37 protein-coding genes, 1 other RNA gene and 1 pseudogene are annotated in these 43,187 nt (G+C 63.4%); 11 read left to right on the top strand and 28 right to left on the bottom strand.

Annotated elements, in window-relative coordinates; translation table 11 throughout:
- The 3 genes and pseudogenes from Q0T48_RS19050 to Q0T48_RS19040 form a co-directional block, all read right to left on the bottom strand.
- Positions 1-375, bottom strand: a pseudogene (locus Q0T48_RS19050) (sulfate ABC transporter permease subunit CysT); the annotation flags it as partial.
- Positions 372-1,397: a sulfate ABC transporter substrate-binding protein gene (locus tag Q0T48_RS19045; RefSeq protein ID WP_295959674.1), complete on the bottom strand. Its 1,026-nt coding sequence runs from the start codon at positions 1,395-1,397 to the stop codon at positions 372-374. The pseudogene Q0T48_RS19050 and the gene Q0T48_RS19045, both read right to left, overlap by 4 nt.
- A gap of 108 nt (positions 1,398-1,505) precedes the next feature.
- Complete coding sequence (locus tag Q0T48_RS19040; protein WP_295959671.1) at positions 1,506-1,688, bottom strand: hypothetical protein; 183 nt, start codon at positions 1,686-1,688, stop codon at positions 1,506-1,508.
- Positions 1,689-1,885: 197 nt separating this feature from the next.
- Here Q0T48_RS19040 and Q0T48_RS19035 point away from each other — a divergent pair, with 197 nt between their 5' ends.
- Positions 1,886-2,158, top strand: coding sequence for an oxidative damage protection protein (locus Q0T48_RS19035; protein WP_295959668.1), 273 nt, complete (start codon positions 1,886-1,888; stop codon positions 2,156-2,158).
- A 2-nt stretch (positions 2,159-2,160) separates the two neighbouring features.
- Positions 2,161-3,903: a tRNA (5-methylaminomethyl-2-thiouridine)(34)-methyltransferase MnmD gene (gene mnmD / locus Q0T48_RS19030; RefSeq protein ID WP_295959666.1), complete on the top strand. Its 1,743-nt coding sequence runs from the start codon at positions 2,161-2,163 to the stop codon at positions 3,901-3,903.
- Here the strand turns inward: mnmD and Q0T48_RS19025 are convergent.
- Positions 3,900-4,685 (bottom strand): SDR family oxidoreductase, encoded by a 786-nt coding sequence (locus Q0T48_RS19025; protein ID WP_295959663.1) that lies wholly within the window; start codon positions 4,683-4,685, stop codon positions 3,900-3,902. The genes mnmD and Q0T48_RS19025 overlap by 4 nt on opposite strands.
- 140 nt (positions 4,686-4,825) lie before the next feature.
- Between Q0T48_RS19025 and Q0T48_RS19020 the strand changes: the two genes are divergently transcribed.
- Together Q0T48_RS19020 and Q0T48_RS19015 are read left to right on the top strand one after the other, a co-directional pair.
- The gene (locus Q0T48_RS19020; protein ID WP_295959661.1) at positions 4,826-6,523 is read left to right on the top strand and encodes an electron transfer flavoprotein-ubiquinone oxidoreductase; all 1,698 of its coding nucleotides are present in this window, start codon (positions 4,826-4,828) and stop codon (positions 6,521-6,523) included.
- 137 nt (positions 6,524-6,660) lie between these two features.
- Positions 6,661-7,572, top strand: a complete 912-nt coding sequence (locus tag Q0T48_RS19015) for a DMT family transporter (protein ID WP_295959658.1) — start codon at positions 6,661-6,663, stop codon at positions 7,570-7,572.
- A 107-nt stretch (positions 7,573-7,679) separates the two neighbouring features.
- Here the strand turns inward: Q0T48_RS19015 and Q0T48_RS19010 are convergent, their stop codons facing one another.
- A complete protein-coding gene (locus Q0T48_RS19010; RefSeq protein ID WP_295959655.1) occupies positions 7,680-8,657 on the bottom strand; it encodes an ABC transporter substrate-binding protein in 978 nt (325 codons plus the stop codon).
- A gap of 107 nt (positions 8,658-8,764) precedes the next feature.
- On the opposite strand from Q0T48_RS19010, the gene Q0T48_RS19005 reads away from it, so the two are divergent.
- Together Q0T48_RS19005 and Q0T48_RS19000 are read left to right on the top strand one after the other, a co-directional pair.
- A complete protein-coding gene (locus tag Q0T48_RS19005) occupies positions 8,765-9,748 on the top strand; it encodes an ABC transporter substrate-binding protein (protein ID WP_295959652.1) in 984 nt (327 codons plus the stop codon).
- Between the two features lie 10 nt (positions 9,749-9,758).
- Positions 9,759-10,574 (top strand): class II aldolase/adducin family protein, encoded by an 816-nt coding sequence (locus Q0T48_RS19000; RefSeq protein ID WP_295959650.1) that lies wholly within the window; start codon positions 9,759-9,761, stop codon positions 10,572-10,574.
- A 94-nt stretch (positions 10,575-10,668) separates the two neighbouring features.
- Here Q0T48_RS19000 and Q0T48_RS18995 read toward each other — a convergent pair whose 3' ends face one another.
- The 7 genes from Q0T48_RS18995 to Q0T48_RS18965 all read right to left on the bottom strand — a co-directional run bounded on the left by Q0T48_RS18995 (position 10,669) and on the right by Q0T48_RS18965 (position 18,058).
- Positions 10,669-11,622 carry a branched-chain amino acid ABC transporter permease gene (locus Q0T48_RS18995; protein ID WP_295959646.1) on the bottom strand — a complete coding sequence of 318 codons (954 nt, stop codon included), beginning with the start codon at positions 11,620-11,622 and terminating at the stop codon, positions 10,669-10,671.
- Between the two features lie 27 nt (positions 11,623-11,649).
- Positions 11,650-12,534, bottom strand: coding sequence for a branched-chain amino acid ABC transporter permease (locus Q0T48_RS18990; protein ID WP_295959643.1), 885 nt, complete (start codon positions 12,532-12,534; stop codon positions 11,650-11,652).
- Positions 12,535-12,598: 64 nt separating this feature from the next.
- Complete coding sequence (locus Q0T48_RS18985; RefSeq protein ID WP_295959681.1) at positions 12,599-13,768, bottom strand: ABC transporter substrate-binding protein; 1,170 nt, start codon at positions 13,766-13,768, stop codon at positions 12,599-12,601.
- Between the two features lie 89 nt (positions 13,769-13,857).
- Positions 13,858-14,586 (bottom strand): ABC transporter ATP-binding protein, encoded by a 729-nt coding sequence (locus Q0T48_RS18980; RefSeq protein ID WP_295959640.1) that lies wholly within the window; start codon positions 14,584-14,586, stop codon positions 13,858-13,860.
- Positions 14,583-15,335 (bottom strand): ABC transporter ATP-binding protein, encoded by a 753-nt coding sequence (locus tag Q0T48_RS18975; protein WP_295959636.1) that lies wholly within the window; start codon positions 15,333-15,335, stop codon positions 14,583-14,585. The genes Q0T48_RS18980 and Q0T48_RS18975 overlap by 4 nt, the downstream gene beginning before the upstream one ends.
- 7 nt (positions 15,336-15,342) lie before the next feature.
- Positions 15,343-16,980: an acyl-CoA synthetase gene (locus Q0T48_RS18970; protein ID WP_295959633.1), complete on the bottom strand. Its 1,638-nt coding sequence runs from the start codon at positions 16,978-16,980 to the stop codon at positions 15,343-15,345.
- A 208-nt stretch (positions 16,981-17,188) separates the two neighbouring features.
- The gene (locus tag Q0T48_RS18965) at positions 17,189-18,058 is read right to left on the bottom strand and encodes a LysR family transcriptional regulator (protein ID WP_295959629.1); all 870 of its coding nucleotides are present in this window, start codon (positions 18,056-18,058) and stop codon (positions 17,189-17,191) included.
- A 106-nt stretch (positions 18,059-18,164) separates the two neighbouring features.
- Between Q0T48_RS18965 and Q0T48_RS18960 the strand changes: the two genes are divergently transcribed.
- Positions 18,165-18,866 carry a haloacid dehalogenase type II gene (locus Q0T48_RS18960; protein WP_295959627.1) on the top strand — a complete coding sequence of 234 codons (702 nt, stop codon included), beginning with the start codon at positions 18,165-18,167 and terminating at the stop codon, positions 18,864-18,866.
- A gap of 60 nt (positions 18,867-18,926) precedes the next feature.
- Here the strand turns inward: Q0T48_RS18960 and Q0T48_RS18955 are convergent, their stop codons facing one another.
- The 4 genes from Q0T48_RS18955 to Q0T48_RS18940 are packed head-to-tail and all read right to left on the bottom strand — an operon-like array spanning position 18,927 to position 22,795.
- Positions 18,927-20,051 (bottom strand): PHB depolymerase family esterase, encoded by a 1,125-nt coding sequence (locus Q0T48_RS18955; RefSeq protein ID WP_295959624.1) that lies wholly within the window; start codon positions 20,049-20,051, stop codon positions 18,927-18,929.
- Positions 20,052-20,069: 18 nt separating this feature from the next.
- Positions 20,070-21,527: an exodeoxyribonuclease I gene (gene sbcB / locus Q0T48_RS18950; protein WP_295959621.1), complete on the bottom strand. Its 1,458-nt coding sequence runs from the start codon at positions 21,525-21,527 to the stop codon at positions 20,070-20,072.
- 8 nt (positions 21,528-21,535) lie between these two features.
- Positions 21,536-21,985: a ribonuclease HI gene (gene rnhA, locus Q0T48_RS18945; RefSeq protein WP_295959618.1), complete on the bottom strand. Its 450-nt coding sequence runs from the start codon at positions 21,983-21,985 to the stop codon at positions 21,536-21,538.
- Positions 21,986-22,033: 48 nt separating this feature from the next.
- The gene (locus tag Q0T48_RS18940; RefSeq protein WP_295959615.1) at positions 22,034-22,795 is read right to left on the bottom strand and encodes a methyltransferase domain-containing protein; all 762 of its coding nucleotides are present in this window, start codon (positions 22,793-22,795) and stop codon (positions 22,034-22,036) included.
- A 19-nt stretch (positions 22,796-22,814) separates the two neighbouring features.
- Here Q0T48_RS18940 and gloB point away from each other — a divergent pair, with 19 nt between their 5' ends.
- Positions 22,815-23,582: a hydroxyacylglutathione hydrolase gene (gloB, locus tag Q0T48_RS18935; protein WP_295959613.1), complete on the top strand. Its 768-nt coding sequence runs from the start codon at positions 22,815-22,817 to the stop codon at positions 23,580-23,582.
- Positions 23,582-25,147: a transglycosylase SLT domain-containing protein gene (locus Q0T48_RS18930; protein WP_295959610.1), complete on the top strand. Its 1,566-nt coding sequence runs from the start codon at positions 23,582-23,584 to the stop codon at positions 25,145-25,147. Before gloB ends, Q0T48_RS18930 begins: the two co-directional genes overlap by 1 nt.
- A gap of 7 nt (positions 25,148-25,154) precedes the next feature.
- Here Q0T48_RS18930 and Q0T48_RS18925 read toward each other — a convergent pair whose 3' ends face one another.
- From Q0T48_RS18925 to gudD, 9 genes are all read right to left on the bottom strand, one after another.
- The gene (locus Q0T48_RS18925) at positions 25,155-26,198 is read right to left on the bottom strand and encodes an ABC transporter substrate-binding protein (protein ID WP_295959608.1); all 1,044 of its coding nucleotides are present in this window, start codon (positions 26,196-26,198) and stop codon (positions 25,155-25,157) included.
- A gap of 94 nt (positions 26,199-26,292) precedes the next feature.
- Complete coding sequence (gene recR, locus Q0T48_RS18920; RefSeq protein ID WP_295959604.1) at positions 26,293-26,883, bottom strand: recombination mediator RecR; 591 nt, start codon at positions 26,881-26,883, stop codon at positions 26,293-26,295.
- A gap of 78 nt (positions 26,884-26,961) precedes the next feature.
- Positions 26,962-27,294 (bottom strand): YbaB/EbfC family nucleoid-associated protein, encoded by a 333-nt coding sequence (locus tag Q0T48_RS18915; RefSeq protein WP_295959601.1) that lies wholly within the window; start codon positions 27,292-27,294, stop codon positions 26,962-26,964.
- A 23-nt stretch (positions 27,295-27,317) separates the two neighbouring features.
- On the bottom strand, positions 27,318-29,063 hold the full coding sequence (gene dnaX / locus Q0T48_RS18910) for a DNA polymerase III subunit gamma/tau (protein ID WP_295959598.1): 1,746 nt from the start codon (positions 29,061-29,063) through the stop codon (positions 27,318-27,320).
- A gap of 42 nt (positions 29,064-29,105) precedes the next feature.
- On the bottom strand, positions 29,106-30,374 hold the full coding sequence (locus Q0T48_RS18905; RefSeq protein ID WP_295959596.1) for a glycerate kinase: 1,269 nt from the start codon (positions 30,372-30,374) through the stop codon (positions 29,106-29,108).
- 16 nt (positions 30,375-30,390) lie between these two features.
- Positions 30,391-31,296: a 2-hydroxy-3-oxopropionate reductase gene (locus tag Q0T48_RS18900; RefSeq protein WP_295959594.1), complete on the bottom strand. Its 906-nt coding sequence runs from the start codon at positions 31,294-31,296 to the stop codon at positions 30,391-30,393.
- Between the two features lie 54 nt (positions 31,297-31,350).
- Positions 31,351-32,139 carry an aldolase/citrate lyase family protein gene (locus Q0T48_RS18895; protein ID WP_295959591.1) on the bottom strand — a complete coding sequence of 263 codons (789 nt, stop codon included), beginning with the start codon at positions 32,137-32,139 and terminating at the stop codon, positions 31,351-31,353.
- Between the two features lie 26 nt (positions 32,140-32,165).
- A complete protein-coding gene (locus Q0T48_RS18890) occupies positions 32,166-33,539 on the bottom strand; it encodes an MFS transporter (protein ID WP_295959588.1) in 1,374 nt (457 codons plus the stop codon).
- Positions 33,540-33,800: 261 nt separating this feature from the next.
- On the bottom strand, positions 33,801-35,135 hold the full coding sequence (gene gudD, locus Q0T48_RS18885) for a glucarate dehydratase (protein WP_295959586.1): 1,335 nt from the start codon (positions 35,133-35,135) through the stop codon (positions 33,801-33,803).
- A gap of 191 nt (positions 35,136-35,326) precedes the next feature.
- On the opposite strand from gudD, the gene ffs reads away from it, so the two are divergent.
- Positions 35,327-35,422, top strand: an RNA gene (gene ffs, locus Q0T48_RS18880) — signal recognition particle sRNA small type.
- Positions 35,423-35,478: 56 nt separating this feature from the next.
- Here ffs and Q0T48_RS18875 read toward each other — a convergent pair.
- A complete protein-coding gene (locus tag Q0T48_RS18875) occupies positions 35,479-39,201 on the bottom strand; it encodes a hypothetical protein (protein WP_295959583.1) in 3,723 nt (1,240 codons plus the stop codon).
- A 175-nt stretch (positions 39,202-39,376) separates the two neighbouring features.
- Between Q0T48_RS18875 and Q0T48_RS18870 the strand changes: the two genes are divergently transcribed.
- The gene (locus Q0T48_RS18870; protein WP_295959580.1) at positions 39,377-40,267 is read left to right on the top strand and encodes a DMT family transporter; all 891 of its coding nucleotides are present in this window, start codon (positions 39,377-39,379) and stop codon (positions 40,265-40,267) included.
- Between the two features lie 64 nt (positions 40,268-40,331).
- Here Q0T48_RS18870 and Q0T48_RS18865 read toward each other — a convergent pair whose 3' ends face one another.
- Together Q0T48_RS18865 and Q0T48_RS18860 are read right to left on the bottom strand one after the other, a co-directional pair.
- Positions 40,332-41,174: a C13 family peptidase gene (locus tag Q0T48_RS18865; RefSeq protein WP_295959577.1), complete on the bottom strand. Its 843-nt coding sequence runs from the start codon at positions 41,172-41,174 to the stop codon at positions 40,332-40,334.
- Positions 41,168-43,111, bottom strand: a complete 1,944-nt coding sequence (locus Q0T48_RS18860; RefSeq protein WP_295959679.1) for a peptidase domain-containing ABC transporter — start codon at positions 43,109-43,111, stop codon at positions 41,168-41,170. Before Q0T48_RS18860 ends, Q0T48_RS18865 begins: the two co-directional genes overlap by 7 nt.
- Positions 43,112-43,187: the final 76 nt, after the last annotated feature.

The raw sequence follows: 43,187 nt of genomic DNA, 5'->3' as shown, positions 1-43,187 counted from the left end.
CGAGATACCGGCCACGGCGGTGGGCAGCGCAAACGGCAGGTCCACCAGCGCATCCACAATCTTTTTGCCGGGGAAGCTGTAGCGCACCAGCACCCACGCCACCAGCAGGCCAAACACCAGGTTCACCAGCGCGGCAAACAGTGACGCGCCAAAGGTCAGGCGGTACGAGGCCATCACCCGCGGCCCGGTCACGGCGGCTACAAACTGGTCCCAGGTCAGGTTAAAGGTGTTGAACACCAGGGCCGACAGCGGCACCAGCACGATCACGCACAGGTAAAACAGGGTGTAGCCCAGCGTCAGCCCGAAGCCGGGCAGCACCCGCTTGGCCTTGCCGGTCTTGGCGCGGGCCAGGGGGTTGAAAACCATTGCCGTCATTTAGCACCCGGCGTGTAGATCTTATCGAACTGGCCGCCGTCGTTGAAATGCACCTTCTGCGCTTCGCCCAGGCTGCCAAACAACTCATTCACGGTAAACAACTGGATCGGCTTGAACACGGCCGCGTATTTCTTCAGGATGGCTTCGTTGCGTGGGCGCAGCGCATGCTTGGCGGCGATTTCCTGCGCTTCGTCTGAATACAGGTAGTCCAGGTATTCCTTGGCCAGCACCTGCGTGCCCTTCTTGGCCACGGTGCGCTCCACCACGGCGACCGGGTTCTCGGCCACCACGCTGATGCTGGGGTGGATGGCATCGACCTTGCCCGCGCCGAATTCACGGTCAATCGACACCACTTCGGACTCAAAGGTCACCAGCACGTCGCCGATATTGCGCTGTAAAAAGGTGGTGGTGGCCGCACGACCGCCCTGGGCCAGCACCGGCACGTTTTTGTACAGCTTGCCCACAAAGTCGGCGGCCTGCGCGTCGGTACCGCCCTTCTTCTTGGCGTAGCCCCAGGCGGCCAGGTAGGCATAACGGCCATTGCCACCGGTTTTGGGGTTCACCACAACCACCTGGATGCCGGGCTTGACCAGGTCGTCCCAGTCCTTGATGCCCTTGGGGTTGCCGTTGCGCACCAAAAACAGCATGGTGGAGGTGGTGGGCGAGGCGTTGCCAGGGAACTTCTTGTTCCAGTCCTTGGCGACCACGCCTTTTTCGGCCAGGAAGTCGATGTCAGTGGAGGTGTTCATGGTCACCACATCGGCATCCAGGCCCTCGGCCACCGAGCGCGCAATGGCGCTGGAACCAGCGTGCGACTGGTCGATCTTGACGTCTTTGCCAGTGGTTTTCTTGATGTGGGCCACGAAGGCGGCGTTGTAGTCCTTGTAGAACTCACGCGCCACGTCGTAGGAGCCATTGAGCAGCGTGGTTTGCTGCGCAGATGCGATGCCACTGGCGGCCAGCAACAAGCCCGCAAACAGGGTCCGAACAGGTGATTTCGAGCGAAACAGAGAAGTGGGCATGCGGTTACCAGACGATAAAAGAGTTGTCCTTTATTGTCTGGTCCGCCGCTTCATTCTCAAACGACTGATTATTTGTTTGGTTAGCTGGATTTCGAATATAGAAGCGGATTAACGCCCCCGACCACCCCAACCGCGCCCATAACCGCCGCCATGGCCGTAGTAATAACCACCCGACAGCACCACCTGGGGCTGCACCACCACGCCGGGGCCATATACGTTGGGGCCGTAGGGCACGATCGCGCAACCAGACAAGGCCGCAACCAACACAAGAGCAGAGACAAGGGCTCGCATAGCGGGACTCCAGATATAAGTAATGTCTATTCAACGGCTGGCCGCCCGTCTGGCCTACGCGCAAGCAATGAAGTTCTGTAAAGGCGGCGTAACCATCCCGGCCAGCGGGCTTCAAAAGATTGCTAAAGTCGCCCCCTGCATTGCGGGTCCACCGGACCCGCCCCTCTCTTAAATTTCAAAATCTACAAGGCTCCCACATGGCACGCATGGTCCACTGCATCAAACTCGACAAAGAAGCCGAAGGCCTCGACTTTCCGCCCTACCCCGGCGACCTGGGCAAGCGCCTGTGGGAAAACGTCAGCAAGGAAGCCTGGGCCGCCTGGCTCAAGCACCAGACGATGCTGGTGAATGAAAACCGCCTGAACCTGGCCGACCTGCGCGCCCGCCAGTACCTAGCCCGCCAGATGGAAAACCATTTCTTCGGCAGCGGTGCCGATGCCGCCCAAGGCTACGTCCCCCCCGCCGCCTGATCTTGAGTGAAGCTATTGAATGGCTGCCCGACGGCACGCCGTTCAGCCCGCGCTTCGGTGACCGCTACCGCAGCGAAGGGGGCGGGCTGGCGCAGGCCCGCGAGGTGTTTTTCCACGGCTGCGGCCTGCCCGCCGCCTGGGCCGAGCAGCCACAGTGGCGTATCCTGGAAACCGGCTTTGGCCTGGGCCTGAACTTTCTGGTCACCTGGGCTGCCTGGCGGGCCGACCCGCAGCGACCCCAGGTTTTGCACTTTGTCTCCATCGAAGCCTGGCCCGCCAGCGCCGACGATCTGCTGCGCAGCCTGCCCACCGACCCCATACTCCAACCCCTGGCCACCCAGCTCCACGCCCAGTGGTGGGGCCTGACACCGGGATTTCACCGCCTGGTATTCGAGGGCGGCCAGGTGGTGCTCACCCTGTGCGTCGGTGATGCCCAGGCCATGCTGCGCGAAATGGCGTTTGAGGCCGACAGTGTGTACCTGGACGGCTTCAGCCCGCAACGCAACCCCGACATCTGGAATCTGCACACCCTGAAGGCCGTGGCCCGGCGCTGCCGACGCGGCACCCGCGTCGCCACCTGGACCATCGCCCGCACCGTGCGCGACAGCCTGGCCCAGTGCGGCTTTGACGTGCAAAAAACCCCGGGCATACCGCCCAAGCGCGACAACCTGCAAGGCCACTACAACCCCACCTGGGAGCCCCGCAAGCCCGAGGCCACCGCACCCAGATCACCCATGCCGCCCAGCCACTGCATCGTCATTGGCGCAGGCCTGGCCGGGGCCGCCGTGGCCGCCAGCCTGGCACGGCGCGGCTGGCAGGTGACCGTGCTGGATGCTGCTCCGGCCCCCGCTGCCGGGGCGTCCGGTCTACCCGGCGGGCTGCTGGCCCCGCTGGTGTCCAAAGACGACAACCTGGCCTCGCGCCTGTCGCGCAGCGGCGTGCGGTCCACGCTGCAGCAGGCTCAGTTACTGTTGACCATTGACCAAGACTGGCAGCCCTCGGGGGTGCAGGAAAAGCAGGCCAATGCCGAACCGCTGTGGCACGCCCATGCAGGCTGGGTCCGCCCCGCACACCTGGTGCAAGCCTGGCTGGACCACGCGCACATCACCTGGCAAGGCGGGGCGCAGGTAGACAGACTACAAGCAACGCCCGAGGGCTGGCAGGTGCTGGATGTGCAGGACCAAGTGCTGGCACAAGCCCCGCTGGTGGTGGTGGCCGCCGGCATGGCCAGCCGGGCGATCGGCGGAGCGGCCTTACCCCTGCAGCCCATCCGCGGCCAGGTTTCCATCGGGTCGCGTAGAAATGAGACCTTGCCGCTCTACCCCGTCAATGGCCACGGCAGCTTCATCCCCGATCTGCCCACGGCGCAGGGCCGCACCTGGGTGATGGGGGCCAGCTACGAACGCGACAGCGCCTGTGCAGATGTCACCGCAGCCGACCACCAGGCCAACCTGGAGCGCCTGCAGGTCCTGCTGCCCGAAGCGGCCAGCGTGTTGCAAAACCAATTTGAAGACGGCACGGTGCAAGCCTGGGCGGGTATCCGCTGCGCGGCCCCGGACCGTTTGCCGATGGTGGGACAGATCGCCCCCGGCCTATGGGCCAGCACGGCCATGGGTTCACGTGGGCTGAGCTTTGCCCACCTGTGCGCCGAGCTGCTGGCGGCGCAATTGCATGGTGAGCCCTGGCCGGTGGAGAAGAAAGCAGCGGCGGCGCTGGACGTGCGGCGCTACCTCAGCAACGCTTAGGCTGCACCAAAGCCATCGTCGGCGGCAATCACCGCGCCGTTCAAAAAGTGGCTCTGCCCGCTGGCCAGCAGCACCAGCAGCGCGTCCAGGTCTTCCGGCTTGCCGATGCGTTTGCGCGGCAGCATCTGCACCAGCTTCTGGCCCTGCTCGGTGCTCCAGTGGTGGTGGTTGATTTCGGTGTCGATGTAGCCGGGGCAAATGGCGTTGACGTTGATGCCGTACTTGCCCCACTCCACCGCCATGGCCTTGGTCATCTGGATCACCGCCGCCTTGCTCATGCAATACACGCCAATCTGCGGCAGCACCTTGAGCCCGGCCATGCTGGCGATGTTGATGATGCGCCCGCCGGTATAGCTGCCGGGGGCCGAGCCTTGGGCCCGGGCCAGCATGCGTTTGCCCACCGCCTGCGCGACAAAAAATGCGCCGCGCACATTGGTGTTAAACATGAAGTCGAAGTCGTCCTCAGTCACGTCCTGCAGGCGCTGGGTGGTGCTCACGCCCGAGTTGTTGACCAGGATGTCGATGGAACCCACCTCGGTTTCGGTGTGCGCCACGGCGGATTGGATAGAGTCGTTGTCGCTTACGTCTAGCTCCACCACGGTGGCGTCACCGCCCTCGCCGATGATCTGGGCGCGCAGCTCCTTGAGCTTGTCGATGCGGCGGCTGGCCAGCACCACGGCCGCCCCGGCCTGTGCCAGCGTGCGGGCAAACTGAGCCCCCAGGCCGCCCGATGCGCCGGTAACCAGGGCCACCCGGCCCGAAAGATCCATGCTGTATGCCATGCTGAGAGTCTCCACACTGTAGTAATCGACCATTGTGACAGCGCCCCCCGGGCAGTCCGCATAAAATCGCGGCGATTTTGTCCCGCTTGTAACCCCGTTGTAACTGCACCCCAGCAGCCGCCCCACCCGAAAAGAATGACATGACAAACGAAGAGATCCTGGCCCAGTTTGGCCCCCGTGAAGCGATGGAATACGACGTGGTCGTGGTCGGTGGCGGCCCCGGCGGACTGGCCACCGCCATCCGCCTGAAACAGCTGGCGGCGGAAAAAGGTACGGACGTATCGGTGGTGGTGCTGGAAAAAGGCTCCGAACCCGGTGCCCACATCCTCAGCGGCGCCATCATGGACCCGATTGCCCTGACCGAGCTCTTCCCCGACTGGAAGGCCATGGGTGCCCCGCTGAACCAGCCGGTGACCGACGACGCGATGATCTTCCTGGGCGAAAAATTCGCCTTCCGCACGCCCAACTTCCTGCTGCCGGCTTGCTTTCAGAACCACGGCAACTACATCATCAGCCTGGGCGCGCTCACGAAATGGCTGGCCGAGCAGGCCGAAGGCTTGGGCGTGGAAATCTTCCCCGGCTTCGCCGCCGCCGAGGTGCTGTACAACGCCGACGGCTCGGTGAAGGGCGTGGCCACCGGCAACATGGGCATCGGCAAAGACGGCGAGCCCACCGCCGATTTCCAGATCGGCATGGAGCTGCTGGGCAAATACACTGTGTTTGCCGAGGGCGCGCGCGGCCACCTGGGCAAGCAGCTCATCGCCAAGTTCAAACTCGACGACGGCAAAGACCCGCAAACCTACGGCCTGGGCATCAAGGAAGTGTGGGAAATCGACCCCAAGCGCCACGAGCCCGGCTTTGTAATGCACACCGGTGGCTGGCCGCTGGACAACAGCACCTATGGCGGCGCGTTTCTGTACCACATGGAAGGCAACAAGGTCACGCTGGGCTTTGTGACCGGGCTGGACTACGCCAATCCCTACCTCAGCCCATTTGAAGAATTCCAGCGCTGGAAGACCCACCCCAACGTGCGCTGGTACCTGGAAGGCGATGCCGAGCACGGCATCCAACCCGCCAAGCGCCTGGGCTACGGTGCCCGCGCCATCACCGCCGGTGGCCTTTCCAGCCTGCCCAAAACCGTGTTCCCCGGCGGCGCACTGGTGGGCTGCGACGCGGGCTTTTTGAACGTGAGCCGCATCAAGGGCAGCCACGCCGCCATCAAGACCGGCATGCTGGCCGCCGAAGCCGCCTACGCCGCCGTCACCGGTGGCCGCCAGCACGACGAGCTCAGCGCCTACCCCGAGGCGTTTGAGAAAAGCTGGCTGCACACCGAATTGCACAAGGCGCGCAACTTCAAAGCCTGGTTCAAAAAGGGCCTGGTCACCGCCACGATCATGAACGGTGTCGAGCAGTTTGCCCTGCGCGGCCACGTCCCCTGGACGCTGCGCCGCGACAAGCCTGACCACGCCTATTTGAAACCCGCCGCGCAGTGCAAGCCCATCGTGTATCCCAAGCCCGATGGCAAGCTGACCTTCGACCGCCTCAGCAGCGTGTTCATCAGCAACACCAACCACGCAGAAAACCAGCCCGCGCACTTGACGCTCAAAGATGCCAGCGTGCCGGTCAACATCAACCTGCACAAGTACGCCGGCCCCGAGGCGCGTTACTGCCCCGCCGGTGTCTACGAGTTTGTGAAGACCGATGCCGGCCAGGACCGCCTGCAGATCAACGCGCAAAACTGCGTGCACTGCAAAACCTGCGACATCAAAGACCCGACGCAAAACATCGTCTGGGTTACACCTGAAGGCGGTGGCGGACCCAATTACGCCGGAATGTAATTTTTAGGGCTATTTTTCAGGTATGAAATGTGGCTCTAGCGCATATATAACCTTCGATAGCCGCTCCTGTTTTTGATGTTAAAAACAGGAGCATTTTTTTGTGCGTTGCAAACACCCCGTCTGAAAGAACCCCTCCGTTGCGCCTTGAAGCCCAAACACGCTTGGCCCAATGGGCCATCTGGCTGATTCCGCTGCTGTGGGCGGTCAACTATTTTGTGGCGCGCCGCGCACCGGGGGTCATCGCGCCCTATACGCTGGCCTGCATCCGCTGGGGCCTGGCGGGGCTACTGCTGAGCCTGCACGCACGCGCCGAGTTGCGGCGCGACTGGCGCAGCATTGCGGCCGTGTGGTACCAGTACGTGGCGCTGGGCTTTTGCGGCATGGTGGTGTGCGGTGCTTGGGTGTATCTGGGTGCGCAGACCACGGGGGCAGTCAATATTTCCCTGATTTACTCGGCGTCCCCGGTGTTGATTGCACTTGGCTCGGTGCTGTGGTTGCACGAGCGCATGCGCTGGTCGCAGGCCCTGGGTGTAGCCATTGCGCTCACGGGCGTGCTGCATGTGATCGTCAAAGGCGAATGGACGGCCTTGCGCCAGGTGCAATTTGTGGTCGGCGATGGCTGGATTGTGGCCGCCATGGTGTCATGGGCGCTGTATGCGCTGCTGCAGAAAATCTGGCCCAGCACGTTGGGCTCCACCGCCCGGTTGGCCGCCATCTGCTGGGGGGCCATGCCAGTTTTGCTGCTGGGCACCGCCTGGGAAATGGCGCAGCCCGATACCCCACCGCTGGGCACCGAGGCCTGGGTGCTGGGTGTGACGGCGGCCCTGGTGCCGGGCATCATGGCCTATTGGATTTACGGCTGGGCACAAAAAATTCTGGGGGCCAGCAAGGTGGCCGTCACCCTGTACCTGGGCCCTTTGTATGGGGCGCTGCTGGCGTGGCTGGTGTTGGGCGAAAGCCTGGGTTGGCACCATTTGGTGGGTGCGGCTTTGATTCTGCCGGGGGTGTTCTTGGTCTCGCGCGCCGGTACGGTAAAGCGCCAAAGTTAAATACATGAAATTCGGCCTTTTTTCATCCTTAAAATAAAGCTATAGCGCATATGAAATATACGCACAGCGCTCCTGTTTTTGACATCAAAAACAGGAGCGTTGTGTTTTCAGGCTGCCCGCGGCCAGAGCTGGGTGTCGGTGATGGCGCGCACGTCCACCCGCAGCGGCAGAATCCCGTCGCGGGCCGAGCGGTCGGCCACGGTTTGCAGGGCGCTGATGTCGGCCTCGCTCACCGGCCGACCGGTCACGGCGGCACGGCCGGTGATGGTGCGGGCCGCTTTGATCGGCAGGCGGGTCAACTGGGTGTAGGCCTGGGCATAGACCTCGGGATGGGCCAGTGCCCAATCGCCTGCGCGGGCCAGGCGGTCCAGAAACTGCACGATGGCTTTGCGCTTGCCGGGGTCGGCCAGGGCCTCTTCGCTGGCGGTGATGAAACCTAAAGCGGTGTTGATGCCGCGCCGGTCGCGCAGGATGCGGCCGCCGTTTTGCAAAGCAATGGTGTAGTACGGGTCAAACACCGCCCAGGCGTCGATCTGCTTGGACGCAAACGCGGTGGACGCATCGGTGGGCAGCACGAACTTGACGGTGACCTCGTCGCGCCGCACCCCGGCTTCTTCCAGCGCGCCGTAGAGCTGGTACTGCGAAATGCTGCCGCGCGCCGATGACACCACCACGGTTTTGCCGCGCAGGTCGGCCACGCTGCGCAGCGGCGAATCGCCCTGCACCACGATGCCCAGCGAGTCGGCCTTACCGACACGCGTAGCCACGATCTTCATCGCGGTCTTGCCCACCGCCGCGGCCAGCACCGGCAGATCGCCCGCCATGGCCATGTCCACCGCGCCGCTACGTTGCGCCTCAAACAGCGGGGCTGCGCCCTGGAAGTTGGCCCAGTGCCAGGCAAAGGGTGCGCCGTCCAGCGCCTTGGAGGCTTCGAACAAGGCGCGCAGTCCACCGGCCTGGTCGCCCAGGACCAGTGCCGTCTGCGTCTGGGCCGCGCTCCAGCGGGGAAGTACGCCGACGGCGGGTAGCACGGCGGCAGCTTGCAGCCATTGGCGGCGCGAAAGGGGTGAGAGTAGGTTGTTCATGCGCCAAAGGTAGCCAACCAGGCCCGCCGCCCCAACGACGCATTCCAGATATGCAAGCTTGCTTTTCTACGTTGGCAAGCAGGCCGGTGCTGGTTACCTTGGAGGGTATGCAAAACCCCCTTCTCACACGCCGCCAATGGCTGCTGGCCACGGCTGCCCTGGGCACCGCGTCCACGCAAGCGGCACCCTCCTCCACTTCCCCAGACATGCGCGACGTAACGCTGCGCGTGGGCACCTACAAAGGCTTGTGGCGGCCCCTGCTGCAGGCCTCGGGCCAGGCCGATACGCCGTACAAGATCGACTGGCGCGAGTTCAACAACGGCGTGCTGCACATCGAAGCCATCAACGGCGATGCGCTGGACCTGGGCTCGGGCAGCGAAATCCCCGCCGTGTTTGCCGCGCGGCAAAAGGCCAGCGTGCGCTTTGTCGCCGTAACCCACGAGGACCTGAACAACCAGGCCACGCTGGCGCGCAAAGACGCGCCCATCCGCAGCATTGCCGACTTCAAGGGCAAGCGCATCGGCTATGTGCGCGCCACCACGGCGCACTACTACCTGGCCAAGCAACTGGCCGAGGCCGGGCTGTCGTTTGGCGATATCGACGCGGTCAGCCTGACCCCGGCGGACGGGCTGTCGGCCTTTGCCCGTGGCGATCTGGATGCCTGGGCCATCTACGGCTACAACGGCCAGCTAGCCCGCACCCAGTACGGCGCGCGCACCATTAAGACGGCGGTAGGCTATCTGTCGGGCAACTTCCCCATCTACGCCAACCCGCGCACGCTGGACGACACGCCCCGCGCTGCCGCCATCGGCGACCTGCTGCAGCGCCTGCAGCGCGCCTTTGCCTGGAGCAACAGCAACTACCTGGCCTATGCCCGCGCCCAGTCGAGTGAAACCCGGGTGCCGGTGGGTGACCTGGTAGAGCTGTTCAACCGCCGCAGCGGCGACTACAGCCTGGCCGCCGTGGACGAGACCGTGCTGCGCAGCCACCAGGACGTGGCCGACACCTTTGTGAAGCTGGGTGTGCTGGACGGCCCGGCTGCAGTGCGCCCGCTGTGGGACCGCCGCTTCTACACTTTGCTTAAATCTTGAAAGACACCCAATGAGCGCCGTTTTATCTATCGATCGCAACGCCCTGCAACCCAATCCGCAGCCCCAGCAAAAGTTCTGGTTCGACCCCATTCCGCCGCGCACCAGCATCGCCGCCGAGCGCCGCCACCGGCAGGAGCGCCTGGCCGGGGCGTTTCGGCTGTTTGCCCGCTTCGGCTTTGCCCAGGGCCTGGCCGGGCACATCACCGCGCGCGACCCGGAGCTGACCGACCACTTCTGGGTCAACCCGCTGGGCGTGCACTTCTCGCGCATCAAGGTGTCCGACCTGTTGCTGGTCAACAGCCGGGGTGAAACCGTCATTGGCGACCGGCCGCTGAACAAGGCCGCGTTTGCCATCCACGCCGCTATTCACGAGCACAACCCCAACATCATCGCCGCCGCCCACACCCATTCCACCTACGGCAAAGCCTGGTCCACCCTGGGCCGCAAGCTGGACACGCTGACGCAGGATGCCTGCGTGTTCCACGACGACGTGGCGCTGTTTGACGACTTCACCGGCATGGTGGTGGACGAAAGCGAGGGCCTGCGCATCGCCCGCGCGTTGGGCGACCGCAAAGGCGCGATCTTGAAGAACCACGGCATCCTGAGCGCCGGGCCCACGGTGGAAGCCGCAGCCTGGTGGTACATCGCGCTGGACAACGCCTGCCACACCCAGCTGCTGGCCGAAGCCGCTGGCACGCCGCAGCCCATCGACGAAGCCGTAGCGCGCCACACGCACAGCCAGATCGGCAAGCCCGAGGGGGCGCTGCATGCGTTTGAAAGTCTGTACGAAGGCCTGGTGGAGGCCGAGCCTGAATTATTAGAATAAAGGCTATTTTTCAGGCATGAAAACAGCTTCTAGCGTAGATTTAACCTACGCTATCTGCTCCTGTTTTTGATATAAAAAATAGGAGCATTGTGTTTCAGTGCCCGGCCGGCCCCGCTGCCGGTTTCTTGCCGAACAAGGCACCGATCTCGCCCACCACGCCACGGCGAAACAGCAGCACGCAGACCACAAAGATCGCGCCCATGATCACCTCGACCCAGGAGCCCACTTTGTCGGCCAGCAGATTCTCCAGGCTGACGATGGTGAAGGCCCCGGCCACCGGGCCGAGGATGGTGCCCAGGCCGCCCAGCAGGGTCATCAGCACCACCTGGCCCGAGGTGTGCCAGTGCACGTCAGCCAGCGAGGCGAGCTGGAACACCAGCGACTTCATCGATCCCGCCAGCCCGGCCAGCGAGGCCGAGATCACAAACGCCAGTAGCTTGAAGCGGGCCACGTCGTAGCCCAGCGAGATAGCGCGCGGCTCGTTGTCGCGGATAGCTTTCAAAATCTGGCCAAACGGCGAATGGATGGTGCGGTGGATCAACCAGAAGCCGCCCAAAAACACCGCAAACACAAAGAAATACATGGCAATGTTGTCGCTCAGATCGACCAGCCCGAACAGCTTGCCGCGCGGAATGCCTTGCATGCCGTCTTCGCCGCCGGTGAACGGCATTTGCACCGCCACAAAGTAGACCAACTGCGCCAGACCCAGGGTGATCATGGCGAAGTAAATACCTTCGCGGCGGATCGCCAGCATGCCAAACAAGGCACCCAGCACACCGCCAAATGCGGCCCCGGCCAGCAGGCCCAGCTCAGGCGACAGGCCCAGGTCGCGGCACAGGTAGCCGGTGATGTAGGCCGAGCCGCCAAAAAAGGCCGCGTGCCCAAACGACAGCAGCCCGGCAAAGCCCAGCAGCAGGTTGAAGGCGCAAGCAAACAGAGCAAAGCACAGCAGCTTCATTAAAAACGTGGGGTACAGCACAAAGGGCGCGATGCAGCCCACCACGATCAGCACCGTAAACAAGGCAAAAGTGCGCTGGCGTTCAGTCATAGCGTTCATTCCGTTCAACTCCTGCTTCTAAGCTTGTTTGCCAAACAGGCCTGCGGGTTTGACCAGCAGCACCAGCACCATCACCACAAAAATCACCACCGCCGAAGCCTCGGGGTAGAACACCTTGGTCAGCCCCTCCACCACGCCCAGACCCAGCCCGGTGACGATGGAGCCCAAAATCGAGCCCATGCCGCCAATCACCACCACCGCAAACACCACGATGATGAGGTTGGAGCCCATCACCGGGTTCACCTGCATGATGGGCGCGGCCAGCACCCCGGCAAACGCGGCCAGCCCGGCACCCACAGCGTAGGTAGCCGTGAGCAGCACCGGCACATTGATGCCCAGGGCCTGCACCAGGTCGGGCCGCTGGGTCGCGGCGCGCAGCGTGGCCCCCAGGCTGGTGCGCTCGATGGCGTACCAGGCGCTGAAGCACACGGTCATGGCCGCCACCACCACCCAGGCCCGGTAGATCGGCAAATACATGAAGCCCAGGTTGATGCCGCCCTGCAGCAGCTCGGGCACCTCGTAGGATTCGCCGGACACGCCAAAGTAGTTTTTGAACACGCCCTCGGCCATCAGGGCCAGCCCGAAGGTCAGCAGCAGGCCGTACAGGTGGTCCAGCTTGTAGAGCTGCTTGAGCATGGTGCGCTCTATCACCACCGCCACCACGCCCACCACCAGCGGCGACAAAATTAGCGCCCACCAGTAGCCAATGCCCAGCCAGGTAAAGCCCATCCAGGCCACAAACGCGCCCACCATGTACTGCGCCCCATGGGCAAAGTTGATGATGTTGAGCAGGCCAAAAATGATGGCCAGACCCAGGCTCAGGATGGCATAAAACGAGCCGTTGATCAGCCCCAGCAGCAGTTGGCCGAAGAAGGCCGGTGACGGTATGCCAAAGATTTCCATAGCGGGTGTTTCCCCTTGTAGCGCGTAAAAATCCGGGGCAACAACGACCCCGGGGGAACTCAACTTATTTCTTGATCAGCGGGCAGCGTGAGGCGGACAAGGGCTGGAAGGCCTCGGCCGCGGGGATCACGGCTTTCACCTTGTAGTAGTCCCACGGTGTTTTAGATTCGGCCGGGGTCTTGACCTGCATCAGGTACATGTCGTGGACCATGCGACCGTCTTCGCGGATCGTGCCGTTCTTGGCAAAGAAGTCGTTGATGGGCATCTTCTTCATCTGCGCCATCACCTTGGCGGTATCGTCGCTGTTGATGGCCTTGACCGCCTTCAGGTAATGCATGATGGACGAATACTGGCCGGCCTGCACCATGGTGGGCATGCGTTTGTGCTGTGCAAAGAAACGCTTCGACCAGGCCCGGGTTTCGTCGTTCAGATCCCAGTAAAAGCCTTCGGTGAGGTACATGCCTTGCGTGGTTTTGAGGCCCAGCGAATGGATGTCGGTGATGAACATCAGCAGGCCCGCAAGCTGCTGCTTGCCGGTGATGCCGAACTCTGCAGCCTGCTTGATCGAGTTGATGGTGTCACCGCCCGCATTGGCCAGGCCAATGATCTGCGCGCCCGAAGACTGCGCCTTCAGCAGGAAGGACGAAAAGTCCGACGTGGGGAACGGGTGCCGCACGCTGCCCACCACCTCGCCGCCGCTGGACTTGACCACATCCGACGCGTCTTTTTCCAGCGCGTGGCCAAAGGCGTAGTCGGCTGTCAGGAAGAACCATTTCTTGCCGCCCGCCTTGGTCACGGCCTTGGCCGTGCCGTTGGCCACCGCAAAGGTGTCGTAGGTGTAGTGCACCGTGACATCGTTGCAGGCTTCGTTGGTGATGGCGGTGGAGCCGGCGCCGTTGATGATGACGATGCGGTTTTTTTCCTTGCCGATTTTTTGTACTGCCAGCGCGGTGGAGGACGTGACCAGCTCGGTGATCACATCGACCTTGTCGCGCTCTATCCATTCGCGGGCCTTGTTGCTGGAAATGTCGCCCTTGTTCTGGTGGTCGGCCGAGACCATTTCGACCTTGAACGTGGGTTTTTCAGCGGCCATAAAGTCGTCGATGGCCATCTTGGTAGCAATCAGGGTGCCGTTACCGGCCAGGTCCGAATAGGTGCCCGACAGATCGGTCAGCACGCCAATCTTGACCACGCCGTCTGACACCTGGGCCTGGGCGGCGGTGGCCAGCAACATCGACAAGCCAACAGCCTGGGCAAGGGGTTTAAGTTTGAAGTTCACGGTTAGTCTCTTCTGGTCAACATTGAAAATAAGTTTCGCTCGGCTTACACGCCAAGCAGGGCTTGCATTGCGCTGGTCTTGTCTGCCAGCTCGTCCTTGTGCACCACCATGGCCACCTGGCCATGCTCCAGCACGTAATGCCGGTCCGCCAACGGGGCGGCAAAGCGGAAGTTTTGCTCCACCAGCACGATGGTGTAGCCACGGGTTTTCAGCAGGCGGATCACCTCGCCCAGCTTTTTGACAATCACCGGGGCCAGGCCTTCTGTGATTTCGTCCAACAGCAGGGTTTTGGCACCGGTGCGCAGAATTCGGGCCATGGCCAGCATCTGCTGCTCACCACCCGACAAACGCGTGCCGGGGCTGTTGCGCCGCTCCAGCAGGTTGGGAAACAGGGTGTAGATCTCGTCCAGCGTCATACCGCCGGGGGCCACGATGGGCGGCAGCAGCAGGTTTTCTTCGGTGGACAGGCCCGCGAAGATGCCGCGCTCTTCCGGGCAAAAGCCCACGCCCAGCCGGGCGATGCGGTGCGGTGCCAGGCCGGTGATCTCTTGCCCATTGAACTGGATGGAGCCGGTGCGCTTGCCCACCAGGCCCAAGATCGCCTTCAAGGTGGTGGAGCGGCCCGCGCCGTTGCGGCCCAGCAGGGTGACTAGCTCGCCAGTGTTCACATGCAGGTCGATACCGTGCAGGATGTGCGATTCGCCGTAGTTGGCGTGCAGGCCCTTCAGGCGTAAAACTTCTTTTCCGCTGGAACCGTTCGCTTCTCTACTCATGCTTCCACCCCCACATAGGCTTCCAGTACGCGCGGGTCTTTGGACACGGTGGCGTAGTTGCCCTCGGCCAGTACGCTGCCGCGCTGCAACACGGTAATGGTGTCGCACAGCGACTCCACCACCGACAGGTTGTGCTCCACCATCAGAATGGTGCGGTTTTTGGACACCTTGCGGATCAGCTCCACCACCCGGCCCACGTCCTCGTGGCCCATGCCCTGGGTGGGCTCGTCCAGCAGCATCAGCTCGGGCTCCAGCGCTAGCGTGGTGGCGATCTCTAGGGCGCGTTTGCGGCCATAGGGCATTTCTACCGCTACGGTGTCGGCAAAGGTTTGCAAATCCACCTCCTCCAGCAAGGCCATGGCGCGGCCATTGAGTGCATCCAGCCGCCGCACCGAAGACCAGAAGTTGAACGAGTCGCCGCGCTTGCGCTGCAAGGCCACGCGTACGTTTTCCAGCGCCGTCAGGTGGCCGAAGGTGGCCGAAATCTGGAACGAGCGCACCATGCCCCGGCGCGCCACCTGGATGGGGGTCTCGCGGGTGATATCTGCGCCGTTGAACTGAATTTGGCCCTGGGTGGGCTGGATGAACTTGGTCAGCAGGTTGAATACTGTCGTCTTGCCCGCGCCGTTAGGACCGATCAGTGCATGGATGCTGCCGCGTTGGACCTTCAGGTCGACCTTGGAGACGGCGGCAAAGCCGAGGAACTCCTTGGTCAAGCCTTTAGTTTGCAAAATGATGTCGTTCGCCATTCGGTTCCTAATTTTTAGCGCCAGGGGTCTGGGCGCGGAGTACGAATTTCTGGATTTTGCCCGTCGATGTTTTGGGCAAAGGCCCGAACACCACCCGTTTTGGCACCTTGAAGCGGGCCAGCAAGGTGCGGCAAAACATAATGATGTCTTCCTCGGTGGTCTGCGAACCCGGCTTGAGCTCGACAAACGCGCAGGGCACCTCGCCCCACTTTTCGTCCTGCTGGGCCACCACGGCCGCCAGCATCACCGCCGGGTGGCGGTGCAGCACGTCTTCCACCTCGATGCTGGAGATGTTTTCGCCGCCCGAGATGATGATGTCCTTGCTGCGGTCCTTGATCTGGGCGTAGCCGTCGGGGTGCAGCACCGCCAGGTCGCCGGTATGGAACCAGCCACCCGCAAAGGCCTCGGCGGTGGCCACGGGGTTCTTCAGATAGCCCTTCATCACGATGTTGCCGCGGAAGAAGATTTCGCCCATGGTCACACCATCGGCGGGCACGGGCTGCAGGGTTTCGGGATCCAGCACGGCCATGGCCTGCTGCAGCGGGTAAGCCACGCCCTGGCGGGCGTTGAGGCGGGCATGCTCCTCGGCGGGCAGCTCGGTCCACGCATCCTGCTGCGCGCAGACCGCTGCCGGGCCGTAGACCTCGGTCAGGCCGTAGACGTGGGTGATGCGGATGCCGATGCTTTCGCAGCCTTCAATGACGGCGGCAGGCGGCGCGGCACCGGCGATCAGGCCTTGCACGATGTGCTCAATGCCTTCACGGAGGGCGGCGGGCGCATGCACCAGCATGCTGTAGACGATGGGCGCGCCGCACAGGTGGGTGATGGCGTGTTCGCGGATCAGCGGGAAGATGACGGCCGGGTCCACCCGGCGCAGGCACACGCTGGTACCCGCCACCAGGGCCATGGTCCACGGAAAACACCAGCCGTTGCAGTGGAACATGGGCAGTGTCCACAGGTACACCGCGTGGTGCGGCAGCTGCCACGACAGCACGTTGTTGGCCGCATTCAAATACGCGCCACGGTGGTGGGTGACCACGCCCTTGGGGTTGCCGGTGGTGCCCGAGGTGTAGTTCAAGGCAATCGCGTCCCACTCGTCGGCGGGCAGTTGCCAGGCAAACTGCGGGTCGCCCTGGGCAATGAAGCTCTCATAGTCCACGTCGCCCAAGGCCTTGCCGGTCGGGGCCAGGTCGTCTTCGACCTCAATCACGAAGGGCCGTTTGTCACCCAAAATGGCCAGCGCTTTCTCCACCACGCTGGCAAATTCGCGGTCGGTCAGCAGCACCGTGGCCTCGCCGTGTTGCAGCATGAAGGCGATGGCTTCGGCATCCAGCCGGGTGTTCAGGGTGTTGAGCACCGCGCCCGACATGGGCACGGCGAAGTGCGCTTCCAGCATGGCGGGCACATTGGGCAGCATCACCGCCACGGTGTCGCCGGTGCCCACGCCCCGGGCTTGCAGGGCGTTGGCGAGTTGGCGGCAGCGGGTGTAGGTGGTGGCCCAGGTTTGGCGGCGCTCGCCATAAATCACGGCCAACCGCTCGGGGTAGACATGGGCCGAGCGCTCGATGTAGCTCAGCGGCGACAGCGCCACAAAGTTGGCGGAATTCTTGTCCAGGCCCTGCTGGTAAGGGTGTGTGCTGCGCATGCTTGGCCTCCGTTGCCTGCGCGCCGAAATTCGGTGGCAGGTTTATTTTGTTGGCTGGATTATGGGCAGGCTTTTTTACAAGTTACTGACGGGTTACCGCCAACTTTGTTAGGAGTTTCCCCTAGCCGGTGATTTATAAGAAATAGGCTTCTAGCGCATATTCAATATACGCTAGTAGCTATATTTTAAATAGCAATAAATCCAAAACCTATCCAACCCTAGCCGCTGCCATCGCCGTACACAGGTAGCCGGCCAGACTGCGCTGGGCGGCGCTCAAAGGCAGCGCGGCGGCCACCAGGGCCAGCTCGCTGCCGGGCACATCGGGGTAGCCGTCGGCGGGGCCCAGCACGCGGTGCTCGGCCAGCAAGGCAGTGGTAGGTAACACGCTGACGGCCAGGCCGGACGACACCGCCGCCTGGATCCCCGCCAGGCTGTGGCTAACGAACGCGATGCGCCAGCGACTGCCCGCCGCCTCCAGCGCACGGATGGCCCGCAGCCGGTAAATGCAGCCATGCGGAAACACAGCCAGCGACACCACCTTGCCGGACGACAAGGTCGGCAAAGCCTGGGGCCCGGCGACCCACACCAATGCATCAGGCCAGGACGCAATGCAGGGCCCGTTGCCCGGCTCGCGCCGGAGCAAGGCCAGGTCCAGGCCGCCCGACTCCAGGGCGCGTTGCAAATCGCAGCTCAATCCGCTGCTGGTTTCCAGCCGCAGTTCGGGGGCAATGGCCAAGAAGCCGGACAAGATGGCCGTCATCCGGCGTGCATCAAAGTCTTCTGGTAAGCCGATGCGCACCGGGGCCAGCGCCGCCGGGCTGGCCAGCGCGTCTTCGGCCTCCTGGGCGAGGGCCAGCAGGCGGCGGGCGTAGGCGGCCAACAGCTCACCCCGCTCGGTGGGAGTGACGTTCTTGCCGGTGCGGTCGCGGTGCAGCAAGGGGTGGCCCACGCTGTCCTCCAGCCGCAGAATCTGCTGGCTCACGGTGGACTGCGTGCGGTGCACCCGCTCGGCGGCCCGGGTAAAGCTGCGCTCGTCTACCACGCAGACCAGGGTTTGCAGCAGATCCAGATCAAGCATGGGGTTTGTCAGTGAAAATTCAACTTAAAGATCCATATTAAATCAATTTGCAAATATCTAACGCCTGCCGCACGATGCGGACTTCCATAGCCAACCCACCACTTCCATGACGCTGCAACACACCCCTCGGCCCCAGTGGCTCACCTTCGACTGCTACGGCACCCTGATCCAGTGGGACGAGGGCCTGCAAGCCGTGTTTGCCGAGATCCTGCAGCGCAAGAACGCGCCGCAGATCGATGCCGCCACGCTGATCGCCCTGCACGACAGGCACGAACACACCCTGGAGCAAACCCCGCCGCACCGGTCTTTCCGCGAGGTATCGGGCATGGCACTGCAACGGGCGCTGGCCGAGCTGGGGCTGCGCGGCGATGCAGAAGATGCCCATCGCCTGACCGATCGCATCGGCCGCATGCCACCATTTCCCGAGGTGGTGGCTGCACTGCAGCAGCTCAAGGCGCGCGGCTTTCGGCTGTGCATCATTTCCAACACCGACGACGACATCATCGCGGGCAACGTGGCCCAGCTGGGCGGCGCCATCGACCGGGTCATCACCGCCCAGCAAGGCGGGGCCTACAAGCCGTCGCGCCAGTTGTTCGACTACGCCCATGCCCAATTGCAGGTGGCGAAGGAAGACGTAGTGCACATCTGCGCCAGCCCGCACCTGGACCACGCCGCCGCACGCGACATCGGCTTTCGCTGCGTGTGGATCGACCGCGGTCGGCGCAGCCCGCTGCCCGACTACACGCCGGATGCCACACTGCCCACACTGGCGGGCGTACCGGCGCTGTTCGATGCACTCGACTGGTAAGTCATTTCGGGACTTAGCGCATATTCTGCCTACGCTTGCAGCTATATAAGCAATAGCAAATTACTTCAGCGTGCGCAACCGCCGGTGCTTGCTAAAAAACGCCCACAGCAAGGCGCTGGCATCCGGCCCCACGCTGTCGTTGAAGCGCAGCGCACCGTCGCCGCCGCTCCAGGCGTGCTCCAGCCCGGCGATGCGGCAGACCGAGACGATGGGTTTGCGGCCCACGCGGTAGTCCAGCGTCTGGAAGGCGTGGCGCGGGCTGCGGCCCTTGGGCCGGGCGGGGCTGTGGGTGGTGACCGGGGCCAGATCGGCGATGCCGTTGACCTGCAGAAACTGCTGCGCCACCTGCTGCTGGTTAACGATGCGCACTACTTTGTCGGCCTCGCCGTGCAGCACGATAGCGGGCATGCGCGGGAAGCCGCCCCCGTCCACGGTGGCCTGCACCGCCTGCGCCACATGGGTGCCGCCGCCGGTTTGCATGGCCCCAAAAGCCGTCATGCGGCTGTCGGCCGTGCCAAACACCGGGCCGGAATGCAGGCCCACGGCGGCGATACGAAACGGGTAGCGCAGCGCGATGATCTGGGCCAGCGCCGCCCCGGCGGAGATGCCAGCCAGGTACACCCGGCTCGCGTCCAGCCCCAGCTTGGCCACCACTTGGGTGACCGTGCCCGCCACTAGACCGGCCTCGCCGCCGCCATTCTGCGTGGCACGCTGGTACCACTGCCAGCAGCGGTGGGCATCTATCGTCAGCAACTGCTGCGGGTACAGCACGGCAAAGCCTTTGCGCTGGGCCAGGGCGTTCATGCGGCTGCCCTGGGCGAACTCGCGGGCCGTCTGGGTGCAGCCGTGCAGCATCACGACGAGAGGTAGCGGCTTGAGGGCCTGCGCCTTGTCGCGCAGTGGCAGGTACAGCCAGTAGCTCATGCGCTGGCCGTTGGGCGCTGCAAAGAAGGAGCGGGTCCAGCTGCCGGGCAAGGCCATGGGTGGCGCGGGCTTGGTTGCAGGCCTGGTTGCAGGCTTGGGAGCCGCTTTTTTTGTAGTTCTGGGAGGTGCAAGCGCCTGTTTGACGGCAGCTTTGGTGGTCTTTTTGGCCGCCGTCGCCATGCTGTTGATCAGCCTTTTCTGCTGCGCCTTGGCGATGCGGGTCAGGCTTTTTAACCACAGACTACTGAGACTTTTTGCCATGGCTGGTGTGAATCCTGGTTAGTCGCGGTCGGGGGCGATGGCTTCGGCGTAGTCGTACAGGGCCCCCAGAATCTCTTCGCCGCGCTCGTCTGCGGTTTCCGACAGGGTATCGATCTCGGCAAACAGGCCTTCGATGGTGCGGGCCCCGCCCTCCCCGTCAAACAGGCGCGCGGCACGGTGGGCTTCCCAGCGGGCGGTTTCTTCTGGGGTCAGTGTCATAGGGAAATTGCGGGCGCGGTAGCGAAACAGCAACTCGGTCAGGCGTTCGTCGTCGAAATGCGCCCGGGCATCGGCCACTTTCTCTGCCAGTTTTTCGGGCGACAGGGCGCGCAGGTCGTTCAAGCGGCGGCGGTCGCCATCGCCGACGAAGCCGCCGTACAGGTCGTCGTCCACGTCTCGGGGTTCCTGCGCCGGGCGGCTGAACACCTCGGGCCAGATGGCACTCATGTCGGGCAGCGCGCGCACCTGGGCCGCATGGGTGCGCAGCGTATCGCCCACCAGACCCCAGCGCTCGGCCAATGCCGGTGACAGGGTTTTCAGGTTGGACACCACCATGGGCGACTTGTTCAGGTGGATGGTCTTGATGGGCAGGCGCGCCAGGCCTTCGGGTAAGTCTTCGGCCTTGCTGAACAGGCGCAGGCGGATGGCTTCGGCATCCATCTGGCCCAGTTTGGCCGGGCTGTAGGCCAGGTCCCAGGCGATCAGCTCGTTTTTATTGTGCGGGTGCATGGCCAGCGGCCACATCAGGGCCAGGCAGCCCTGCTGCGCCGGGAACATGCCAGAGATGTGCAGAAACGGCTTGGCCGTCTGCAGCGTGGTGGGCAGGCCCAGCTCGGCCGCTACGCGGTCTTTTTTGTGCAGGCCCAGGCAGAAGTCGAACAGGCGCGGCTGGGCGGTACGGATCAGGCGCGCCAGGGCAATAGTGGCGCGCACGTCGGACAAGGCATCGTGCGCGGACTCGTGCAGCAGGCCGTTGGCGGCACTCAGGTCGGTCAGTTTGAAGCTGGGGCTGCCGTCGGGCTTGGTCGGCCATTCAATGCCCTCTGGGCGCAGGGCGTAGGCGGTGCGCACCACGTCCAGCAGGTCCCAGCGGCCACAGTCGTTTTGCCATTCGCGGGCGTAGGGGTCGATCAGGTTGCGCCAGAACATGGCGCGCGTGATCTCGTCGTCGAAGCGGATAGTGTTGTAGCCCACGCCAATGGTGCCGGGCTGGCTGAAAGCCTGTTCGATTTGGTTGGCAAATGCAACTTCGGGCAGGCCGCGCTGCAGGCAGATTTGCGGTGTGATACCGGTGATCAGGCAAGACTGCGGGTCAGGCAGAAAGTCGGGCGCGGGCTGGCAGTACAGCATCATCGTCGCACCGATCTCGTTCAGATCGGCATCGGTGCGGATGGCGGCAAACTGGGCCGGGCGGTCCCGCCGGGCGTTGGCACCAAAAGTTTCGTAGTCGTGCCAAAGAAAGCTATGGTCCGCCATGGATTGCTTTACCGTTTGCCCAGGGCGACATCCACGCCGCGGTTGGCCAGGGCATCGGCACGCTCGTTGCCGGGGTGGCCCGCATGCCCTTTGACCCAGCGCCAGTCGATCTTGTGCCCGGCGGTGTTGACCAACGTGTCCAGGCGCTGCCACAGGTCGACGTTTTTCACCGGTTCCTTGGAGGCCGTCAGCCAGCCACGGGCCTTCCAGCCCTTGAGCCATTCGGTCATGCCCTTGAGCACGTACTGGCTGTCGATGTACAGGGTGATGCTGCAGGGCTGCTTCAAAGCGCTCAGGCCTTCGATCACGGCCATCATTTCCATACGGTTGTTGGTGGTGGCCAACTCGCCGCCAAACATTTCTTTCTCGGTGCCGCTCCAGGTCAGCAAAACGCCCCAGCCGCCGGGGCCAGGGTTGCCTTTGCAGGCACCGTCGGTATACATATCTACGTGGTTCAAATACAGCTTTCTAAATCATCGAACAGAGCAGCATTTTTACCAGATGCCTTAGCCCTCACTGTAGTTGCCCTTGTTGGCAATCGGCACCGGTGCGTTGGCCAAGGCCTTGGGTACCTTCCAACTGGGGCCTAGCAAGCGCATGCCGCGTACCCGTTTAACGGCCACCACAAAGTAGATGGAGCCAAAAATAGGCCAGTAACGCTCGCCCGCACGGTCCATCCAACGCATGCGCTCCAGCCACGCGGCGCTGCGGGAGGCCGGCCGGTAGCAGCCAAATTGCACCGACTCCACCTCGAAGCTCAGCAGGCGCAACCAGTCGCGCAAGCGCCAGTAGCCAATCGCCTCGCCCACCTCGGGCAGGTAGTTGTCGCCCATCCCCAGGCGGTGCAGCAGCCGGGTGCGGCTTTGGCGCAGGCCCCACAGGCTCATGGGGTTCAGGCCCGCAATCACCACCCGGCCCTCGGGCACCAGCACGCGCTCTACCTCGCGCAGGGTGGCGTGGGGGTCGGGGCTGAGCTCCAGGGTGTGGGGCAGCAAGAGCAGATCAAGGCTGTTTTCTGCAAACGGTAAAGCGGCAAAATCGGTCACCAGTGTGGGCGAAGCGGGCGCAAAATCTGCCGCAGAGGCTGGCCTGGGGGCATCGGTGGCCAGCCAACGGTGCGGTATGCGGTTATTCTGCAGTGCTGGCAACTCTGGCAGCCCTAGCTGGAGCGCATGGTAGCCAAACACATCGGCGACCGCCTCGTCGAAGCGCCCCCGCTCCCAGTCCAGCAGATACTGGCCCGGCGGGGTCTTCAACCATTCGTGCAAACTTATAATTTCACTGCCCATGAACTTACTTGCCCTGCCTGCTTTTGCCGATAACTACATCTGGATGGTGCACGATGGACAGCGTGCGCTGGTGGTGGACCCGGGCGATGCACAGCCAGTGTTTCACGCACTGCGGCAGCACGGCCTGCAGTTGGAAGCCATTCTAGTCACGCACCACCATGACGACCATGTGGGCGGCGTGGACGCATTGCGCGATGCCACCGGCGCCACGGTGTACGGCCCGGCCCGCGAACGGATCCCCGCGCCGCTGCATAAGCTCAGCCAGGGTGATCACATCACGGCCCTGGGCATTGCCTTTGACATCATCGACGTGCCGGGCCATACCGCCGGGCATATTGCTTACTTTGCACCCGAATGGGACGGAGCGCCGCTGCTGTTTTGCGGCGACACCCTGTTTTCGGGCGGCTGCGGGCGGCTGTTTGAGGGCACACCGGCACAAATGCTGGCCTCGCTCTCCGCTTTGGCCGCCCTGCCCGGCAACACCCGGGTATGCTGCACCCACGAATACACATTGGGTAACCTGAAATTTGCCCGCGTCGTGGAACCAGACAACGCCGCGCTGGCTCAATACCAGGCAGAGTGCATTGCCAAGCGTGCGGCCGATGTGCCCACCTTGCCTTCCAGCATTGCGCTGGAACTCCAAATCAACCCTTTTTTGCGCACACGCTATGCCACGGTCCAACAGGCCGCGCAGGCGTTTGATGCCTCCACCCTCGACGAAGCCAGCGTATTAGGCGCACTTCGCACCTGGAAGAACCAGTTTTAATGAAATTTATCCACCTTGCTGGCCTGTCCGTCCTTTTGTGGCTGACCGGCTGCGCCACCGTCGGGACGCCCACCGCAGGCGGGGCCCAGCCCAACCCGCCGTCCGCCTTGCCCGCAACGGACCCCAAACAAGCGCTGGTGCCGCCCCACACCGCCGTATATCCGCGCGGTACGCTGCAGCCCATTACCGCGGCCGATGCCGCATCGCGCGGTGTCGCCCAGCTCAAGGCCCCGGCCGACCTGTGGGAACGCATCCGCCGCGGCTTTGCCATGCCTAACCTGGAAAGCGACCTGGTGGTAGACCGCGAACAATGGTACGCCACCCGCCCGGACTACATCCAGCGCATGACCGAGCGCTCTAGCAAATACCTGTTCCATGTGGTGGAAGAGCTGGAACGCCGCGGCATGCCGACCGAGTTGGCCCTGCTGCCCTACATCGAGAGCGCTTTTAATCCGCAGGCCGTGTCCAGCGCCAAGGCCGCAGGCATGTGGCAATTTATGCCGGCCACCGGCAATTACTTCGAGTTGAAGCAAAACATCTTCCGCGACGACCGGCGCGACGTGCTGGCATCGACCCGCGCCGCCCTGGACTACCTGCAAAAACTGTACGGCATGTTTGGCGACTGGCAACTGGCGCTGGCGGCCTACAACTGGGGCGAAGGCAGCGTGAGCCGGGCGATTGCCCGCAACCAGAAGCTGGGCCTGGGCATTAGCTATTCCGAGCTGAACATGCCTGCCGAAACCCGTCTGTACGTACCCAAGCTGCAGGCGGTGAAGAACATCATCGCCAACCCGGACATGTTCCGCACCGAGCTGCCGCTGATTGAAAACCACCCTTACTTCCAAAGCGTGGACATCTCGCACGACATCGACGTGACCCTGGCCGCCAAGCTGGCCGGCGTAAAGCTGGAAGACTTCAAGGCACTGAACCCGTCGTCGCACCGCATGGTGATCTTGGCCGCCGGTACGCCGCAAATCCTGCTGCCCTGGGACAACGCCACCGTGTTCACCCGCAACTTTGATGCCTACACCCAGGGCCAGTACGCCAGCTGGACGGCCTGGACGGCCCCCAGCACCATGAGCGTCAGCGCCGCCGCCCAGCAGGTGGGCATGAGCGAATACGACCTGCGCAGCGTCAACAACATTCCGCCGCGCATGCTGATCAAGGCCGGATCGGCACTGATCGTGCCACGCTCGGCCAGCATGCAAGACGTCAGCGAGCACGTGGCCGACACCGCCCAGCTCAGCCTGTCGCCCGAGATCGTCAACCGCAAAGCCGCCATCAAGGCAGGCAAACGCGACACCGTGGCCAGCATTGCCAAGCGCTACGGTGTCACCGCCAGCAATGTGGCCGACTGGAACGACCTCAAGGTAAACGCGGGCTTCAAAGCCGGGCAGCAGGTGGTTTTGTACCTACCGGTGCGTTTGACCAAAACCCGCGCCAGCGCCCCAGCGGCAGACCGTACGCAGGGCAAATCGGCCACCACCAAGACCCGCAGTGCCGATAGCCACAAAGCGGCGCGATCCACCAAAGTTGTGCCCCCCACCCGTAAAAAGAAGCAGTAGTGGCCGCTTAGGCGCGAAACCGCTCTTTGGCCCGCCGGACAAAGTCATTGGTGTAGGTTTTTTCCAGGTCGATCCGGGCCGCCTTGACCAGCGGATCGAAGCTGCCCAAGGCTTTCCATGCCGTTTGCGGACCGTCCTCGGGCAACAGCCCATCGGGCGATATGGCCTCGCGGGCTTTATTGAACGCTGCCAGATACACCGCACGGTCGCCCAAAAAATAGCTCTCGGGCACTCTCTTGACGATGTCGCTGGGCCCCGCCGTTTGCAGCCATTTCAGCGCATGCACCATAGCATTGGTCAGCGCCTGCACGGTGTTGGGGTACCTGCGGACAAATTCAAGCGGTGCATAAACGCAGGCTGCGGGCATGGCCCCGCCAAACACATCCAGCGCACCTTTCAGCGTGCGGGTGTCCGACACAATTTTGATGTCGCTCTTTTGCTCCAGCATGCCCATCACCGGGTCGGTATTGCAAATGGCATCGACCTGGCCAGAGCGCAAGGCCCACAGGGCTCCACCGGCCGAACCGATACCGACAAACTGCACCTCGCCCGGGCCTACTCCCGCCCGCGCCAGCACCACATTCGCCACCATGTGCGAAGGAGCACCCAGCGCGGCGACGCCAATTTTCTTGCCCCGCAGGTCGGCCAGCGTGCGGTAGCCAGGCATGTTGTGGGTCGAAATACCCAGCGCAATTTGCGGTGCCCGACCTTGCAGTACGAACGACTGAAACATCTGGCCCTTGGCCTGGCTGGTGATGGTGTTTTCAAATGCCCCGGCAAACACGTCGGCCGTACTACCCGGCATCACCTGGGGCGAGCACATGCCACCCACCAGGTCGCTGATCTCCACCTCCAGGCCCTCGGCCTTGAAATAGCCCAGCTGGTCGGCAATCGTCAACGGCAGGTGGTAGAGCGCGGCTTCGCCATCCACGGCCAGCGTGAGCCGGGACTTTTCCAGCTTGGCTTGGGCGCGGGTGGATGTCGCATGGAAGCCCGCGGCCAGCAGGGCTGCAGCAACAAAGGCACGGCGGGGAAGTGGGTGGGTGGGCATGCAGGTGGCGTCTGCACCAGCATAGGGCTCATCCATTTGTTACACATTGGGAGCATCCCCGTCCGGGTTTGCCCGTAACGTTTTGAGCTACGGGTTAACGCCGGTCGACAAACGCATGCGCAATAGTGCCCAGATCCACATACTCCAGCTCACTGCCCACCGGCACACCGCGCGCCAGCCGCGTGACCTGCAGGCCCCGCGCCTTGAGAGCCACGCTGATCACATGGGCCGTAGCTTCACCTTCGGCGGTGAAGTTGGTGGCCAAAATGACTTCTTGCACCAGGCCGTTGCTGGCCCGGTCAATGAGCTTTTGCAGTCCGATGTCTTTAGGCCCTACCCCGTCCAGCGGACTGATCTTGCCCATCAGCACAAAGTACAGCCCCTTGAAGGCGGCGGTGCGCTCTACCGCCGACTGGTCGGCCGGGTTCTCGACCACGCACAGCTTGGACGCGTCGCGGGATTCGTCCTGGCAGGTATCGCAGATATCTTCTTCGGTGAAGGTGTGGCACAGCGCGCAATGCTTGACGTTGCCAGCCGCCTGCGCCAGGGCCTTGGAGAGCAGCTGCGCGCCCTCGCGGTCGTGCTGAAGCAGATGAAACGCCATACGCGAGGCTGACTTCACGCCCACGCCCGGCAGGCGGCGCAAGCCCTGGATCAAGGCGTTCAAGGCACTGGAATCAGACATGCACGCCTTTAGCTACATTTTTCATAGCTACCTGCGCATATTCCGTATGCGCTAGTGGCCTAAAAAGCATAAATATGATCAGAACGGGAATTTCATGCCGCCTGGGAGGCCGGGCATGCCTGCGGTGAGTTTGCCCATCTTTTCCTGGCTGGTTTCTTCGGCTTTGCGCACGGCGGCATTGAAGGCAGCAGCGACCAGGTCTTCCAGCATGTCTTTGTCGTCGGCCAGCAGGCTGGGGTCGATGGTGATGCGCTTCACGTCGTGCTTGCAGGTCATCACGACCTTGACCAGGCCGGCGCCGGATTCACCGGTGACCTCGACAAAAGCCAGTTCATCCTGGGCTTTTTTCATGTTGTCCTGCATGGCCTGGGCTTGCTTCATGAGGCCGGCGAGTTGTCCTTTGTTGAACATGGTGTTTCCTAAGTAAGTTGAAATTAAATGGGTTTGAGCGTACCGGGCACAATTTTCGCGCCGTAGTCTCGCATGAGGGATTGCACCAGCGGATCGCCGAGGATGATCTCTTCGGCGATGCGTTGTTTTTCGTTCGCCGCCACTGCATTGCGCTTGGCCGGGCTGTCGGCCACACTGCCTATTTCAATGTCCAGCGTGGCATTGGGCGTAATGGACTCCAGGGCCACGCGCAGGCGCTCGCGGCTCATGGGCTGGCTTAAAGACTCACGTTCGATGCGCAGCCGCCAATGGCTGCCGTCCACCGCCACCAGTTGCGACTGCAAAGCCAGTTCGCGTACCAGGCCGCCCACGGCATCGGCGGCAATCAGTTGCTGCACTGTGGCGTGCCAGTAGTCGCCGTCTGCTGTGTGCACCGGGGGCGCGGCCACCACAACCGGACGCGCTTGCAAACGTTCGCTGGGTTCGGCCTGTACGCGCACGGGCAATTCCTGTACGGTGGGCAGCACGGGCGCCTGGGGCACTGGAGCAGCAACCGGCGCAGCCACGGGTGGTGGTGCGGGAGCTACGGCGGGCTTTGCAGCAGCAGCAACCACGGGCGCAGGCAACGGTAAAGGCGCCCGCAACGGTTCACTCAGAGTTTTTTTTTCCGCCGATTGGCGCACCGGGCTGCCCGGCTTGAAGGCCAGCAGGCGCAAAAGCACCATGGTCAGGGCGGCGTATTCGTCGGGGGCCAAGCCCAGCTCGGCGCGGCCATGCAGGCACAGGCTGTAGAGCAGTTGGGTTTCGTCGGCAGGCATGGCGGCGGCTAAACGGGCAGTGTCGGCGGCTTCCGGGTCGGCCTCATCTACCGGCATGCCGGGCACGGCCTGGAGCACGGCCATGCGTTGCAGCACGTTGGTCATTTCTTCCAGCGTGGAAGCGGCGCTCAGGCCGTTCAGGCGCAGGGCTTCTGCGGTTTCGACCACGGTTTTGCCATCGCCCTGGGCCAGCGCGTCGATGAGGCGGAACACGTAGCTGCGGTCTACGCTGCCCAGCATCTGGCGCACCGTGGTTTCCTCCAGTTGGCCGTTGCCAAAGGCAATCGCCTGGTCGGTGAGTGACAAAGCATCGCGCATGGAGCCTCGGGCCGCGCGGGACAGCAGACGCAGCGCACCGGTTTCAGCCTGCACGCCTTCGGTGGCCAGCACCTGGGTCAGGTGCGACAGCACGGTTTCGGGGGCCATGGGGCGCAGGTTGAACTGCAGACAGCGCGACAGCACGGTGACCGGCACTTTCTGCGGGTCAGTGGTGGCCAACACAAACTTCAGGTACTCGGGCGGCTCTTCCAGGGTTTTCAGCATCGCGTTGAACGCGGTGTTGGTCAGCATGTGCACTTCGTCGATCATGAAGACCTTGAAGCGCCCTTGCACCGGCTTGTACACGGCCTGCTCCAGCAGGGCCTGCACTTCGTCCACGCCCCGGTTGGACGCAGCATCCAGCTCGGTGTAATCGACAAACCGACCGCTATCAATATCAGTGCAGGCGCTGCAGACACCACAAGGGCTGGCGGTGATTCCACCGGTGCCGTCGGGACCCTGGCAGTTGAGCGACTTGGCCAGGATGCGCGACACCGTGGTTTTGCCCACGCCGCGCGTACCCGTGAACAGGTAGGCATGGTGCAGGCGCTGGGTGGTCAGGGCGTTGCTGAGGGCCTGCACCACGTGCTCCTGCCCCACCATTTCAGAGAAATTACGCGGACGGTACTTGCGGGCGAGCACGAGATAAGACATGCGGCGATTCTAAAGGGCTGAACGCCCCCTTTCTGGGCGGGGCTAGCCCTCGATCAGGATCGCGCGAAAGTCGTTCACGTTGGTCAGCGTGGGGCCGGTCACCACGGAGTCGCCCAGCGCCTGGAAGAAACTGTGCGCATCGTTATTGTCCAGGCTGCTGCGCGGGTTGGTGCCCAACGCCCAGGCGCGGGCCAGGGTGCTGGGGGTAAGGACAGCACCGGCGATTTCTTCGGCTCCGTCCACGCCGTCGGTGTCGCCGGCCATTGCATAGACACCCGGCAGGCCGTTCAGCGCTACCGCCAGCGACAGCAAAAATTCGACATTGCGCCCGCCCCGGCCTGTGCCGCGCAGGGTCACGGTGGTTTCGCCGCCCGACAGCAATACGCAGGGCGTGGTGAACGGCTGGCCATGCACGGCCACCTGGCGGGCGATACCGGCCATGGCTTTGCCCAGATCGCGGGCTTCGCTCTCCAGGCTGTCGCCCAGGATGTACGGGGTGATGCCAGCCTCACGCGCCACCTGGGCCGCGGCTTCCAGGGCGATTTGCGGGGCGGTAATCATGCGGGTCTGGATACCGGCCAGGCGCGGGTCGCCGGGCTTGACGGTTTCACCCACACCACTTTCCAGCAGACTGCGCACCGCAGGCGGCACTGCAATGCGGTAGCGGTCCACGATGGCCAGCGCATCGGTGCAGGTGGTGGGGTCGGCCACGGTGGGGCCAGAGGCGATGTCGATGGGATCGTCGCCCGGCACATCGGATATCAGCAGCGTCAACACCTGCGCCGGGTGGCACACGGCGGCCAGCCGCCCGCCCTTGAGGCTGGACAAGTGGCGGCGCACGCAGTTCATCTCAGAAATACTGGCTCCGCTGTGCAGCAGCGCGGTGTTGACGGCCTGCTTGTCGGCCAGGGTCAGGCCTTCACCGGGGGCCACCAGCAGCGACGAGCCGCCGCCGGAAATCAGCGCAATCACCAGGTCGTCCGCCGTCAGGCCGGTGACCAGTTGGCGGATGCGCTGCGCCGCCTGCAGCCCAGCCGCATCCGGCACCGGGTGCGCAGCCTGCACAATTTCGATGCGCTGGCACGGCACGTCGTAGCCATAACGGGTAACGACCAGGCCCTCCAGCGGGCCACTCCAGTGGTCTTCCAGCGCCCGTGCCATCGCGGCCGAGGCCTTGCCCGCACCGATGACGATGGTGCGGCCCTTGGGCGGTGGCGGCAGGTGCGGTGGCAGGCACAGCGCGGGCTGGGCGGATGCCACGGCGGCGTCGAACATGCGGCGCAAGAGCGGGGTGCGGTCGGTGGAAGGCATGGCGGCGATCTTAAGTTCAGGCGACAGTGTGGCCAGCCATCAGCTCCAAACCTTTGACCAGGGCCGAGTGGTCCAGGTCGGCCATGCCATTGGCGGCGCAGACCTGCATCAATTGGGCAGCACCCGCCGTTTGTGGCAGGGCTACACCCAGCTCACGCGCACCTTGCAGGGCCAGGCCCAGGTCTTTCTGGTGCAGGCGGATACGGAAGCCAGGGTCAAAGGTGCGCTTGACCATGCGGTCGCCGTGCACTTCCAGAATGCGGCTGGAAGCAAACCCGCCCATCAGCGCCTGGCGCACCTTGGCCGGGTCGGCACCGGCTTTGCTGGCAAACAGCAGCGCCTCGCCCACGGCGGCGATGTTCAGCGCCACGATGATCTGGTTGGCCACCTTGGTGGTCTGGCCGTCGCCGTTGCCGCCCACCAGGGTGATGTTCTTGCCCATCAGCTCCAGCAACGGGCGCACGGTGGCAAAAGCCGCTTCCGAGCCGCCGCACATGATGGTCAGCGAGGCCGCCTTGGCACCCACTTCGCCACCGGACACGGGCGCGTCGATGTAGTCGGCACCCAATTCGTTGATTTTCAGCGCAAAGGCCTTGGTGGACATGGGCGAAATCGAGCTCATGTCGACGACTATCTTGCGGCTGTGGCCGTCTTCCATCACGCTAGCCACGGCCAGGCCGATGGCGATACCGTTCTCGCCAAACAGCACCGATTCCACGTCCGGGGTGTCGGGCACCATGGTGAAGGTGATGTCGGCGTTGCGCGCTACTTCGGCCGCATGGGCACAGGCAATAGCGGTGGATGCCGCAATGCCGGGGTGCACTTTGCGTGGTGCATAAAAGAACACTTGGTGGCCCGCGTTGACCAGATGCAATGCCATGGGTGCGCCCATGATGCCCAAACCGATAAATCCTAATTTCATAGCTACTCCTGGAGGTTATATAAGCGCTAGCGCCCGTTTTCGTTTAAAAAATTCTCAATATCCGCCAGTGCTGGCGGGTGCCTTGTTGGCACGCATCTTGGCAATGACTTGCTGAGCGCCTGCCGCCATCAGCCGCGCATCCGAGCTGACGGTGACGAACTGAAAGCCCTTGGCGATGCGGGCCAGCGCTCCATCGGTGGTGCCGTTGTGGATGCCCGCCACCACGCCGTGCGCCTTGGCGCGCGCCAGGATGTGGTCGATCGCCTCGGCGGCTTTGGGGTCTACATCGTCAAACACCGGGCGGCAGCCCAGGGCCAGCGACAGGTCTGAAGGGCCGATGTAGATCGCGTCCAGCCCCTCGACCGACAGGATGTCGTCCAGGTTGTCCAGCGCCTTGGCGGTTTCGATCATGGCGAAGGTGACGATGGTGTCGTTGGCGTGTTCGGCGTAATCAGCTCCACCGTACAGCGTGGCCCGCACCGGGCCAAAGCTGCGGGTGCCGCGCGGCGCGTAGTGGGTGTAAGCGATGAGCTTTTGCGCGTCTTCGCGGGTGTTGACCATGGGGCAGATCACGCCGTAAGCGCCCGCGTCCAGGGTTTTCATCAGAATGCCGGGCTCCAGCCAGGGCACGCGCACCACCGGCACCGTGTCGGTGGTAGAGATGGCCTGCAGCATGGGCACCATGGCCTGGTAGTCCACCATGCCGTGCTGCAGGTCGATGGTCAGCGAATCCCAGCCCTGGTGGGCCATGGTCTCGGCGGAAAAACTGTTCGGTATGGCCAGCCAGCCATTCACGGCAGCGCCCCCCGATTTCCACAGCGTGCGTAAGCGGTTTTCGCGCATGGGATGCTCCTTGGTGGGAATAAAAACTAAATGTGTTTGAGCTCGATGCGCTTGATGTCCTTGACGATCACCAGGTAGCTGAGCACGGTGACCAGGGCATTCAGCCCCACGAACAGCAGCGCCCCATTGAACGATCCGGTGGTGGCCAGGATGTAGCCGATCACGATGGGGGTGACGATACCGGCGATGTTGCCGAACATGTTGAAGATGCTGCCCGCCAGGCCAATCACTTCCTTGGGTGCGGTATCGGCCACCACGGCCCAACCCAAGGAGCCAACGCCCTTGCCAAAGAAAGCCAGCGCCATAAAGCCGATCACCAGCCATTCGCTGTCCACATAGTTGCAGATGATCATGCTGGTCGACAGCAGCATGCCGCAGACGATAGGCACCTTGCGTGCCACCGTCAGCGAATAGCCCGACTTGATCATGCGGTCCGAGATATAGCCGCCCTGCACCCCGCCGATGAAGCCGCACATCGCCGGCAGCGACACCATGAAACCCGCCTTCAAAATAGTCATGTGGCGCGACTGCACCAAGTACACCGGGAACCAGGTCAAAAAGAAATAGGTCAGCACGTTCACCGAAAACTGCCCCAGGTACACGCCCAGCAGCATGCGGTTGGTCAGCAGTTGCTTCAGGTAGAAGCCGGTCTGGCCCTTGGGCAAGGCCGCCACCTGCACGGTGCTGGCCTCGTTGCCCTGCTCCCCCATGTGGACCAAGCCGCCACCGGCTTCGATGTGCGCCAGCTCGGCCTTGTTGACCCAGGGGTGCTTCACCGGGCTGTGCACCAGCCGGAGCCAGAGCAAGGCCAGCGCAAAGCCCAGCACGCCCATCCACAGGTACACGTGGTGCCAACCCATCCAGTGGGTCAGGGCCGCCATCAAAGGCGTAAACACCATGGCCGCAAAATACTGCGCCGAATTGAAAATAGCCGAGGCCCGGCCCCGCTCCTGCGTAGGGAACCAGCTGGCCACCACCTTGGCATTAGCCGGAAACGCAGGCGACTCGGCCAGCCCCACCATAAAACGCAAGGCAAACAAGGTGGCGACGGCTGTGGCCGCACTGCTCCACACCCCAATGGTGCCCTGCAGCAGCGTAAAGGCCGACCACAAAAAGATGCTGGCCGCGTACACCCGCCGCGCACCAAACCGGTCCAGCAGCCAGCCGCCGGGAATCTGCGCCATCACATAGGCCCAGCTGAAGGCCGAAAAGATGTAGCCCATCTGGATGGCATCAAAGCCAAACTCTTCGCGCATGGCCGGGCCGGTGACCGACAGCGTGGCCCGGTCGGCGTAATTGACCGTGGTGACGATAAAAATCATCAGCAAGATCCAGTAGCGCATGCGGCTGGGGGTGGCTGCGCTGGCGGCGGTCGCCATGGGCGGATTCAAGGCAGACATGGGCAATTCCTAGGGTGGAGCGGAAATCAGAAGAAACGGCCAAAGACAAGCTGGGTTGCAGAATGCATTGCACTCCACAAGTCATACGTTGTCTGACAACTTGAGCTACTATCGCCGATTCCGTCCAGCCTGACACTAGGGTTTACACCAGTTAAAACGCAAAAATGGCGCTTGACGCGCCATTTTTAAAAGCCTATGTCATACGATGACTACAGGCTGAAGTGGGCCCTGCAAGGCCACGCCGGTGGACTATCCGCCCGCTCAGCGGTCCAGTGCCGGGCGCTTGGGGTCAAACTTCCAGCCCGGCACCAGGCTCTGCATAGCCATGGCATCGTCGCGCGCGCCCAGGCCATGCTGCAAGTAGAGCTGGTGGGCTTTTTCCACCTCGACCATATCCAACTCCACGCCCAGACCCGGCTTTTTGGGCACCTGCACCAGGCCGCCCTCGATTTGCAGCGGCTCCTGCGTCAGGCGCTGGCCGTCCTGCCAGATCCAGTGCGTATCGATGGCGGTCACGCGACCCGGTGCCGCCGCCGCTACGTGGGTAAACATGGCTAGCGACACGTCAAAATGGTTGTTGGAATGCGAGCCCCAGGTCAGGCCCCAGTCGCGGCAGGTCTGCGCCACCCGCACCGAACCCGCCATGGTCCAGAAATGCGGGTCGGCCAGTGGAATATCTACCGACTGCAGCGACAGCGCGTGGTTGAGCTGGCGCCAATCGGTGGCGATCATGTTGGTGGCCGTGGGCAGGCCGGTAGCGCGGCGGAACTCGGCCATCACCTCGCGCCCCGAGAAGCCATCTTCGGCCCCGCACGGGTCTTCGGCATAGGCCACCACGCCGCGCATGTCGCGCATCAGGCGCACCGCGTCTTTCAACAACCAGCCACCGTTCGGGTCCAGGGTGACGCGGGCCGCGGGGAAGCGGGCGTGTAGCGCGTGCATGGCCTGTATCTCTTCCTCGCCGCGCAGCACGCCGCCCTTGAGCTTGAAGTCGTTGAAACCATAGCGTTCGTGCGCCGCTTCGGCCAGTCGCACTATCGCCTCAGGGGTCATCGCAACTTCGTGGCGCAGGCGAAACCAATCGTTATCGGCACCGGGGTCAGCCACGTACGGCAGCTCGGTTTGAGTACGATCGCCCACGTAGAACAAATAACCCAGCATTTCTACCGCATCGCGCTGCTGGCCCTCGCCCAGCAAGGCAGCGACTGGCACGTCCAGGTGCTGGCCCAGCAAATCCAGCAGCGCCGATTCGATGGCCGTGACCGCGTGGATGGTGGTGCGCAAATCGAAGGTTTGCAACCCGCGCCCGCCAGTATCGCGGTCGGCAAACTGCTTCTGCACCTGCTGCAGCACGCGCTGGTGCGAGCCGATGGGCTGGCCGACCACCAGCGCGCTGGCATCTTCCAGCGTCTGGCGGATCTTCTCGCCACCTGGCACCTCGCCCACACCGGTGCGGCCTGCGTTGTCGGTCAGGATCAGCAGGTTGCGGGTAAAAAACGGGCTATGGGCGCCGCTCAGGTTCAGCAGCATGCTGTCGCGCCCCGCAACAGGAATCACCCGCAAAGCTGTAATGACGGGGGTGGAATGGGTGGGCATGGATGTCTCCGTAAATTGAAAAAATGGCGTTTTATCCAAAACAGCGCAATGTTAACGATAACATTTCAACTAAACAAGCCCATCCACCCATAAACCTGACAAAAACAACACGAAATGCGCGCACCGCCCCAGAGGCACGTGGATCACCCAGCCGTCGCTAGGGGCGTATATCCTCGCTTACAATATGCCTTGACGGACCTTCCCGCATGGTGAAGCGGCCAACCGGGTCAGGTGGGGAACCAAGCAGCCCTAACTGTGGAGCCAGTGCCGGGGTAAGGTTCGTCAACCCCCATTTCTTCCGGGTCCCTATTCTGGGCACCCTACTCTCCCCCCCCCAAAAAAATCACTCTCCCACCATGGCCATCGCCAGGGGGGAATTGGCGTTGTCCATCACCCGCTCAGCGCTTTTGCTGGCGATGGAGGGGAGCCACAACTCGATCACACCGGGCGTGGCTTTCAGTGCGTCGGGCAGATTACGGATCCACACCTGGTCGGGCGCACCGGGCAGCACCCACGGCGCACCCAGGTACTGTGACAAAGCCTTGGCGCAGGCCTGGCTGCCGGTGGGCGTGGCCGGGGCATTGGGGTTAGCGCGGTCGTGCAACACAAAGGTGGGTTTGGGCCAGGGCTCGGGGCGGCGCTGTTGACGCAGATCGGCGCTGCGCACCACGTTTTCCACCGGGGCCACTTGCACGGCGGCACTGACCTGCAGGTTCAAGGTGTCGCGCAGCACGTTGGCCACCGCAAACGATGCCGGGTCGTAGACCTGGATGTATAGCGTGGTTTTGCCGGTACAGGCCTGGGCGACCGCCTGGGCCTTGGTGTCCGGCACGGTGGGATCCACCGGTACCACGACCGGCGGGGGCTGTACAACAGGCGGCGGTGGATAGACCGTGCCCACGTTGGGCGGTGCCACCGACAGCTGGAACAGGGCCATCACACCCAGGGCATCCCACTTTGCCACCAGGCTGTCGTGCAGCTTCTGGCTGGCACGCGCCTGGTCGGCGGGGCTGGCACCGTTGACCCAGTAGCCCATGGCACTGCTGAGGATGGGGGGTTTTTTGACCAAACTGCACAGGTCCTGCACTCTTTGCTGGATGGCGTTGCTGCACACAAAATAGTTCTCCAGCTTGGCGCACTGCCCGGTAATCTGCTCCACCAGCCGCTCCACACCCGAGGCGTCGACGCGGCGCATGGCCGGACTGTCGCGACGGCCCAGCAAGTCTTCGGTTTGGGTCAACATGTGCTGGGGCAGCTTGGGGCAGGCATCTTCCAGGGTGTCCAATTTTTCGGACACTTTGGCGTACAGCTGGCTGGTGTCGGCTTGCAAATCGCTGCTTTTGCGCTGCAACTGCTCTTGCACCTGCCACAGGGACACGATCAGCGTGCCGGAGGCCCCCAGGCCCAGCGTGGTGCCGATGGCGGTGGCCCGTACGCCGCGCCGCCACAGGGGCTCGGACGGTTTGGAGTCGCCGGTTTTGATCCCGCCCAGCCGGGCTGCCACCTGCATGCCGTGGTGGGCCGGGCTGCGCCAGCCGGGCAGCAGGGCCAGCCATTCGTCGGTCAAGGCACGGCCAAAGTCTTCGCCCAGGCGGTGGTAGCTCTCCCACTGGGCCTCGTCAAATGACTGGTCGGCGGTGGATTCGTGCGGAAAACCGGGGTGCTTTTGCTTGTAGGCCAGCAGGTCCACGTCCAGCGCGTCGTGCATGTTGGGCTTGACTACCAGTAGCGTACCTTCGGGCCGAACCTCGGCCCCGCCCGGACCGGGGCGGGGGCGGTAGCGGATGCGCGCCAGCAGCACGCCGCGGCAGGAGTGGTTGTCTTGCATGTCTTCGGGTGACAGCACGGTGACCTCGCGGCGCTCCTGGGTGAACAGGCGGGTCAGCACCCGTGCGGCCTCGGCATGGCTGTAGAAGTCGATTTCGGCCCCAAAGTCGATGCGGGCCTTGCGCACCAGGTTTTCCAGGTCGCCAAACTCGTAGTCGGGGTCGCAACTGGCATCGGACAGGATGATGAAGTCCAGCTCGCGCTTGAGCAAGGCGTACACCCCGGTGTTCTCGAAATGCCCGCCGTCCGACAAATACCACCAGGGCCGCTCCACCCCGTAAAAGGTGGCCAGCGCCTCGTTGACCAGCATCATCGGCTTGGGACACCAGCGCCAGCCAAACCAGCTGCCCCACTTCAGGTCCGGGCTTTTGGTGGGGGCGCGCATCCAGTGGCCCAGGCGCACGCCCAGCAGGTACAGCAGCAGCGCCAGACCGCGCGAGGTGTAGGCCCCCGCCCCCGGCGATGCCGCGGCACCCGACACCGCTACCCAGCGGCCCAGGGTGCCCACATCCTGGCCCTTCTTTTGGGCCACAAAAGCCCCGGGCCCCACCTCGAAGCCGCGCCAGCTGGCGGTAACGGCCGCGCCCTTGCGGTCGGCGTTGTACAGGCCGCTGCGGTAGTCGCGGGTCTGGTTCAGGCAGGTGTTAACGAGGTGGATGGGGCCACCTTTTTGCTCGGGTGCGTAGGTGTGCATGTGCATGTCGTCGCCCTCCACCACCTGGGTCACGTCGGAGCGGGGTTTGCTGGGGTCGTCCATGTGGCGGTTTTTGTTGCCCGCGGCCAGGTAGGCGCGCACCAGCCGCGCGCGGTAAAAGCTGTGCAATGAGGACGAATTGGCCATTTGCGCATTGGCGGCCGTCAGCACCATCCAGGTGGCCCAGGCCGCCAGCAGCAGCCCGACCCGCAGCACCGCAGGCACATCCACAAACACCCCAAACGGGTTCAGCGCAAACACAAACCACTGCACCAGCACCAGCCAGCCCAGCCCCAGCACCACGCAGGCCAGCAAACTGGCCAGGTTGACCAGTCGGGGTACCCAGTCCTGCTTTTGTTTGCTGGTCTCGGCGGCCATTTGCTGTAGTGGCTGCACCAGGTTGCGCAGCACCAGCAACACAAAGCCGCCCACCCCCAGACCGCCCCACAGCCACGACGGGTTACCGTCGCGCTTGGCATCCAGCGCCTCCAGCCAGGCCTCTAGCAGCCACCAGCTCAGCAAATCCAGCGCGCCCAGCGCCAGCAAACCCAGGGCCAGCAGCAAAGCCCCGCGCAGGGCACTGGTGAGCCCATGGCGGATCTGGGCCACCAGCAGGGAATGCGATGCGTTGCGCGATTGCCAAAGCCACAGCACCACGCCAGCCTGGCCCAGAGTGAGCGAGCCCATGAACAGCGCGCAGGCATTCAGCCAGCCCGGCCCTTGCGCTACCGATATCCCCAGGCCCGCCGCCCCCACGCTACCCCACAGCAGCGCGGTGCACAGTCCGGCCACCAGCACAAACACCGCGTCGCGCAACCCCAGATGGTGCGTCACCAGCGCCTTGTCGCCGCCCGCATCGCGCGCCGCCCAGTAGCCCGCGATCAGGCCCGGCACCGTGGCCAGCGCCACCACCAGCGACAGCACCCACCACGGCGTATGCCAGGCCACCCAGCCGTTGAGCCACTGCAGGCGGTGCTGCAGCAGGTGAGGGGCCAACACCAGCAAGCCCAGCGCAAAGCAGGTGAACATCAGCTCGGTGTGGATGGCCAGCCAGGCCCGCAGATAGGTGGCCACGGCCGTACCGGTATCGCGCGAGCCAGAGGGATTCAGGTAGCGGCCATTACGGCGCAGCCAGGCCAGCACGGGCGAGGCCCCGTCGGCCATCAGTTTTTGTGCCGCCTGGATACCATACGTGGCCACCAGCCGCCCCCACATGGCCCCGATGTAGCCGCCGCCCGACACCGTGGACAAATAATCCAGCCGCCCCAACAGGCCATCGCGGGCAAGGCCGCGCGACACACTGCCGCTGCCGCAGCGGTTTTGCGCCAGACCGCGCATCAGCCCCAGAGCAAACGTGGCGCTGCGGATGCCGCCGCCCGACAAGGCCAGGCCCACACGGGGCAGATCCAGGTCGCTGGCATCACCCGGGCCCGCCTCAGTGGCGGCTGGTGGCTGGGCCAGCACGTGCTGCCTGCGCGCCAGCACCGCGGCCCGCTCGGACGCGCAAAGCGCTTGCAAGCTATCGGGATGCGGGTCTGGTGGCATGGGTTTCTCCGGCGGGCGGCTAGTGGCCCATTCTGAACCTGCGCCCCCCAAACTGCATCCCTACTATGCAGTACAAGCCTATATAGTCAAGCGCTACATAAAAAATAGCTACTTGCGTAGGTGCAATCTGCGCTAGAAGCCTAAAAACCTTATAAATCCACGTATCCTCCATCCCATGCTGAAAATCTTATCAACCCGCTGGCACGGCCTGGCGGGCAATACCCGGGGCGTGCTGCTGGTGGTGCTGGCCATGCTGTGCTGGTCGGTGCTGGACGCCTGCAACAAGCGCCTGATGGCCGAGGGCATCTCGCCCCGGCAGGTGCTGTTTTTGCAGTCCACCGTGGTCCTGCTGATGGTGGCCCCGCTGGTGGCCTGGACGCGGGGCCGCGTCATCCGCACCCGCAACCCGCGCATGCACCTGCTGCGCGCGGGCTTTATCGTGACCTCCGCCGGATGCGCGGCCTGGGCCGTGTCGCACCTGCCCCTGGCCGAGGCCAGCGCCTACCTGATGACTGGCGCGCTATTTATGCTGCCGCTGGGCGTGTGGCTGCTGGGCGAGCGCCCGCACTGGCTGCGCTGGCTAGGCGTGGCGGTGGGCTTTGCCGGTGTGCTGGCCATATTGCAGCCCGGTGCCGGGGCCTTCCAGCCCGCCGCGCTGGTGGCCTTGTTTGGCGCGCTGATGGAAGCCATGCTGGGTGTGGTGCTGAAAAAATATTCGGGCCACGAGCACCCCATCGCCATCCTCACCTGGAGCCAGACCGCCTGCTGGATCAGCTTTGGCGTGCTCAGCGGCTTCGCCCTGCCCAGCGTGCCGCCTGCGCTGTGGGTGCTGCTGCCCATCGTGGGCCTGGCAGCGTCGGGCATTTACCTGTCGTACTTTTTTGCCTACCGCTCGGGCGACGCGTCGGCAGTGGAAGCGGGCAGCTTTTCACTGCTGTTGTTCAGCCCCACGCTGGGCTACGTGTTTTTTGCCGAAACCCCGGCCGCCGCCTTCTGGACCGGCGCGGGCTTGCTGGTGTGTGGGATTGCGCTGGTGATTGTGGAGCCCAGCGGGCGATCGAGCTAGCTTTTTTATAGCTTCTAACGCTTGTGGAATAAGCACTGGAGGCCAAAAATACCATGAATCAGATTCACGGAAATACCAGCCACTGATTGATCTTTTGGCGCGACCAATCCTGCACGTCTTTCCCGTAGTGCTGCTGTGGCATGGAGGGCGGTTTGAGGTGCTGCGCCTCCTCCAACGCGGCCACGCCTCGCTGGGCTTGCTGCATGGCCTCCCGCACAGAGAGGTTCAACAGGCCGGGCTGGCGTAACAGTTCCTTGATGAAGTAAGTGTTGTCACTTTGGCTCTGGCAGCCAAACGACACCCGGTCCTTGGCCGCAGCGGTGAAGATCATGCGCGTGGGCTGCTGCAAAGCATCCAATAAAGAACCGGAAAAGCAAGCCGACACCAGCAGCAAGGTGGGCTGCTTTTGCAGCGGCTGCAACCACTGCGCCAAATCGCTTGCGCCCACCACGCCCAAAGGCTTATGGCCCGCATGCACCGCCAGCAAACCGGGCGCGCCGTGTGACGACAGCAGCAGCATTAGCTTGTCTTGCGGACGGGCCAACGCCCCCAGCGTTTGCAGCACCTGCTGGATATTCTCCCGGGTGGCATACGGCCAATCGGCATCCTGCAACGGCGCCGGATTAGCCAATTTGAAAACAACCGCATGCGGGTCTATGGCCAGCGCGACCTGTTCGGCCAACTGCACGTCATTGCGAAAGGCGGTAGACCGGTCGTCCATGGCCACGCCCACAAACAGCAGCCGGGGCGTTGCAAACTCTGCCAACGTGGCTTGCGCCTGAACGACCTGCTGCGCCAGCAAGGCATCACTTTTGGCCTTGTTTTCAGAAGAATAAGGGGAGGTAGCGCAAGCTGCTAGAGCGAAGGCAGCTATCAAAACTATAACAATCCGCATGGTTTTCAACATACGCATCCCATCCTGCCTATAAAAGTTCCAGCCATTGAAGTCCCCAAAGCCACCACCCGCCCCATGGCCGCAATAGTCTGCGGGCGGTGGGCGATGACGATCCGGGTCATGTCCAACTGCTGGATGGCCTGGTTCACCAGGCTCTCGGTGTCGGTATCCAGGTGGCTGGTGGCCTCGTCCAGCAACAAAATTTGGGGTTGCTTGTACAGTGCCCGCGCCAGCACCACCCGCTGGCGTTGCCCGCCCGACAGGGCGCTGCCCATATCGCCCACCAAGGTGTTGTAGCCCATGGGCATGCGGACAATTGCGCTGTGTACCGCCGCCATCTGGGCCACTTCCTCGATCCGGGCATAGTCTATGTGCGGGTCAAACAGGGCAATGTTTTCAGCTACCGATCCGGCGAACAAACGGTCATCCTGCATCACCACGCCCACCATGTCGCGCCACGCCTGCAAGCCTAGCTGCTTGATCGGCAGGCCACCCACCAGCACATCGCCCTCTTCCGGCTTCAGCTGGCCCAGCATGATTTTCAGCAAGGTGGTTTTACCGCAACCAGAAGGCCCGGTAATCGCCACCGACTCGCCCGCCTCGATGCACAGGCTGAGATCTTTGAGCACCCAAGGCTCGTCTGCCGCGTAGCGAAAGCGCACGTTGCGCAACTCGATGGAGGCGGGCAAACCGGTTTGGACTGCATCCTGGGATCGATAGGCATCGGCATCCAGGCGCGGCTCGGGCCGGGTCAAAACAATGTCGGCCAGCCGCGCGGTTTGCAGGCCCAGCATCCTGAACGACAAAGCCTGGTCTACCAGTGCCGAAGCCCGCCCCACAAACTGCCCCTTGTAGCCCAAAAAGGCCACCAGCATGCCCACAGACAAGTGCGCATCCAGCACCAGCTTGGCCCCCAGATACAGCACTGCAGCGTTCTCCGCAGTCACCAAAAAACCATTCAGCGCATTGAAAGCCAGAGACTGGCGCTGCACCAGCAGCCCGGCATTGGTGCTTTCCACCGCCAGGTTCATGAAGCGGCGCAACCGGTCGTCCTCGCGGTTAAACAGCTTCAATGCCTGTACCCCCCGAATGCTTTCCATAAAGTAGCTTTGCTGTTGCGCCACACGCACAATTTGCTCACCGTTGGCCTGGCGCACCACACCATAGCGCAGCACCCGCACCACGGCATACACCACCACAGCCGCCGCCGCCACAGCAGACAACAACGGGCTGTAAACCAGCATCACCCCCAGCGTCACCACCGCCATGATGCCGTCGATCACCGCGCCCACCATGCCGCTGGTCAACGTCTGTTGCAGGGTGTTGATGCTGCCAAAGCGCGACACCACATCACCCAGATGGCGCTTTTCAAACCAGGCCATCGGCAGACGCAGCAAATGGGCAAAGGTGTTGCTGACCCATTGCAAGTTCAAGGTGGTAGTCCTGTGCATCAGCACCCAGCCGCGCACCCAGCCCGCCGCCACCTGAAAACCACCCACCAACACCAGCCCCACGACCAGTACGGCCAGCAGATCTGCGTCACCCGACACCAGCACATCGTCAATCACCCATTGCGAAAAGAACGGCAGCACCAGACCAAACACCTCAAGTGCCGCCGCCAGCGCAAACACCTGTAGCAGCGAGCGCCGCAAGCCCCGCACCTTGCCCAGCAACGTACCCAGACGCAATTGCTGGCGTTCTTTTTTAGGCTGGAACTCCGCGCCAGGTGACAACTCCAGCGCCACGCCGGTAAACGAACGGCTGGCCTCCTCGCGCCCCAGGCTGCGCTGCCCGCGGGCCGGGTCCAGAATGTCGATGCGCTCGCGCCCTACCCGTCGCAACACGACAAAATGCTTCAAATCCCAATGCAGGATGCAGGGCAGACTTAAGGCAACGCTGAATAAGTCCCGACCTGGCGCGTGACTTGCATTGGTATTGTCATCCCTCACAAGGCGACAAAGATGAAGCAACACACCCTGGCCCTGGCCGCCGACCAAGAAGCGGGATTCGCCCAGCACCGCAAAC

The sequence above is a fragment of the Rhodoferax sp. genome (assembly GCF_025354435.1).
Lineage (GTDB): Bacteria > Pseudomonadota > Gammaproteobacteria > Burkholderiales > Burkholderiaceae_C > Rhodoferax_B.
This window is presented reverse-complemented; position numbering and strand designations above follow the sequence as displayed.

Excerpts from the sequence above, each read along its gene's own strand:
- Q0T48_RS19045 (WP_295959674.1), bottom strand. The coding sequence starts at position 1,397 with ATGCCCACTTCTCTGTTTCGCTCGAAATCACCTGTTCGGACCCTGTTT.
- Q0T48_RS19040 (WP_295959671.1), bottom strand. The coding sequence starts at position 1,688 with ATGCGAGCCCTTGTCTCTGCTCTTGTGTTGGTTGCGGCCTTGTCTGGT.
- Q0T48_RS19035 (WP_295959668.1), top strand. The coding sequence starts at position 1,886 with ATGGCACGCATGGTCCACTGCATCAAACTCGACAAAGAAGCCGAAGGC.
- Q0T48_RS19025 (WP_295959663.1), bottom strand. The coding sequence starts at position 4,685 with ATGGCATACAGCATGGATCTTTCGGGCCGGGTGGCCCTGGTTACCGGC.
- Q0T48_RS19020 (WP_295959661.1), top strand. The coding sequence starts at position 4,826 with ATGACAAACGAAGAGATCCTGGCCCAGTTTGGCCCCCGTGAAGCGATG.
- Q0T48_RS19010 (WP_295959655.1), bottom strand. The coding sequence starts at position 8,657 with ATGAACAACCTACTCTCACCCCTTTCGCGCCGCCAATGGCTGCAAGCT.
- Q0T48_RS19005 (WP_295959652.1), top strand. The coding sequence starts at position 8,765 with ATGCAAAACCCCCTTCTCACACGCCGCCAATGGCTGCTGGCCACGGCT.
- Q0T48_RS19000 (WP_295959650.1), top strand. The coding sequence starts at position 9,759 with ATGAGCGCCGTTTTATCTATCGATCGCAACGCCCTGCAACCCAATCCG.
- Q0T48_RS18995 (WP_295959646.1), bottom strand. The coding sequence starts at position 11,622 with ATGACTGAACGCCAGCGCACTTTTGCCTTGTTTACGGTGCTGATCGTG.
- Q0T48_RS18990 (WP_295959643.1), bottom strand. The coding sequence starts at position 12,534 with ATGGAAATCTTTGGCATACCGTCACCGGCCTTCTTCGGCCAACTGCTG.
- Q0T48_RS18985 (WP_295959681.1), bottom strand. The coding sequence starts at position 13,768 with ATGTTGCTGGCCACCGCCGCCCAGGCCCAGGTGTCAGACGGCGTGGTC.
- Q0T48_RS18980 (WP_295959640.1), bottom strand. The coding sequence starts at position 14,586 with ATGAGTAGAGAAGCGAACGGTTCCAGCGGAAAAGAAGTTTTACGCCTG.
- Q0T48_RS18975 (WP_295959636.1), bottom strand. The coding sequence starts at position 15,335 with ATGGCGAACGACATCATTTTGCAAACTAAAGGCTTGACCAAGGAGTTC.
- Q0T48_RS18970 (WP_295959633.1), bottom strand. The coding sequence starts at position 16,980 with ATGCGCAGCACACACCCTTACCAGCAGGGCCTGGACAAGAATTCCGCC.
- Q0T48_RS18965 (WP_295959629.1), bottom strand. The coding sequence starts at position 18,058 with ATGCTTGATCTGGATCTGCTGCAAACCCTGGTCTGCGTGGTAGACGAG.
- Q0T48_RS18960 (WP_295959627.1), top strand. The coding sequence starts at position 18,165 with ATGACGCTGCAACACACCCCTCGGCCCCAGTGGCTCACCTTCGACTGC.
- Q0T48_RS18955 (WP_295959624.1), bottom strand. The coding sequence starts at position 20,051 with ATGGCAAAAAGTCTCAGTAGTCTGTGGTTAAAAAGCCTGACCCGCATC.
- sbcB (WP_295959621.1), bottom strand. The coding sequence starts at position 21,527 with ATGGCGGACCATAGCTTTCTTTGGCACGACTACGAAACTTTTGGTGCC.
- gloB (WP_295959613.1), top strand. The coding sequence starts at position 22,815 with ATGAACTTACTTGCCCTGCCTGCTTTTGCCGATAACTACATCTGGATG.
- Q0T48_RS18930 (WP_295959610.1), top strand. The coding sequence starts at position 23,582 with ATGAAATTTATCCACCTTGCTGGCCTGTCCGTCCTTTTGTGGCTGACC.
- Q0T48_RS18925 (WP_295959608.1), bottom strand. The coding sequence starts at position 26,198 with ATGCCCACCCACCCACTTCCCCGCCGTGCCTTTGTTGCTGCAGCCCTG.
- recR (WP_295959604.1), bottom strand. The coding sequence starts at position 26,883 with ATGTCTGATTCCAGTGCCTTGAACGCCTTGATCCAGGGCTTGCGCCGC.
- Q0T48_RS18915 (WP_295959601.1), bottom strand. The coding sequence starts at position 27,294 with ATGTTCAACAAAGGACAACTCGCCGGCCTCATGAAGCAAGCCCAGGCC.
- dnaX (WP_295959598.1), bottom strand. The coding sequence starts at position 29,063 with ATGTCTTATCTCGTGCTCGCCCGCAAGTACCGTCCGCGTAATTTCTCT.
- Q0T48_RS18905 (WP_295959596.1), bottom strand. The coding sequence starts at position 30,374 with ATGCCTTCCACCGACCGCACCCCGCTCTTGCGCCGCATGTTCGACGCC.
- Q0T48_RS18900 (WP_295959594.1), bottom strand. The coding sequence starts at position 31,296 with ATGAAATTAGGATTTATCGGTTTGGGCATCATGGGCGCACCCATGGCA.
- Q0T48_RS18895 (WP_295959591.1), bottom strand. The coding sequence starts at position 32,139 with ATGCGCGAAAACCGCTTACGCACGCTGTGGAAATCGGGGGGCGCTGCC.
- Q0T48_RS18890 (WP_295959588.1), bottom strand. The coding sequence starts at position 33,539 with ATGTCTGCCTTGAATCCGCCCATGGCGACCGCCGCCAGCGCAGCCACC.
- gudD (WP_295959586.1), bottom strand. The coding sequence starts at position 35,135 with ATGCCCACCCATTCCACCCCCGTCATTACAGCTTTGCGGGTGATTCCT.
- Q0T48_RS18875 (WP_295959583.1), bottom strand. The coding sequence starts at position 39,201 with ATGCCACCAGACCCGCATCCCGATAGCTTGCAAGCGCTTTGCGCGTCC.
- Q0T48_RS18870 (WP_295959580.1), top strand. The coding sequence starts at position 39,377 with ATGCTGAAAATCTTATCAACCCGCTGGCACGGCCTGGCGGGCAATACC.
- Q0T48_RS18865 (WP_295959577.1), bottom strand. The coding sequence starts at position 41,174 with ATGTTGAAAACCATGCGGATTGTTATAGTTTTGATAGCTGCCTTCGCT.